Annotated in this window: 49 protein-coding genes, 2 tRNA genes and 1 pseudogene (2 of these 52 running past the window's edge); 15 read left to right on the top strand and 37 right to left on the bottom strand. The window is 71.2% G+C overall.

All coding sequences use genetic code 11. The features are described 5' to 3' along the window. The 6 genes from ACLJQM_RS28805 to ACLJQM_RS28780 form a co-directional block, all read right to left on the bottom strand. A protein-coding gene (locus tag ACLJQM_RS28805; RefSeq protein ID WP_410633472.1) for a hypothetical protein crosses the window boundary here: on the bottom strand, window positions 1–456 show its 5' portion. Its footprint begins 711 nt before the window's first position; the window shows 456 of its 1167 coding nt (coding positions 1–456); it begins with the start codon at window positions 454–456; the stop codon falls past the left edge of the window. After that, window positions 453–1166: a hypothetical protein gene (locus ACLJQM_RS28800; protein WP_410633471.1), complete on the bottom strand. Its 714-nt coding sequence runs from the start codon at window positions 1164–1166 to the stop codon at window positions 453–455. The genes ACLJQM_RS28805 and ACLJQM_RS28800 overlap by 4 nt, the downstream gene beginning before the upstream one ends. Before the next feature lie 152 nt (window positions 1167–1318). Next, entirely contained in the window at window positions 1319–2365 is a 1047-nt protein-coding gene (locus ACLJQM_RS28795) for a thiamine-phosphate kinase (RefSeq protein WP_410633470.1), read from the bottom strand. After that, entirely contained in the window at window positions 2349–2978 is a 630-nt protein-coding gene (gene dcd / locus ACLJQM_RS28790; protein WP_410633469.1) for a dCTP deaminase, read from the bottom strand. Before dcd ends, ACLJQM_RS28795 begins: the two co-directional genes overlap by 17 nt. Further along, window positions 2975–3736: a hypothetical protein gene (locus ACLJQM_RS28785; RefSeq protein ID WP_410633468.1), complete on the bottom strand. Its 762-nt coding sequence runs from the start codon at window positions 3734–3736 to the stop codon at window positions 2975–2977. The genes dcd and ACLJQM_RS28785 overlap by 4 nt, the downstream gene beginning before the upstream one ends. 14 nt (window positions 3737–3750) lie before the next feature. Continuing rightward, a complete protein-coding gene (locus ACLJQM_RS28780; protein WP_410633587.1) occupies window positions 3751–4965 on the bottom strand; it encodes a helix-turn-helix transcriptional regulator in 1215 nt (404 codons plus the stop codon). Window positions 4966–5455: 490 nt separating this feature from the next. Between ACLJQM_RS28780 and ACLJQM_RS28775 the strand changes: the two genes are divergently transcribed. The 4 genes from ACLJQM_RS28775 to ACLJQM_RS28760 all read left to right on the top strand — a co-directional run bounded on the left by ACLJQM_RS28775 (window position 5456) and on the right by ACLJQM_RS28760 (window position 9531). After that, on the top strand, window positions 5456–5725 hold the full coding sequence (locus tag ACLJQM_RS28775) for a hypothetical protein (protein WP_247020574.1): 270 nt from the start codon (window positions 5456–5458) through the stop codon (window positions 5723–5725). Beyond that, a complete protein-coding gene (locus tag ACLJQM_RS28770; RefSeq protein ID WP_410633467.1) occupies window positions 5722–6342 on the top strand; it encodes a hypothetical protein in 621 nt (206 codons plus the stop codon). Before ACLJQM_RS28775 ends, ACLJQM_RS28770 begins: the two co-directional genes overlap by 4 nt. Before the next feature lie 103 nt (window positions 6343–6445). Continuing rightward, window positions 6446–7702, top strand: a complete 1257-nt coding sequence (locus ACLJQM_RS28765) for a glycosyltransferase (RefSeq protein ID WP_410633466.1) — start codon at window positions 6446–6448, stop codon at window positions 7700–7702. Continuing rightward, a complete protein-coding gene (locus tag ACLJQM_RS28760; protein WP_410633465.1) occupies window positions 7702–9531 on the top strand; it encodes an ArnT family glycosyltransferase in 1830 nt (609 codons plus the stop codon). The genes ACLJQM_RS28765 and ACLJQM_RS28760 overlap by 1 nt, the downstream gene beginning before the upstream one ends. 47 nt (window positions 9532–9578) lie before the next feature. Here the strand turns inward: ACLJQM_RS28760 and ACLJQM_RS28755 are convergent, their stop codons facing one another. Continuing rightward, entirely contained in the window at window positions 9579–10358 is a 780-nt protein-coding gene (locus ACLJQM_RS28755) for a hypothetical protein (protein ID WP_410633464.1), read from the bottom strand. 151 nt (window positions 10359–10509) lie between these two features. Next, entirely contained in the window at window positions 10510–10935 is a 426-nt protein-coding gene (locus tag ACLJQM_RS28750) for a nuclear transport factor 2 family protein (RefSeq protein ID WP_410633463.1), read from the bottom strand. An 89-nt stretch (window positions 10936–11024) separates the two neighbouring features. On the opposite strand from ACLJQM_RS28750, the gene ACLJQM_RS28745 reads away from it, so the two are divergent. Next, window positions 11025–11759: a hypothetical protein gene (locus ACLJQM_RS28745; RefSeq protein WP_410633462.1), complete on the top strand. Its 735-nt coding sequence runs from the start codon at window positions 11025–11027 to the stop codon at window positions 11757–11759. Here ACLJQM_RS28745 and ACLJQM_RS28740 read toward each other — a convergent pair. Next, window positions 11747–12058: an AfsR/SARP family transcriptional regulator gene (locus ACLJQM_RS28740; protein ID WP_410633461.1), complete on the bottom strand. Its 312-nt coding sequence runs from the start codon at window positions 12056–12058 to the stop codon at window positions 11747–11749. The two genes, ACLJQM_RS28745 and ACLJQM_RS28740, sit on opposite strands and share 13 nt — an antisense overlap. Window positions 12059–12189: 131 nt before the next feature. Continuing rightward, window positions 12190–12456, bottom strand: a pseudogene (locus ACLJQM_RS28735) (AfsR/SARP family transcriptional regulator); the annotation flags it as partial. Window positions 12457–12570: 114 nt separating this feature from the next. On the opposite strand from ACLJQM_RS28735, the gene ACLJQM_RS28730 reads away from it, so the two are divergent. Further along, a complete protein-coding gene (locus ACLJQM_RS28730) occupies window positions 12571–13281 on the top strand; it encodes a PP2C family protein-serine/threonine phosphatase (protein ID WP_410633460.1) in 711 nt (236 codons plus the stop codon). A 2-nt stretch (window positions 13282–13283) separates the two neighbouring features. Here ACLJQM_RS28730 and ACLJQM_RS28725 read toward each other — a convergent pair whose 3' ends face one another. The 7 genes from ACLJQM_RS28725 to ACLJQM_RS28695 all read right to left on the bottom strand — a co-directional run bounded on the left by ACLJQM_RS28725 (window position 13284) and on the right by ACLJQM_RS28695 (window position 21895). Then, window positions 13284–13763: a DUF2127 domain-containing protein gene (locus tag ACLJQM_RS28725; protein WP_247020560.1), complete on the bottom strand. Its 480-nt coding sequence runs from the start codon at window positions 13761–13763 to the stop codon at window positions 13284–13286. 47 nt (window positions 13764–13810) lie between these two features. Further along, complete coding sequence (locus ACLJQM_RS28720) at window positions 13811–16159, bottom strand: GH92 family glycosyl hydrolase (protein ID WP_410633459.1); 2349 nt, start codon at window positions 16157–16159, stop codon at window positions 13811–13813. A gap of 64 nt (window positions 16160–16223) precedes the next feature. Continuing rightward, entirely contained in the window at window positions 16224–17012 is a 789-nt protein-coding gene (locus ACLJQM_RS28715; RefSeq protein WP_410633458.1) for a hypothetical protein, read from the bottom strand. Between the two features lie 179 nt (window positions 17013–17191). Continuing rightward, the gene (locus ACLJQM_RS28710; protein WP_410633457.1) at window positions 17192–18640 is read right to left on the bottom strand and encodes an amidohydrolase; all 1449 of its coding nucleotides are present in this window, start codon (window positions 18638–18640) and stop codon (window positions 17192–17194) included. A 179-nt stretch (window positions 18641–18819) separates the two neighbouring features. Next, window positions 18820–20382 (bottom strand): ABC transporter permease, encoded by a 1563-nt coding sequence (locus tag ACLJQM_RS28705; RefSeq protein WP_410633456.1) that lies wholly within the window; start codon window positions 20380–20382, stop codon window positions 18820–18822. Continuing rightward, the gene (locus ACLJQM_RS28700; protein ID WP_410633455.1) at window positions 20379–21278 is read right to left on the bottom strand and encodes an ATP-binding cassette domain-containing protein; all 900 of its coding nucleotides are present in this window, start codon (window positions 21276–21278) and stop codon (window positions 20379–20381) included. The genes ACLJQM_RS28705 and ACLJQM_RS28700 overlap by 4 nt, the downstream gene beginning before the upstream one ends. A 2-nt stretch (window positions 21279–21280) precedes the next feature. After that, entirely contained in the window at window positions 21281–21895 is a 615-nt protein-coding gene (locus tag ACLJQM_RS28695) for a TetR/AcrR family transcriptional regulator (RefSeq protein WP_247020549.1), read from the bottom strand. Window positions 21896–22131: 236 nt separating this feature from the next. Between ACLJQM_RS28695 and ACLJQM_RS28690 the strand changes: the two genes are divergently transcribed. Both ACLJQM_RS28690 and ACLJQM_RS28685 read left to right on the top strand, forming a co-directional pair. Then, on the top strand, window positions 22132–25365 hold the full coding sequence (locus ACLJQM_RS28690; protein ID WP_410633454.1) for a S8 family serine peptidase: 3234 nt from the start codon (window positions 22132–22134) through the stop codon (window positions 25363–25365). 131 nt (window positions 25366–25496) lie between these two features. Then, window positions 25497–26888 carry a discoidin domain-containing protein gene (locus ACLJQM_RS28685; RefSeq protein ID WP_410633453.1) on the top strand — a complete coding sequence of 464 codons (1392 nt, stop codon included), beginning with the start codon at window positions 25497–25499 and terminating at the stop codon, window positions 26886–26888. Here the strand turns inward: ACLJQM_RS28685 and ACLJQM_RS28680 are convergent. Continuing rightward, window positions 26876–28036: an ROK family protein gene (locus ACLJQM_RS28680; protein WP_410633452.1), complete on the bottom strand. Its 1161-nt coding sequence runs from the start codon at window positions 28034–28036 to the stop codon at window positions 26876–26878. The genes ACLJQM_RS28685 and ACLJQM_RS28680 overlap by 13 nt on opposite strands. Window positions 28037–28136: 100 nt before the next feature. Between ACLJQM_RS28680 and xylA the strand changes: the two genes are divergently transcribed. Both xylA and ACLJQM_RS28670 read left to right on the top strand, forming a co-directional pair. After that, on the top strand, window positions 28137–29285 hold the full coding sequence (gene xylA / locus ACLJQM_RS28675; RefSeq protein WP_360781464.1) for a xylose isomerase: 1149 nt from the start codon (window positions 28137–28139) through the stop codon (window positions 29283–29285). Between the two features lie 68 nt (window positions 29286–29353). Continuing rightward, a complete protein-coding gene (locus ACLJQM_RS28670; RefSeq protein WP_410633451.1) occupies window positions 29354–29569 on the top strand; it encodes a hypothetical protein in 216 nt (71 codons plus the stop codon). 49 nt (window positions 29570–29618) lie between these two features. On the opposite strand, the gene ACLJQM_RS28665 is transcribed toward ACLJQM_RS28670, so the two are convergent. From ACLJQM_RS28665 to ACLJQM_RS28615, 11 genes are all read right to left on the bottom strand, one after another. Then, window positions 29619–33491 (bottom strand): carbohydrate-binding protein, encoded by a 3873-nt coding sequence (locus tag ACLJQM_RS28665; RefSeq protein ID WP_410633450.1) that lies wholly within the window; start codon window positions 33489–33491, stop codon window positions 29619–29621. 103 nt (window positions 33492–33594) lie between these two features. Then, window positions 33595–34596, bottom strand: coding sequence for a sugar phosphate isomerase/epimerase family protein (locus tag ACLJQM_RS28660; protein WP_247020537.1), 1002 nt, complete (start codon window positions 34594–34596; stop codon window positions 33595–33597). 20 nt (window positions 34597–34616) lie between these two features. Further along, window positions 34617–35984 carry an alkaline phosphatase family protein gene (locus tag ACLJQM_RS28655; protein WP_410633449.1) on the bottom strand — a complete coding sequence of 456 codons (1368 nt, stop codon included), beginning with the start codon at window positions 35982–35984 and terminating at the stop codon, window positions 34617–34619. After that, window positions 35981–37108, bottom strand: a complete 1128-nt coding sequence (gene eboE / locus ACLJQM_RS28650) for a metabolite traffic protein EboE (protein ID WP_410633448.1) — start codon at window positions 37106–37108, stop codon at window positions 35981–35983. The genes ACLJQM_RS28655 and eboE overlap by 4 nt, the downstream gene beginning before the upstream one ends. Continuing rightward, entirely contained in the window at window positions 37105–37959 is an 855-nt protein-coding gene (locus ACLJQM_RS28645; RefSeq protein WP_410633447.1) for a TatD family hydrolase, read from the bottom strand. Before ACLJQM_RS28645 ends, eboE begins: the two co-directional genes overlap by 4 nt. Further along, on the bottom strand, window positions 37959–38504 hold the full coding sequence (locus tag ACLJQM_RS28640; protein ID WP_410633446.1) for an EboA domain-containing protein: 546 nt from the start codon (window positions 38502–38504) through the stop codon (window positions 37959–37961). The genes ACLJQM_RS28645 and ACLJQM_RS28640 overlap by 1 nt, the downstream gene beginning before the upstream one ends. After that, complete coding sequence (locus ACLJQM_RS28635; RefSeq protein WP_410633445.1) at window positions 38501–39322, bottom strand: sugar phosphate isomerase/epimerase family protein; 822 nt, start codon at window positions 39320–39322, stop codon at window positions 38501–38503. The genes ACLJQM_RS28640 and ACLJQM_RS28635 overlap by 4 nt, the downstream gene beginning before the upstream one ends. Beyond that, entirely contained in the window at window positions 39319–40146 is an 828-nt protein-coding gene (locus ACLJQM_RS28630; protein ID WP_410633444.1) for an SCO3242 family prenyltransferase, read from the bottom strand. The genes ACLJQM_RS28635 and ACLJQM_RS28630 overlap by 4 nt, the downstream gene beginning before the upstream one ends. Beyond that, a complete protein-coding gene (locus ACLJQM_RS28625) occupies window positions 40143–41252 on the bottom strand; it encodes an inositol-3-phosphate synthase (protein WP_410633443.1) in 1110 nt (369 codons plus the stop codon). The genes ACLJQM_RS28630 and ACLJQM_RS28625 overlap by 4 nt, the downstream gene beginning before the upstream one ends. 126 nt (window positions 41253–41378) lie before the next feature. After that, window positions 41379–42650, bottom strand: coding sequence for an ROK family protein (locus ACLJQM_RS28620; RefSeq protein WP_410633442.1), 1272 nt, complete (start codon window positions 42648–42650; stop codon window positions 41379–41381). 244 nt (window positions 42651–42894) lie between these two features. Beyond that, the gene (locus ACLJQM_RS28615; protein WP_410633441.1) at window positions 42895–43356 is read right to left on the bottom strand and encodes a MarR family winged helix-turn-helix transcriptional regulator; all 462 of its coding nucleotides are present in this window, start codon (window positions 43354–43356) and stop codon (window positions 42895–42897) included. A 139-nt stretch (window positions 43357–43495) separates the two neighbouring features. Between ACLJQM_RS28615 and ACLJQM_RS28610 the strand changes: the two genes are divergently transcribed. After that, a complete protein-coding gene (locus ACLJQM_RS28610; protein WP_247020520.1) occupies window positions 43496–44680 on the top strand; it encodes an MFS transporter in 1185 nt (394 codons plus the stop codon). Window positions 44681–44703: 23 nt separating this feature from the next. Then, complete coding sequence (locus ACLJQM_RS28605; protein WP_410633440.1) at window positions 44704–45537, top strand: aldo/keto reductase; 834 nt, start codon at window positions 44704–44706, stop codon at window positions 45535–45537. 65 nt (window positions 45538–45602) lie between these two features. Here the strand turns inward: ACLJQM_RS28605 and ACLJQM_RS28600 are convergent, their stop codons facing one another. The 3 genes from ACLJQM_RS28600 to ACLJQM_RS28590 all read right to left on the bottom strand — a co-directional run bounded on the left by ACLJQM_RS28600 (window position 45603) and on the right by ACLJQM_RS28590 (window position 48188). Further along, a complete protein-coding gene (locus tag ACLJQM_RS28600; protein WP_360782792.1) occupies window positions 45603–46442 on the bottom strand; it encodes an SAM-dependent methyltransferase in 840 nt (279 codons plus the stop codon). Window positions 46443–46582: 140 nt separating this feature from the next. Then, window positions 46583–47680 (bottom strand): hypothetical protein, encoded by a 1098-nt coding sequence (locus ACLJQM_RS28595; protein WP_410633439.1) that lies wholly within the window; start codon window positions 47678–47680, stop codon window positions 46583–46585. A gap of 79 nt (window positions 47681–47759) precedes the next feature. Continuing rightward, window positions 47760–48188: a helix-turn-helix domain-containing protein gene (locus ACLJQM_RS28590; RefSeq protein WP_410633438.1), complete on the bottom strand. Its 429-nt coding sequence runs from the start codon at window positions 48186–48188 to the stop codon at window positions 47760–47762. A gap of 152 nt (window positions 48189–48340) precedes the next feature. Here ACLJQM_RS28590 and ACLJQM_RS28585 point away from each other — a divergent pair, with 152 nt between their 5' ends. Further along, complete coding sequence (locus tag ACLJQM_RS28585; RefSeq protein WP_247020510.1) at window positions 48341–48751, top strand: hypothetical protein; 411 nt, start codon at window positions 48341–48343, stop codon at window positions 48749–48751. A 58-nt stretch (window positions 48752–48809) separates the two neighbouring features. Here ACLJQM_RS28585 and ACLJQM_RS28580 read toward each other — a convergent pair whose 3' ends face one another. From ACLJQM_RS28580 to ACLJQM_RS28570, 3 genes are all read right to left on the bottom strand, one after another. Further along, window positions 48810–49010, bottom strand: a complete 201-nt coding sequence (locus tag ACLJQM_RS28580) for a hypothetical protein (protein ID WP_360782802.1) — start codon at window positions 49008–49010, stop codon at window positions 48810–48812. An 88-nt stretch (window positions 49011–49098) separates the two neighbouring features. Continuing rightward, the gene (locus ACLJQM_RS28575; RefSeq protein WP_247020506.1) at window positions 49099–49641 is read right to left on the bottom strand and encodes a type 1 glutamine amidotransferase domain-containing protein; all 543 of its coding nucleotides are present in this window, start codon (window positions 49639–49641) and stop codon (window positions 49099–49101) included. An 81-nt stretch (window positions 49642–49722) separates the two neighbouring features. After that, the gene (locus ACLJQM_RS28570) at window positions 49723–51276 is read right to left on the bottom strand and encodes a SpoIIE family protein phosphatase (RefSeq protein ID WP_410633437.1); all 1554 of its coding nucleotides are present in this window, start codon (window positions 51274–51276) and stop codon (window positions 49723–49725) included. Between the two features lie 138 nt (window positions 51277–51414). On the opposite strand from ACLJQM_RS28570, the gene ACLJQM_RS28565 reads away from it, so the two are divergent. Continuing rightward, window positions 51415–56100 carry a HAMP domain-containing protein gene (locus tag ACLJQM_RS28565; RefSeq protein WP_410633586.1) on the top strand — a complete coding sequence of 1562 codons (4686 nt, stop codon included), beginning with the start codon at window positions 51415–51417 and terminating at the stop codon, window positions 56098–56100. Here the strand turns inward: ACLJQM_RS28565 and ACLJQM_RS28560 are convergent. Next, window positions 56052–56125 (bottom strand) — tRNA-Gly (locus ACLJQM_RS28560). The two genes, ACLJQM_RS28565 and ACLJQM_RS28560, sit on opposite strands and share 49 nt — an antisense overlap. Window positions 56126–56203: 78 nt before the next feature. On the opposite strand from ACLJQM_RS28560, the gene ACLJQM_RS28555 reads away from it, so the two are divergent. Beyond that, window positions 56204–56277 (top strand) — tRNA-Pro (locus tag ACLJQM_RS28555). A gap of 195 nt (window positions 56278–56472) precedes the next feature. On the opposite strand, the gene ACLJQM_RS28550 is transcribed toward ACLJQM_RS28555, so the two are convergent. Further along, window positions 56473–56731 carry the 3' end of an alpha/beta fold hydrolase gene (locus ACLJQM_RS28550; protein ID WP_410633436.1) on the bottom strand. The gene runs 512 nt beyond the window's last position, so 259 of the gene's 771 nt are visible here — the last part of the coding sequence; its start codon lies beyond the right edge, outside the window — the gene reads right to left on this strand; it ends in the stop codon at window positions 56473–56475.

Raw genomic sequence — 56731 nt, 5'->3', positions numbered from 1 at the left:
GAGCAGGCCGGCCGCGACGCCGAGATCCGCGGTGTCCGGCAGGTCGATGTCGTCGTCGAGGAAGAGGATCCGCTGCCAGCCGGCCAGCGCCGCGATGAGCAGGCCGAGGTTCCGCTTGAAGCTGGTGTCGGTCGGCCTCCGGAACCGGGTCTCCCGCAGGAGCTGATCCGTGGCGAACGGCGGCACGAGCCCGGGGTCCACCTGGTCGATGTCGATGGCGAGCGCGCGGACGCCCGCCCCCTTCGCCTCCAGCACGGCGCTGGATATGGTGGACCGCCTGCTGCACAACAGGAGCAGGAAGACGTCGTGTTCCCTGGCCGCGGCGATCGCCTGACGCAGGTAGGGGGCCGGGCGGCCGGTGGGCACGATGATCGCGTCGAACGCCGCACGCGGCGCGTCGAAGGTGTCGAAAGCGGCCAGCAGACCCCGGTGCGACCGGTACTGCCGGGCGGTCATCCGGCGTCCTCGGGCCACTCGTGCAGGCGGTTCTCTTCGAGGGTCCAATCCGGGGTGAGGCCCTGCCCGCCGACGACCGGCACCCGGCTGATGATGCTGAACGACTCCGCGTCGCCGAAACGCTCGCGCGCGTACGCCTCGTTCCGGTCGCCGAACCGCACGTCCGTCAGCGCCCGAACCGCTCCGAGTGTGCCGCGCCCGTACATGCCGTTGCACATGGTCACGGTCCGCTTCCGGTTGAAGGGGCTGATCCCGCGGTAGAACAGGGCAACGTCCTCCACCAGGCGACCACCGTCGAACTGCGGTTCCACCAGGATCGACCGGCCGTTCTGCCACACCCGGAAGCCGCCTTGTTCGGCGTCGTCGTCTCTGCTGACTTGCTCTACCGGGAGATCGACCCGTTCGATCACGTCCCGGGTCACCGAGTTCCAATCGACGCCGCCGAGCAGGACGAGGTGGGCGGTGTAGTGGTGGGAACTCAACTCATCGGCCGTGTGGAAAGTGACCAAGGCTTCGGGATTGCGGGCCCGGATATGGCCGAACAGCTCGATCAGCGCATCAGGGTCGGCATAGGTGTACAACGAAACGAAATCGGCGCTCTCCGGGTCGGCGTAGGCGAGATGCCGCCGGTATTCCTCCGGCAGCGGTGGGCACACGATGGTGATGTCCTGGTCCCGCTCGAAGGTCCAGAAATCCCTGGCCGGCGTCATGCCTCGAGCCGCTCGATCGACGGGCCCCTGCCGAAAGCCCGGGCGAGCGCGGGCCGAGGCGTTCGCGGTGGCATCACTCCGCCGTCCTCCAGTGGTCCGCAGTGGCGCGAGCAAGAAGCTCGATTGTACCCACCGCGACACCGTTCAACGGCTCATCGCCTGCCCAGCACGGCCTCCACGAGCGTCGCGGGCTCACCGCCGTGCCAGGAGCTCGGTGAGAACCGCTCCTGTGCGATGCCTTCCCACCGCGCGGCTCCCAGCGTCAGCTCCGGCCCTGCCGTCAACGTCCCGATTTCCTGTGCCGGCACGCCTTCTTCGTCCAGTGTCTTGATGGCCAGCTCGACGTCTTCCGCCCTGGTGACGACGACAAGTCCCCAGTCGCCCCACGTCTGGGCGAGCTCGAAGGGCCGGAGGTCGCACTGAGCCGCGACCTGGGCCACGCCGTCGGCCAAGTCGAATTCCTCGCTGATCTCCGCGCCGAGGGCGTTCGCCTCACACAGCGTGCGGACGGTCGCGAACAAGCCGTCGGAGACGTCCATCGCCGCTCGGGCGAAGCTGCGGGCTGCCAGGACCTGGCCGGCCTTGAGCTGGGCCTTCGGGCGGCAGGCGCGGTCCCAGAGTTCGTCTTCCACCCGCCGCGGCACCGAAGCCCGGCCCGTCTTCACCAGAGCCGCCGCCCAGAGGTACCCCGGCGAGCCGACCAGCAGCAGGCGGTCGCCTTCCTTCGCGCCGGAGCGCCGGAGCCTGCTGCCCGGCACGCACCGGCCGATCGCCGTGGCCGTCAGCTGCATCGTCGCGCCGTCTCGGATGTCGCCGCCGGCGACTTTCGTGCGGTGCTCGCGACAACAGGCGTCGACGCCGTCGAGGAGCCGCTCGAACTGCGCGACCGTGGTCGTCTTGGGAAGCGTGTAGTTCACGACGAGCCCCAACGGCGTGGCACCGGCCGCGGCCAGGTCCGACAGGTTGATCGTGGCCAGCAGCCATCCCGCGTGGAACAGGTCCGGCTCGGCCAGGATGTTCACCACCGGCGTCGGGCAGCTGTCGGTCGTCGCGACGAGCTCGCTCCGCGCGGCCACCTCGCCGAGCAGGGCGCTGTCGTCGCCGAAGCCTTCCGTGCGGCCGTAGCGCGGCCGCAACACGTGTTCCTGGATGCCCCGCTCGCCCAGATCGCCGAGGAGGAGCTCAGAGGTGCCGGACATGGTCCGCCAATCGGGACGCGACGACCGCGTGGTCGCTCGAATAGTTGTGCGGCATTTCGCCGTAGGGGAGCTCGCTCCCGGTCGAAGCGAACAGCATCAAGTTGCAGATCCGCGCCCCTGGATACAACAGGACCGGGTGCCGGAGGTGGTTGACGATCTCCAGCGTCAGCACGGCGCCCGTTCCCCGGCCGAAGCCGGGGCTGACCTGACCGCACAGCACGACACCGATCCCCAGCCGCGCGTAATCACTGGTCCCGTCGACGAGGCCGGCCAGGTGTTCCGGGAGGCCGATCTTCTCCAAGGTCGGCGCGAGCACCACTTCGCCGGGGTCCACGGTCAGCCGCCCGTGGGCGTCGAGCTCCTTGGGGACCAGTTGCGGGTGGGTCGAGCGGTCCGCGACGTCGACCGGACCGGTCGTCACCAGCGTGAACGCCTCCCGCCCGAGCCGCAGGCTGAGCGCCGCCGGGCGCACGAGCGCGGCGTCGAACGGCTCGACCCGCAGTTCGCCGGCGGCCTGGGCTCGCCGGATGGCCCGGTCGGTCAGCACCCCGCGCCGGCGCCGCGCCGGCATGCGGCGCTTTTTCACCTGGGCTTTCCACTCCACGAGCGTCATGGTGCGACCTCGTTCTCGAGGGTCGAAAGGACTTCGCTCACGAGCCGGACGAAGTCCTCACCGGAGAGTTCGACATTGGGCTGGTCGTCGCTTTCGCCGGGTTCGCAGTAGACGACCGTCGTCGGCGTCCGGCGCGGCCCCTGGACCACGACGGTCGCCGTGAGCCCGGCGTCGATCGGGCGCACCGTGTGCACCACCGCGGTGTCGCACGTGTAGACGTCACCGCCGTGGACGTGCGGTGCCCCGCGGCGTTTCAACCGGACCTCGCCGTCGGCGACGAGCGCCGCCGGGTTCGCCGGATCGGTGCCGTAGCGGTACCGCCGGTAGGGCTTCCCGCCCTCGGTGGTCTCCGCGAAGTCCACCATGTGCATGCCGGTTCCGGTGAGCACGTAGGAGGCGAATTCCCACCGGTGGCTGTGCGGGTTGGATTCGCCGCGCGACGGCGTCTTGCCGCGGGGCCAGACGTGCAGGCGCACGCGGAACTCCGGTTCGAGTCCCGTATGGAGGACGATCTTCGCGAAACCGTTGGGGTGCCAGTACGAACGCTTCGCCACATCGGCGACCGCCGCTTCGTCGGCGACCAGATCCCTTAGCCAGGCGGCGAAACCGCGCCGGTCGGTGCGGATGTGCTTGGCGGCCTTTTCGAGCTGGACCAGGCCGGCGTGGAGATCGTCGTCGCCCAGCGCGTCCGCGATGCGGCGCGGGAAAGCGTGGCCGGCCAAGGGGTCGGCGGCAACGACGAAAGGAGTCGTGCTCATGGTGCGGGGATTCTCTATTCTACGGCTGCGGGTGGGAGAAAAGGTGGTGCGGTGAACGCCAGCGCGGCCGCCCGCAGGGCGGTGACGGCGTCGAGGGTCATCCAGATCGGGAGGTCGCCGCTGCCCCAGGCCCAGAGGCCGATACCGGGTTCGTAGCGCTCCCAGAGCGAATCGAGCGCTTGGTTCAACCGGACGGCCGGGACCCGGGGCGCCTCGGCCAGCGCTTGCACGACCCACGCGGACGTGAAGTGCTTGATGTTGACCCGGACGGATTCCCGGCCGGGTTGCGGCAACGCCAGGTCTTCCATGATGCCGTCGTCCGGGTGCGTCCGGTCGACGAGCCACTGCGTCGCCACTTCGACCGCGTCCCGGACGTCGGCGCGGTCTGCCCCCGTACGCAGCAGGTCACGCAACGCCACGACGGCGCGCGCGGTGTGCGCTGTGGACGGTTCCGGGGCCACCAGCCCGGGTTCTTTCTTCTCGCCCCACAGGAGGACGCCGTCGAAGTCCAGCCGGGCGGTGAGGAGGTCGTCCGTCAGCCGGCGGGTCAGCGGAGCGCCGGGGCCGATCCGGGCCGACGTGCGCAACGCGGTGGCGAGCAGGAAGGGCCGGGTGCGGCTGTAATCGTCGAGCGAGTTCTCGAGGTGCTGCAAACCCTCTTCGGCGGACAGGACGGTACTGGCCCGGCACAGCGCGTCCACCACCGCCGCGGTGACCTCGGGGCGCCGTCCGGCGGACCGACCTTGCCACCCGAAGTCGGACCGCTTGGCGTAGAGGCGCTCGACGACCGGACGTAGGTCGATGTAGGCGGAACCCAACACGGCCAACGCGCTGATCCCGTACGCGGTGGCGAGCGTGGTCTGCTCGTTGTCCTGCTGGAGGTTGTGCCGCCAGCCGACCGCACGGCCGTTCTCGTCGCGGATCAAGTGCCCGACGAGGCTCTGTCCCGCCCGCCGGAAGACCTCGAGCAGCGAGCCGCGCGTCGACAGGGGCGCGCCGCCCGCCGGAGCGGGTGACCGAGCCGCTTCGACCATCTGGACCAAGGCATTCGCCGCCCGGAAGTGATCGTCGAGCAGCCTGGCGTTCTCCACCGAAGGGAGGTAACGCCCGGTTTCCCACTGCGTCAGGTTCGCCCGGCTCACGCCGATGATCCGGGCGACGTCGGCCTGGGTCAGGCCGGCTGCCTTGCGCAACCGGCGCAGCTCCGTGCCCACCGCTTCGACGGTCAGCGTTACCACATCAGTACCTATCGGCGGCCCCGCCGCCGACATAGAATGTAGGTAGGCACCGGCCACTGGGCTTACCTACCCAGGTAGGCAAACGTAGGGAGGTGACAGTTCGTGGACACAGAGCGCACCTTATCCCATCCACGGGCCAATGACGCCGCCGACTCGATCGGACTCCGCCGAAAGGGTTGTGCGCGCAGCTCAAACGCCACCTTTTCGCCGTACACCTCGACGACCGGCCGCTCCCGGGCTTTCACGGAGAGTGCCCGGAGACGCCGCCGAGGCATCTGATCGGACTGCCCGTCCGCAGCCGGACGTGGCCACGGGGGTATCAAAAGCCGAGTCACCCCCCTCCTACATCCGGCCAACGCCGCACCACCCGCCTGGCCGAACTTCGACGAATCGCGAGCTGAATCCCGCCTTCTGAGTCACCTGACACACAAGGCGCGGCGTTCCGGAGGTTTTCTGGATCCACCGAGGAGGAGGGCAACTCATGGACCCCTACACCACCGCCGCACCGCGCGGCAGCCGCTGGCGTCGTGGCGTCTACGCCGCCGGGCTCGTCATCCCCTTCACCGCGTCCCAGCTGTGGGCGCTGCTGGTGCTGCTCCGGCTCGCGCCGCTCGAGGGCCTCGTGGGGCAGGCCGTCGTGCTCGTCCTGCTGGGATCCGTCGCCGCGGTCTGGGCCGGGTGGCGGTGGACCTGGCGGCTCGGCAAGGACAAGGACCTCCAGCCCGCCCCCAAGACCCGGATCCCGACATGACCTCCGCGCCGGCGATCGTCGCGGCCATCGTGGCCGCCACCGGAGCCGGACGCCTGCTGCGCCACCTCGGCGGCTTCTTCCGCCGCCACCCGACCGAAAGGAGCACGGACATGACCACCAGGCAGCCGTCCTTCCCGCTGCGGATCTACCACTGGCGGTGGGAGATCCTGAGCCTGACGCTGCTCCCCTACGCCGTCGTGACGTTCGCGCTGTGGGCGGGCCCGCTGTGGGCCTCGGTCATCCTCGCCGCCGCGCTCGGCTGGGCGGTGCTGCGCCGTCACCAGGTCCGCGCCCGGATCCGCGCGGTCGCGCTGCAACACCGCTTGCGGGCGGCGTTCCCGCAGCTGCGCCTCCCCGGCGGCCGGCCGACGATCCTGTGGAGCCGCCCCCGCGGCGGTGACGTCGTCGTGTCGCTGTACGGGCGCGAAGCCTTCGACCACCTGCACCGCCACCGCTCGGTACTGGCGGCGGCGTGCGCGGTGCCGGAGGTGTACGTCGACCGCCACCCGCGCTACGCGAGCCTGGTGACGCTGACGATCAGCTTCACGGCACCGAAGCACGAGCCCGGCCGGGCGTCCCTGCCGAGCAACGTGGTGCCGCTGCGCGTCCACAGCTGACCCTCACGGCCCGGTGTCCACCCTTCGGACACCGGGCGCGGCGCACAGCAACCGCACAGAGAGATCACACGGTCGCCAAAGCGGCGGCCGCGACCGTAGGGGCATGACAGCCACCGCCCCCGCACCGCGGCCCGGGACCGTGCCGGTCGATCTGGCCGGTCCGCAGCCCGTTCTCGACGTCGTCATCCCGGTCTACAACGAAGAGGCCGACCTCGAACCGTGCATCCGACGGCTGCACGCGCACCTGGCCGAACACGTCTCCTACCCGTACCGGATCACCGTCGCCGACAACGCGAGCACCGACGCGACGCTGCAGGTGGCCGAACGACTGGCCCGCGAGTTCCCCGAGGTGGCCGTCCACCACCTCGACGAGAAGGGCCGCGGCCGCGCGCTCAACGCCGTCTGGCGGGCTTCCGACGCCGCTGTCCTCGCCTACATGGACGTCGACCTCTCCACCGATCTCGCCGCGCTCGGACCGCTCGTCGCGCCCCTGCTCTCCGGGCACTCGGACCTCGCCATCGGCAGCAGGCTCGCCCGGGGGGCGCGAGTGGTGCGCGGGCCGAGGCGCGAGTTCATTTCCCGCTGCTACAACCTGATCCTCCGCTCGACGCTGGCCGCGAAGTTCAGCGACGCGCAGTGCGGGTTCAAGGCGATCCGCGCCGACGTCGCCCGCGAGCTGCTGCCGCACGTCGTCGACACCGGCTGGTTCTTCGACACCGAGCTGCTCGTCCTGGCGCAGCGCGCCGGGCTGCGGATCCACGAGGTGCCGGTCGACTGGGTCGACGACCCGGACTCGTCGGTCAACATCGTCAAGACCGCCACCGAGGACCTCAAGGGCATCGCCCGCGTCACGAAGGCCACCTTCACCGGCGAGATCCCGATCAGCAAGCTGCGCGAGCAACTCGGCCGCCAGCCGATCGGCGTCGACGCGCCCGGCGTGCCGCCACGACTGGTGACGCAGCTCGTGCGGTTCGCCGCGATCGGCGTCAGCAGCACGCTCGCCTACCTCGTGCTGTTCCTGGTGCTGCGGACCGTCGTCGGCGCGCAGGCCGCGAACTTCGCCTCGCTGCTGGTGACGGCGATCGGCAACACCGCGCTGAACCGGCGCCTCACGTTCGGCATCCGCGGCCGCACCGGTGCCGGGCGCCACCAGTTCGAAGGGCTGATCGTGTTCGGCCTCGGCCTGGCGCTGACGAGCGGAGCGCTGGCCCTGCTCAACGGCTCCACCACACCCGGCCTCGTCCTGGAGATCACCGTGCTCGTGCTGGCGAACCTCGCCGCCACGGTGCTCCGCTTCCTGCTCCTGCGCGGCTGGGTCTTCAACCCGCGCCGCCAGGCCGCCACCCAGAAGGAGTTCTGATGACCGCCGTCCTGTCCGACCCCGTGACGCGGGAACCGCGCCACCGCAAGGACTCCGTGGCGCAGGCGCCACCGCGCTGGGTCCGCCCGGCGGTGTTCGGGCTGCTGGCCGCGAGCGCGGTGCTGTACTTCTGGAACCTGACCGCGTCCGGCTACGGCAACTCCTTCTACGCGGCGGCCGTGCAGTCCGGGACGCAGAGCTGGAAGGCGTGGCTGTTCGGGTCGCTCGACTCGGGCAACGTGCTGACCGTCGACAAGCCGCCGGCCGCGTTGTGGGTCGGCACGGCGTTCGCGCGGATCTTCGGGTTCTCGAGCTTCACCGTGCTGGCGCCGCAGGCCCTGATGGGCGTCGCGTCCGTCGGGATCCTGTACCTCGCGGTGAAGCGGACCGCGGGCCCGGTCGCCGGGCTGCTGGCGGGCGCGATGCTCGCGGTGACGCCGGTGGCGGCGCTGATGTTCCGGTTCAACAACCCGGACGCGCTGCTCGTCCTGCTCATGGTCGCGGGAGCCTACTTCGTCGTGCGCGCAACGGAAAAGGCGAGCCCGGTGTGGCTCGCGCTGGCCGGTGCCGCGATCGGGTTCGGCTTCCTGACGAAGATGATGCAGGCGTTCCTGGTGCTGCCGGCGTTCGGGCTGGCGTACCTGCTCGCGGCGCCGACGTCGCTCGGCAAGCGGCTGCTGCACCTGGGCGGCGCGGTCGTCGCGCTGGTCGTCTCGGCGGGCTGGTTCATCGCGCTGGTCGAGCTGTGGCCGGCGTCGTCGCGGCCGTACATCGGCGGGTCCGAAGGGGACAGCCTGCTCGAACTCGCGTTGGGCTACAACGGGTTGGGCCGCATCTTCGGCGGCGAGGGCAACGGTGGCACGGGCGGCGGCGGGATGGGCGGCAACACCGGGTTCGGCGGGTCGACGGGCCTGTTCCGGATGTTCGGCGCCAGCTTCGGCACGGAGATCTCGTGGCTGCTGCCCGCGGCGCTGATCGGGCTGGTCGCCGGGTTGTGGTTCACGCGGCGAGCGCCGCGCACCGACCGGACGCGGCTGGCGCTGGTCCTGTGGGGCGGCTGGCTGGTCGTGACGGCGCTGGTGTTCAGCTTCATGAGCGGCACGGTCCACCCGTACTACTCGGTGGCGCTCGCGCCGGCGATCGCCGGGCTGGTCGCGATCTCGGGCCGCGCGCTGTGGCGGGGCCGGGCCAACCCGGGCCCGCGGGCGACGCTCGCCGGCATGGTCGTCGCGACGGCGGTGTGGTCGTTCATCCTGCTCGACCGGACGCCGGACTGGTTCCCGGCGCTGAAGTGGGCCGTCGCGGTGCTGGGTGTGGTGGTCGGCACGGTGCTGGTGATGGGCGCGCCCGCGTCGCGCCGGCTGGTCACCGTCGTGGCGGCGGCGCTGGTCCTGACCATCGGGGTGTCGTCGGCGGCGTACGGAGTCGAGACGGCGTCGGTGGCCCACACCGGTTCGATCCCGACGTCCGGCCCGACGTCGAGCGGCTTCGGCCGCGGCGAGGACTCTTCGTCGAGCACGATCGGTTCCCTGCTTTCCCAGACGACGACGAAGTGGGCGGCGGCGACGACCGGCTCGCAGAGCGCGGCGTCGCTTGAACTGGCCAGCGGCAAGGCGGTGATCGGCATCGGCGGCTGGAGCGGCTCGGACCCGGCCCCGACGCTGGCCGAGTTCAAGGCGTACGTGGCGGCGGGCGAGGTCAAGTACTACATCGAGGGTGGTCGGGGCGGCGGACCCGGCGGGGGCTCGTCGGAGATCACGGACTGGGTGACGGCGAACTTCACCGCCACCACGGTCGACGGCCAGACGGTGTACGACCTGCAGAGCTGACAGTGCTGACGGGTGCGAGGCCCTGGTCCTTTACAGGGGCCCGGGCCTCAGTCCGCCGGGGTGATTTCCCGGGTGTCGCGGACCTTGGCGTTGTAGTGCGCACGGCGCACCACGGTCGTCTCCACCAGCGCCTCGAAGTGCCTCGACTTGCGCTGCTTGCGGAGGAACTTCCGGTCGCGCAGCTTCTCCGCCGCGGCCGCCGTGCCGTAACCCCAGCACCCGGCGAGGATGACGATTTCCGCCGTCTCCGGCGCGAGCGGGTTCACCGTCCGGATGATCAGGCCGAAGTCGCTGGCCGGATCGCCGGCCTTGTCGTACCGCGGGACCGCTGCGGCGGTCCCGGACAGCCGGTCGTGCACCGCCGGGCCGACCCCCGGTTCCCACTTGAACTCGTAGGAGATCGCTCCGCCGAGGTTCCCCATCATCGTGGCGGTCACGGAATTCCCGTCGGGCCCGCCGATCAGGACGAGGTCGGAGCGCATGTCCTGGGAATTCAGCTCCTTGGATTCGACGATCCGCCCCTTGAAACCCAGTTCGCGCAGCTGGGATTCGATTTCGACGAGGGCGAGGATGTCCCCCTTGCCCACCATTCCGGTCGGCTCGTAGCGGGTGATCGGCTCGAAATCGGGCGCGCCGAGGACGAGGAGCGGCTTCCGGCTGCCCATCGCTTTCCAGAACCGGCGGGCCCGCAGCAACCTGAGCCGTCGGCCCGCTTTCGTGGCCAGCCACACCGCCGTGCCACCGATCGCCGCGGCGATCAGGTTGAGCGAGACGTCGGGGAAGGCGCCGAGGACCACGCCGCCGAAACTCGCTGGCGTCAGCACCATTCCGCGACCACCCCTCACCCGGCCGTCGACGCCGTGAGCGACCACCCTACCCGGCGGTGCGGGACTTATCCGGCAGCTCACGACCGGTCGACGATCCGTTACCCGCGCCCGGTCGAATCCCGCCACGAACGGCGGATTGACGAATCCGCGATCAAAGAATCGGCCGCAGGTGGTGGCTGATGTCGCCGACCAGGTCCACCGTCGCGCGGCGCTCGGTGAAGTGCCAGCCGGTCTCCGCCTTCGTGAACCGGTCTGCGTAACGCCCGGCCGCGATTGTCTGCAGCGGCAGCCCCGGAACCGCCTGCAGCACCGTGAAGTACGCGCTCGACGAAGCCGTCGAGCCGGTCACTTCCCAAGCCACGTTCGTGGTCACGTGCTTGGTCCGCGGAGTCCCATCGTCGTACACGATCACCGTCTCGCGCAGCATTCGCTCCACCGCCGCCGCGCCTCGCAACGTGCCGCCGCTGCCCGTGAACTCCCCTGAGGAGAACAGTTCGCCCACCGCGGTGAAATCGCCTGCGTCGACCAGGGCCGCGTACGAAAAGATCAAGTTCGCAAGCGCCCGGTAGTCGTCCACGGAAACGATCTTACAGAGAAAATATGGAAACCTTCCGTAGCTTGGCCGGTGAACGGCGGCAGGGGGCCGCCGGGCAGGGGGTGCACCACATGGACCGACGAAGGCTGCTCAAGATCGGCGTTGCCACCGTTGCCGGGGCCACGCTGCTGCAAGGAACCGCGGCCGCGGACACCGGGCTTCCGCCGGTGCCGGGTATGCTCGGGGACCGGCGGGCCAACGAACTCTGGTACCAGCTCGACGAAATCGCGCTGTACCACCCGGCGCAGGACGTCCAGGACGCCTACGCTGTGCTCTTCCCGTTCATCCAGCAGAACGCGCCCGAAGGCCTGTACGAAAAGTGGCGGGCGCTGAGCCAGGAACCCGGCTACCCCGGCAACTACGCCGAGTTCGTCAAGCCCGTCGAACAGCCGCTGCGGACGCTCTCGAACCTCCAGCTCGGCAACTTCGACCGCTTCTACCGCGGCGACGGCGAGGGCCTCACCCGCGCCTTCGCCGCCTTCGGGCAGGGGGTGCTCTTCGACCCGCGGCGGGCGCCCGTCGAGTCGGAGGTGCACACCATGGACGGCGATCCGCCGAACGGGTACCACTTCTGGCACGCCGTGCAGCGCGCGCAGATGGTCCTCGACATCGACCGGCGGCGGTGGGCCGCACTCGATCCGCTGCTCGGGTTCGCCTGGGCGCTGCAGTCGATCGCGAAACCCGACCACCGGCACGTCAACCCCGGGCTGCCCCGTGACCAGGTCCGCGCACTGGCGCGCTACTGGCTGCCGCGCTCGCCGCGGCAGCTCGACCTGGACTTCCGGTCGGCGCCCTACCCCGCCTGAACGTCGAGCACCCGCTGGTAGGCCGCCCGCAGCGCCGGGCCCGGCTCGATGCCGAGGCGCTCGGCCAGCAGCCGGCGGCCGCGGTGGTAGACCTCGATCGCGTCCGCCTGGCGGCCGCTCGCGCAGAGCCCGGCCATGAGCAGGGCCCTGGCGCGTTCGCGCAGCGGGTGCTCGACGACGAGCGCGGTGGCGTCGGGGACCGCCCGCAGGTGCTCGCCCGACGCCACTTCCGCGGCGATCCGGCCCTCCAGGACCGCCAGGCGCAGCTCTTCGAAACGCGCCGACTCCCCCGCGCGCAACGGTTCGGCGACGCCACATGCTTGCGGGGGTTCCGGGTGGCGGAGCCCCCGGCCCGGGGCGAAGCCCCGGATGGCGCGGCGAGCACCGGGCCGCGCCAGAGCTCCAGCGCGGCGCGAAACGCCTTCGCCGCGCGGACCGGCCGGCCCGCCCGCAGGTCGCCGTGGCCGGCGTCGGCCAGCCGTGCGAACTCCTCGGCGTCGATCGTGCCGCCCGGGGTCAGCAGGTAGCCGCCGCCCGTGCGGACGAGCCGGCCGAGCGCGTTCCGCAGCCGGGAGACGTACGTGCACACCTGCGCGTCCACCGTCGAGGGCCGCTCGGCCTCCCACAGCAGCGAAATCAGCCGTTCGTCGGGCACCACCCGGCCGCGCGCCAGCGGCCCGAGTATCCGGAACTCCATGCCCCCCACCCCGTTCCCACGGTACGCGGACCTACACCGCGAGCACAGGAAAGTCTCAGACGGCCCACAGGTTCGGCGCGGATCATGGTGGTCAGAGGGGATGAGGAGGCCGCGATGATCACCACACGTCCGGGGTACCCGCGCTGGCACACCGCGAGCGCGCAGGGCCCCCGCTCGCTCAACGCCGACGCCGTCGGGGCGTACGCCGCCGCCGGCGGGCCCGGCGTCGCCTTCGCGCTCGCCGACGGGGTCGGTGACGATCCCGCCGCCGCACGCGCGGCCCGCGCCGCCGCCGCGGCCGCCGCGCGGACTCCCGTCCACAAAGGACCGGTCGAGGCCGTGCTCGCCGCGCAGCGCGCCGTGCGCGAGCAGACCGGCGGGGACGCCGTGCTCGTCGTCGCGATGCCCGCCGCGCACGGCGGCTACCGCATCGCCTGGGTCGGCGACACCCGCGCGTACGCCTGGGACGGCACCACGCTCTCGCGGCTGACCACCGACCACACGCTCGCCGAGTACTTCCGCGCCCGCCACCAGCCGGTGACCCCGCGGATGGAGCACGTGGTCACGACCAGCGTCCGCACCGCCGAACCGCACGAAATCGGCACGGCCGAGACCCCGAGCGCGGGCCTGCTGCTGACCAGCGACGGCATCCACAAGCCGCTCGCCGGCGCCGGCATCCGCGCCGTGCTGGCCCGGCCGGGCACGGGCGCCACCGAACTCGTCGAGGCGGCGCTGGCCCACGGCGGCTCGGACAACGCGACCGCCATCTACGTCGAACCCCTGGAGGCCGACAGCACGACGGTGCGATTTCCCGTCGCCGCGTGACGCTACTCAGCCCGCTTCAACTGCCGGTACTCGCGCAGCACCAGGACGATGATCACGACGTCGAGCGCGGCGAAGAACGGGAGCGCGATCGAGTGGGTGTGCACGGCCCGGAAGATCTCGTAGACCACGAAGGCGGCGAGGATGACCGCGGCCACCGGGTACGCGCGGACGATCTTCCGGGCCAGCGCCCACACGAGGCCGAGCTTGATGAGCCCGTGGGCGAGCAGGTAGGCGACGGCGAACGTCTTGGTGTCGCCGTTGAGGAAGTTCTCCGTCGCCGACTCGAGGTGCCGCGCGAGCGTGCCCGACGGGTCGCCGAGCAGGTCCCGCGTGATCACGGCGTGGGTGAACCCGCTCACGGCCGACGCCGGGATGAAGGCGAGGACCAGGGCCCCGACGACCTGCAGAGCGCCGTCGAGGCCCTTGATCGCGATGGCGACCCGGAAGAACTTCTCGGTCGCCGTGGTCTTCGCTTCCGTCATGCTCCCAGCTCAGCACAAACCGCAGGTCACCGCACCTGGGACGAGCCTCACAAGGCGGGCGGAACGGACGCCGTGCCCCAGGTGGTCGGGGTGTCGCTCAGCGAGAACCGGATCTTGCCCGCGCGGAGCAGGTCAGCGTGGGAGATCCAGGCGCGGTCGTAACCGCGCGACCCGATCCGGACGTCCTTTGTGTACTGCAGCTTAGCCGCGCTCGCGCCGGGCGCCTCGATCTCGATCTTGCGGCCGCCGGCCGGGCGGATCTCGACCTTCTCGAACATCGGCGTGCTGAGCAGGTACGTCCCGGAGCCGGGCTGGGCTTCGAAGACACCGGTCATGCCGAAGACGAGCCACGACGATATGGTGCCGAGGTCGTCGTTGCCGGGCATGCCGTACGGCGTGTCGGTGAAGAGCGTCCGCGCCGCGCGCAGCACGGCCGACGTCTTCCACGGCGCACCCGTCCAGCTGTACATCCAGGGGGCGTGCAGGTCGGGCTCGTTGTTCGGGTTGAAGGCGAAGTTGTTGTGGTAGTCGTACGCGCCGTGGACCCAGGAGTCCTTGGCGGCCTTCGCCGGGTCGGCCAGCAGCAGCGGGATGTCGAAGAAGGTGTCGAGCCGCTTCTCCGCCTGCGCCGGGCCGCCCATCAGGCCGAACAGCTTCGCCGGGTCCTGCTGCGCGAGCCACTGGTACTGCCACGGCGTGCCCTCGTGGAAGCCGGTCGACTGCGCCGGGTCGGGGTTGCCGACGCCGGTGCCGTCCGCGGCCTTGGTGCGCGGGAAGCCGGTGAAGCCGTGGGATTCGACGCCGGTGTCCCAGAGCTTGGCGAAGTTGCCGCAGCGGTTCTTGAGCGTCTCGGCCTTGTCCCCGTACCCGAGTCCTTGCGCCATTGTGGACAGTGCGCAGTCGGCGAGGGCGTATTCGAGGGTCGCCGAGCCGGCCTGGCGGGTGTCGCCGTAGGTGTAGCCGGGGAGGTCCTGGTACCCGATCCAGCCGTTCTTCACGTAGGACGGATTGCCGTCGCGACCGCGGAAGACCGACTGGTCCTCCGGCACTTCGTTGGCGTTGCGCCACAAGGCGTCGAAGAGCTGTCGCGCGGTCTTGTCGTCGAGGATGCCGCGGCGGTAGTTGTCGACCACCCACGGCGTGACGGGGTCGCCGCTCATCACGTTCGTCTCGCCGCCGCCCAGCGCCCAGCGCGGGACCCAGCCGCCGTCCTGGTAGACCTTGAGGACGGACTTGGTCATGTCCGCGGCCTTGTCCGGGTGCAGGAGCGCGACGAGCTGGTTCTGCGAGCGGTAGGTGTCCCAGAGCGAGAACATCTGGTAGTACGTGTCGCGGCTGCGGTGCACGGCGTCGTCGAAGCCGCGGTAGGAACCGTCCACATCGGACCCGACGGACGGGTGCAGCAGCGACCGGTACAGCGCGCTGTAGTAGGTGCGCTGGTCGGCGGTCGTCCCGCCGGCGACGCGCATCCGGTTCAGCTCGCCGGCCCAGGTGTCGTGAGCTTGCTTTTCGGCTTTGTCGAACGACTTGGGCTGCTCGGTCTTGCGGTTCAGCCGGGCGCCGTCGATCGAGGTGTACGACAGCCCGACGGAGGCGCCGACCTGGTTCTTTTCGGTGCCGAAGGTGAGCCAGGCGCCGGTCCGCTGGCTCCCCAGCTTCGCGTCGCGCTGGTTCGGCGTCAGCTTGCCGTCGGTCCAGGTGCCGAAGCTCGTGAACTTTCGGTCGAACTTGGCGCTGAAGAAGACCTTGTAGCGCTCTTTCTGGGTCTCCCAGCAGAAGTTGCCGCCCTGCAGCCAGCCTTCGACGGTGTCGTCGCCGACGACGTGGACGTCACCGGCGTAGGTGTAGCCGTTGCTCTCGCCGACCTCGACGAGGACGTTCTGGCTCGCGCCGGAAGGGAAGGTGTAGCGGTGCTGACCGGTGCGCTGGGTGGCGGTGAGCTCGGCTTCGACGCCGTTGCCGAGCTTGACGCCGTAGTACCCGGGGCTGCGGGTTTCGTCCGCGTGGCTGAACTTGGCGCCGTACTGCGCGGGATCGCTGCTGGTCACGGCCCCGGTGGTGGGCATGAAGCGGAAGTTGCCCATGGTCTGGCAGCCGACGCCGGAGAGGTGGGTGTGGCTGAAGCCGAGGGTGGTGTCCTGGGCGTAGTCGTAGGACGCGTACTTCTTGAGCTGGGTGTCCGGGCTGAGCTGCACCATCCCGAAGGGGGTGGTGGCGCCCGGGAAGGTGGTGCCGTCCCCGTTGTTGCCGATCGAGGTGTCGACGAGCGTGGTGGGATCGTCGGCGAACCTGGGCCCGCTTTGGGCACCGGCGGGGGTCGCGAGGGCCACCGTGGTGGCGCCGGCGAGCAGGGTGGCGAGGACGCGCGTCCCCCGCTTTGGGATGCCACGTCTCATCCGTTTCCTCCTGACAACGTTGTCACATACACCGTGTGATCTTTTCCGTTGTCCGGTGGACAAATCAACCCCCGAAGGTGAACTTCGTCTTGTCCGTCCGTTCGGAGGTCCCCGCGGCGGTTTCGGCCACGACGTCGACGAGTCCGGGGTACCCGGCCGGCCGGTCCGGCACGGCCACGACGGCCTGCGTCGTGCTCGGCGGACCGATCCGGGTCGCGGGCAAGGTCCCGAAGAGGATGGTCGCGTCCATGAGCCCGGTTCCGGTCACCGTCACCGCACCGCTCGCCGAGGTACCGGGGTCGATGCCGCTCACGACCGGTGCCGCCGGGGCGCCGGGACCACCACCCGGCCCGGTGCCCGGCAGGTTCTGCGCATCGATCGCGGTTTGCGCGGTGCGGGACCCGAAGTAGAACCCGATGACCAGGCTCAGCACGGTCAGTACCGAGGCGACGATCGTCTTGCGCAGGTCCGGCGCGTCGTCGGCGGCCGAGAAGACGGTGACGCCGAGCGCGGCGGCGACCAGCGCGACTATGAGGTAGGCGATCGTCGTACGGGCGGAGTTCACGGTGCCCCGCGGGCGGGCGATCAACCGCAGGACGGCGATCAGGTCTTCGCGGCGGATTTTGCCGCTCTTCAGCCAGTCGGTGAGCTCCTTCCGCCATTTGACGGCCTTGACGAGGTCGTAGCACAGGGGAACGAAAGCCGCGACGAGGATGATGACGACGAGTACCCCCACCAGCCACACCGCGGTCGTACCCGAGACGGAGATCAAGCCGGTGGCAGGCTTCGAAACGGAAGCCGGCGGCGTGGTCTGCGCCGGCACGAGGTGCAGACTCTCCCTGAAATGCGCCATCATCCCACCACCTGTTCTCGGAACGAGACACAAATGGTGCGACCGAAAAAGGGCTGCGCGCGGACGGACTGCCGAATCGGATCGATTTCTTCACCCGACCGGAATTTCGGCCGGGATTTGCCTGCGCCGCGCTACGCCGGTCCGGGAAATTCCCGCCGTGTTCCCTATTCGTTCCCCGCTCAGATCTGGTGCGTCACGTGGCCGCCGAGGATGGTGGCCGTCACCGGGAGGTTTCTCAAGTCGGACGGCGACAGCGTCGACGGGTCCGTCGCCGTCACCATCAGGTCCGCGAGGTCGCCCACCGCCACGCCGCGCCGGCCGCCGGACGAGGAAGCCAGGGCCTCGGCGAACGGGATCGACTGTTCCGGGTGCCACGGTGGCCTGTCGTCGTCCGTGCGGGCGACCGCCGAAGCGATTCCGTCCCACGGGTCGAGGGGCGCCACCGGGGCGTCCGAGCCGAACTCCAGGCGGGCGCCCGATTCCAGTAGCGAACGGTACGGGTACGCGCGCGAAGTCCGGCCGTGCCAGTGGCGGTCCGCCACGTCCCGGTCGTCCGGCTGGTGGGCGGGCTGGATCGACGCCACCAGGCCCAAAGCCGCGAACCGGGGGATGTCGGCCGGCGAGAGCAGCTGGGCGTGCTCGATGCGGCCCGGGCAGCCGACCTCCTCGAACGCGTCCAACGCGATCGTGTTCGCGTGGTCGCCGATCGCGTGGACCGCCGGGAGCAAACCGTGGTCGAAAGCGCGCTGCATCAACGGGACCAGCGAATCCGGCGGCAGTTCCAGCGAGCCCGGGGAATCGCTGCCCGGGTACGGTTCGTGGCAGTAGGCCGTGCGCGTGTTGAGGGAACCGTCCACGAAGAGCTTGAACGGGCCGACCGTGAGGAGCCCGCCGGAATCCGGGAGGACGTCGCCCGTGCGGTGGCCGCGCTCGATGGTCTGGTCCAGCAGGTGCTTCGCGATCACGCACGAGATCCGCGTCGACGGCTTGGCCCGGCGGGTCCAGTCCGCCACCGTGTCCGCGAACTCGTAGTCGACGATCTGCGTCACCCCGCGGGCGGCCGCCGCGGCGAGGGCTTCCGCCACCCACTCGTCCTGGGTGTCGATCGCCGCCGTCGGGAGCTGGGCCGTCGCGCTCATGCAGTCGGCTTCCAGCAGGACGCCCGTCGGGTGGTCGCGGCCGATCAGCTTCAGCGCCGCCGGGCTCAGCCACAGCGTGTGCAGGTCCGCGCTGAACAACGCGACCGCGCGGCCGGGCAGCGCGCGCTGCAGCATGTCCTTGTGCGGCAGGTCCGGCCACAGCCCGTCGCGGAAGCCCGCGCCCACCACCAGTTCCGACTGCGCGGCCGGCGTCGCCAGCAGGTGCGCCAGCAGCAGCTCGATCGCCTCCGCCGCCGACCGGGCCGCGCCCAAGGGGATGCGACGGCGGGACGTCGCCCACTGCACGACGTGGACGTGCGCGTCCACCAGACCCGGCAGCAGTGTGCCGCCGTGGCCGTCGACCACCCGCGCGGCGAACCCGGGCGCCCCCGGCTCGGTGATCGCCGTGACGCGGCCGTCGTTCACCCGGACGTCCGCGAGCTCGCCGCCGAGTCCGGGGCGCACGCGGCGCAGCAGGAGATCATCCATGCCGCTTACCTTGCCAGCCGGACCCGTCCGGGTGAAGCACGGCTTGAGATGGGAAATATCCGGGTACTAGCTACCGTTGACACAGATGGCAGCCGTCGCCCGCCGAAGGGTCAGGGCCGGTCCATGGGCGCCGCCTTCACAAGCCGCGCAGGGTTCGACTCCCTCGGTTGCCGCCGAGCTCACCCCACCGGGATGTCCCGGCGTCGCAAGGCGATCAGCCCGAGCGCGCCGGCCGCCGCCGCGATCAGGACCAGCCACAGGACCGGGGCCGCGGCGAACGTCCCACCCGGCAACCGGGCCAGGTGCTGGAACGGCGAAATCCCCAGCACGACGTCGTTCCACCGCAACGCCGTCCCCACCAGCGACAGCAGCAGGAACGCGCCCAGCAGCCCCCACGCCGCCGCCGCGAAGCGCGGGACGAACCCGATCAACGCCGCCGCCAGACCCGCGAGCATCCACACCGCCGGCAGCTGCGCCAGCGCCGCCGGAACCAGTGACGCGCCCGTTCCGTACGCCAACCCGGTCGCGAGTCCCGTGACCGCCAGCAGGACCGCCGAGCCGGCCAGGGCGATCAGCCAGTGCGCCGACGCCCAGCCGAGCCGTCCGACCGCCGTCGCCAGCACCGGTTCCGCGCGGCCCGCCGCCTCCTCGGCACGCGGCTTCAGCGTCGCCTGCACCGCGTAACCCGCCGCCGCGAGGCCGAACAGCGTCATCGTGCCCGCCAGGTACGCGTCGGTCACCGCGCCCCCGCCACCCATGCGGGAGAGCACGTCCGCGACGGCCCGGTTGTCGCGCATCATGTCCGCGACGTTCTGCGCGACCCCGCCCATCAGCAGCCCGATCAGCGCGAGGCAGCCGGTCCAGACCACGAGCGTCCCCCGCTGCAGCCGCCAGGCCAGCGCCCACGGCGAGCGCAGGGACGCCTTCGCCGTCGCCCGCCCGGGCCGTGCTGGAAGCAGCGCCGCGCCGAGATCACGGCGTGCCGACAGCAGAACCGCGGTCCCGAAGAACACGGCGGTCGCGAGGACGCCCACCGCGAGCACCCACCACTGTTCCCCCGCGAAGGGCCGCAGCCGGTGCGCCCAGCCGATCGGCGACAGCCACGCGAGCCAGGACGCCGAGCCGCTGCTGTCGCCCGCCGCGCGCAGCAGGAACGCCAGGACCAGCCCGCCGATCCCGATGCCCCGCGCGCCGCTCGCACCCCAGGTGAGCTGCGCCGCGACCGCCCCGACGCCGGCGAACACCCAGCCGGACGAGGTGAACCCGAGTCCCAGCGCCAGCGCGCCGGCGACGGGAACCCCCTGCGCGGCCAGACCGGCCGCCACGACCAAGCCGTACACCAGGCACGCGCCGCAGGCCGCGAGCACCGCCGCCGCCAGCCCGGCGTGCCGCCCGACGGCGGTCGCGCCGGTCAGCTCGCGGCGTCCGGCCTCCTCTTCGGCCCGGGTGTGCCGGACGACGGTGAGCAACGCGACCAGCCCGACCACGACCGGGACGAACCCGCACTGCCAGGCCAGCAGGTTCCCGGCCGACGAGCCGTAGAGCGGGCCGTTGCGGACCACGAACGTCGCGCTGGACGCGTTGAGGTCGTAGAAGTGCTGCCGCGACGCCGCGTCCGGGTACGCCGCCTCGATCGAGGACAGGTAGCCCAGCGGCGCGGCCGCGAGGCAGACGATCCACAACGGCATGAGCAGCCGGTCGCGGCGCAGCACCACCCGCAGCAGCGCCCAGGTCCCGGTCATCGCGCCGCTCCGACCGGCTCGTAGTGGCGCAGGAACAGCTCCTCGAGCGTCGGCGGGCGGCTGACGAGGTTCCGCAGCCCGGCCTCGGCCAGGTGCCGCATGACGTCGTCCAGCGCCGCCTGGTCGACCGAGAGGTGGACGTGCGAGCCGTACGAGCTCAGGTCGTGCACGCCCGGCAGCGACCCCAGGTCCGCCGGCACGCGCACGAGCGACGCGTCGATCGTGATCCGGCCGAGGTGCCGCAGGTCGTCCAGGGTCCCCGACTCGACGGTGCGGCCGGCGCGGATGATCGTGACGCGGTCGCACAGCGCCTCGACCTCGGACAGGATGTGCGACGAGAGCAGCACCGTCCGGTCGCCGCGTCCGCGCTCCTCCTCGACGACCTGCCGGAAGACCTCTTCCATCAGCGGGTCGAGCCCGGACGTCGGCTCGTCGAACACCAGCAGCTCCACATCGGACGCCAGCGCCGCGACGAGCGCGACCTTCTGCCGGTTGCCCTTCGAGTACGTCCGGCCCTTCTTGCGCGGGTCGAGGTCGAACCGCTCGACGAGTTCCGCGCGCCGCTTGACGTCGAGCCCGCCGCGCAGCCGGCCGAGCAGGTCGATGACCTCGCCGCCGGTGAGGTTGGGCCACAGCGTGACGTCACCGGGGACGTACGCGAGCCGCCGGTGCAGCCGCGTCGCGTCCGTCCAGGGGTCGCCGCCGAGCAGGGTGGCGCGGCCGCCGTCGGCCCGCATCAGCCCCAGCAGGACGCGGATCGTGGTGGTCTTGCCCGCGCCGTTGGGCCCGAGGAAGCCGTGCACCTCGCCGGTGTGCACGGTCAGGTCGAGCCCGTCGAGGGCTTTCGCCGTGCCGAACGCCTTGGTGAGGCCATCGGCGGTGATCGCTTCGGCCATCGTCATTCCTTCCTCCGGTACGCGGCCAGCGCTTCGCGGGCCTTTTCGAGGACTTCGGTGGTGGCGAGCGGGTTCAGGAACAGGTGGCCGGCGGCGGCCGACATCCGCAGCATCGCCTCGTTCGTGCCCGGTTCCTCGCCGAGCGCGCGGGCGACGTGGTCCTGCAGGATCATCAGGCCGCCGGTCATCGCGGCGAGGGCGGCGGCGACACCCCGCGGGTCGGGCATGTCCATGCCCTGCTCGCGGAAGTAGCTCTCGGTGCCGTCGACGATCTCGACGAACTGCGCGGCCGCGGCTTCGGAGCCGTCGATCATCGCGCGGCCCATGTACCGCCGGAACAGCAGCTGGCGGGCGTCGAACGTCGGGAGGAACCCCGGGTTCGCGGCCCCCTTCGCCAGCACCTCCTCCTTGAACTTCACCAGCTCGTCGAAGACGTGCGCGTCGCACGCCTCGCGCAGGCCGTCCTTCGAGCCGAAGTGGTGGCGGATGAGCCCGCCCGACACCCCGGCTTCCTCGGCGATGTCCAGGATCGACGTCTTCTCCATGCCGCGTTCGGTGAACAGCCGGATGGCGGCGTCGCGGATCCGGGCCCGCGCGGTGAGGTCTTCGGTGCTCATGCTCGTCCTATACGTACGTGTAGTCGACTACACGCCAACGTAGCCCCCTATACGCACATATAGCAAGAGCGTTCCTTTCACCGGAAAGCACAGCTTCGGGTTGCCGCCTAACCGGTCAGCCCATTAGGCCATTCGGCTCGCAACCAATTGCGGTCTTTGGGCTAACTGTCTTATTGCTGACGAAGATCCCACGCTGTGTACTGCACGGACGCACATCTTCACGAAGGGTCGTTTCAGTGACACAGCACAGATCGCGCTGGAGACGGCGGGCCGGGATCACCGTCCTCGCCACCGCTCTCGGCGCCTCCGTCCTCGGCGTCGCCGTTCCCGTGGCGTCCGCCCAGCAGGCCCCGCCCTCGACCGGCGCGACCGACGGCAAGACCCTCGACGAGCACGACCGCGCGCTCGTCGCCGAAGCCGAAAAGGCCGGGAAACCGGACGTCACGCTGCTGATCGCGGCGGAAAAGGGCCAGACCGGCACCGCCGTGAACGAGCTCAAGGCGCTCGGCGGCGTCGTCCAGTCCACCGACACCAAGCTCGACTACGTCAAGGTCAGCATCCCGACGGACAAGGCCGAGAAGGCCGCCAAGCTCAAGTCCGTCAACGCCGTCGACGTCGACGGCCTCATCCAGCGCGACGACCCCAAGCCCGACGGCGCGACCACCCCGCTGCCGCAGCCGGCCCCGGGCAAGAACACCCCGCGCGTCAACCCGTACCTGCCGACCGGGGACACCTACGCGGCGCAGTTCGGCCAGGTCCTGCCCAACTGGGACGGCAAGGACACCACGGTCGCGGTGCTCGACTCCGGCGTCGACCTCGACTCCCCCGCGCTGGCCACCACCAGCCACGGCGAACGCAAGATCGTCGACTGGTACAACGCCAACGCCACCAACTCCGGCGACGGCACCTGGGTCAAGCAGTCGACCCAGACCTACACCGGCACGTTCACCGCGAACGCCAAGACCTGGACGGCGCCCGCCACCGGCGGCCCGTACACCTTCGGCGTCTTCAGCGAGACCGCCGGCGACCTGGGCGGCGCGGACAGCGAGACCGGCGGTGACGTCAACCGCGACGGCGACCGCGCCGACTCGTGGGGCGTGCTGCTCGACCCGGCGACCAAGGAGGTCCGGGTCGACCTCAACGGCAACGGCGACTTCACCGACGAGAAGCCGATGACCGACTACGCCAAGAAGTACGACTACGGCTTCTTCGGCACGGACAACCCGGCGACCGACGTCGCCGAGCGGATGGCCTTCGTGGTCCAGACCGACAAGCCGGGCTACGTCGGCATCGGCATCGCCGGCGCCGAGCACGGCTCGCACGTCGCGGGCATCGCCGCCGGCAACGACCTCTTCGGCGGCAAGATGGACGGCGCCGCCCCGGGCGCGAAGCTCCTGGCCGTCAAGGTCTGCCTCACCGGCACCGCCTGCACGTCGTCGGGCCTGATCGACGGTGTCGTCTACGCGGCCGGCCACGGCGCCGACGTCATCAACATCTCGATCGGCGGCCTGCCCGCGCTCAACGACGGCAACAACGCCCGTGCGGAGCTCTACAACCGCACGATCGCCGAGTACAACGTCCAGATCTTCATCTCGGCCGGCAACAGCGGCGCCGGGGCGAACACCGTCGGCGACCCGTCGGTGGCCACGGACGCGATCTCGGTCGGCTCGTACATCACCAAGGAGACCTGGCTGTCGAACTACGGCTCGGTCACCAAGAACGCCGAGTCGCTGCACCCGTTCTCCTCGCGCGGCCCGCGTGAGGACGGCGGCTTCAAGCCGGACATCATCGCGCCCGGCGCGGCGATCGCGACCATCCCGCGCTGGGAAGCGGGAGGCCCGGTGGCCGGCACGTACGGCCTGCCCGCGGGCTACGCGATGCTGCAGGGCACGTCGATGGCGTCGCCGCAGGCGACCGGCGCGGCGGCACTGCTGGTGAGCGCGTACAAGGCGACGCACAAGGGCCAGCGGCCGCCGGTCGCGCAGCTGCGCTCGGCCATCAAGTCGACCGCGCGGTTCGTGCCGGGCATCGACGCCTACGCCCAGGGCGCGGGCCTGTTCAACGTCCCGGCCGCGTTCGTCGCGCTGTCGCTGAACCCGAAGCCGGACGCCGTTTCGACGTCGGTCGAGGTGCACACGGCGCTGTCGCAGCAGCTGGCGACGCCGAACACGGGCGTGGGCATCCACGACCGCGAAGGCGTGACCACGGGCACGGCCTACACCCGGACGTACACGATCACCCGCACCACGGGTTCGGCGCAGCCGGTGCCGTACTTCGCGCGGTGGACGGGCAACGACGGGACGTTCTCGTCGAAGTCCACGGTGGTCCTGCCGCTGAACACGCCGGTGAAGTTCGACGTCAAGGTCGACCCGAAGAAGGCGGGCGCCCACTCGGCGGTGCTGAACCTGGACAACCCGCTGACCATCGGCATCGACGTGCAGACCCTCAACACGGTCTTCGCGCCGCAGGAGTTCACCGCCGCCAAGGGTTACCAGGTCGACGTCTCCGGCAAGATCGCCCGCAACCAGGCGACCAGCTACTTCGTGCGGGTGCCCCAGGGCGCCAGCGCGCTGAAGGTGGACCTGGACGCGGGCGCCGGCGCCCCGGGCAAGGGCCAGGTGCGGTTCCTGCGCTACGACCCGACCGGTGTCCCGGCCGAGGCCAGCACGTCGACGACGTACTGCTACCTCCCCGACGCCGGTGCCGGCTGCCCCGGTGGCACGCCGACCAGCCGCACGATCGCCAACCCGCTCCCGGGCGTGTGGGAGATCGTCGTCGAGGCGCGCCGGACGTCCGATGTGGCCGACGCGGCGTACAAGCTGACGGCTTCGGTGCTCGGCACGGCGATCTCGCCGAACCCGGACACCATCGCCTCGGCCACGCTGGGCACGCCCATCGCGCGGTCCTACACCGTGACGAACACGCTGGGCGCGTTCACCGGCAAGCTGAACGGCGCCACGCTGGGCAGCGCGAAGGTGGCGCGGCCCTCGATCGCCGAAGGCGCGCAGCAGCAGTACCAGATCGCGGTGACGCCGGGTTCGACGTCGCTGACGGCCACGATCGGCAAGACGTCCGACACGGGCGCCGACCTGGACCTGGTGCTGTACAACTGCACGACCGGCACCTGCGTGCAGGCGGGGGTCAGCGCGGACGGTGACTCCGAGGAGTCGGTGACCGTGCCCAACCCGGCCGCGGGTGTCTGGGTCGCGCTGGTCGACGGGTACGCGGTGCCTTCCGGCACCACCGAGTACGACTACCTCGACGTCTTCACCAACCCGGCCTTCGGGTCGGTCGCGGTGAACGACACCGTCGCGGCGCACGCGTCGGGCAGCTCGTGGACGGTGCCGGCGACGGTGACGGTCACGACCGCCCCGGCCGCGGGCCGCACCCTGCGCGGTCAGCTGACCGTGCAGACCGACACCGGTGTCACGGTCGGCTCCTCGCTGGTGCTGGTCAACGCCGTGAGCTAGTCCCGCTCAACGGAAACCGCCCCGGGTTCGCCCGGGGCGGTTTTCGCTGTATTGGTGGGTTTCCGACGCAAGTTTGCGTATGTGCGGTGAACTCTTGCCCCTTTTCGGTGCGTGTCCGTATGGTCTGGAACATGCGCCGGATTTCGACGTTCTTCGCCGCGCTTCTGTTGCTGGCGGCCACTTTGCCGGGTGCCGCGCACGCGGCCTCGCTGTCTTCCCGGACCCATTTGTTCTACTACCCGTGGTACGGCGGCGGTTCCACCGGCTACCGCCATTGGACGCAGGGCGGCCACACGCCGCCGTCCGACATCGGCGCGAACTTCTACCCCGTGCTGGGCGCCTACGATTCCGGCGATTTCTCCGGCGCCGTCGAGCAGCACATGCGCTGGATCGAGCAGTCCGGCGCCGGGGTGATCGTGTACAGCTGGTGGGGCCAGGGGTCCTATGAGGACGGTCTGGTGGCCGGCGTGCTCGAAGCCGCGGCCCGGCACGGGATCCGGGTCGCGTGGCACCTCGAGCCCTACAGCGGACGGACGGCGGCGTCCACCGTGGCCGACCTGAACTACATCCTGGGCCGGTACGGGTCGAGTCCCGCGTTCTACCGCGAAGGCGGCCGTGGCGCGTTCTACGTCTTCGAGAGCCTGCGGATCGGCGACTGGACGGCGCTGGACCAGGTGCGGTCGTCGGCGATCGTGCTGGCGCAGACGACGGACACGAGCAAGGTCGCGCACTTCGGCGGGATGTACACCTACGACGCGATCGCCGGGGCCACCGCGCCGGGCTGGCGCGAGGCGGGGGCTTACTGCGAAGCGAACGGGCTCGTGTGGGCACCTTCGGTGGGTCCGGGGTACGTCGACGATCGGGCGGTGCCGGGCAACACGACTCCGACGTTGGCGCGGGACAACGGCGCGACCTACGACCGCGAGTGGCAGAACGCGCTTTCTTCGCAGGCGGACTGGGTTTCGGTGACGTCGTTCAACGAGTGGCACGAGGGGTCGGTCATCGAACCGGCTTCTTCCTCGCCACCTTCGGGGGCTTACGAGACTTTCTCGGGGGCCTACGGGACTTCCGGTGCGGCTTCGGAAACCGCTTACCTGGACCGGACTCGGTACTGGGCCGCTCAGCTCGGCGGGCAACCTGCGTCGGTCAACCTGGCTCAGGGGCGGCCGGTGACCGCCAGCGGGGCGCAGGGCGGGTATCCGGCGGGGAACGCCGTGGACGGGAATGCTTCGAGTTATTGGGAGAGCGCGAACAACGCGTTCCCGCAGACGTTGACGGTGGACTTGGGCGCGCCGGCCGCGGTCGGCCGGGTGGTGCTGAAACTGCCGGCGTCGTGGGGTCGCCGGACGCAGACGATAGCCGTGAACGGCGGGACTCCGACCGGGTACGCGTTCGACCCGGCGACCGGGAACGCGGTGACGATCCCGGTGTCCGCGGCGGATCGGTACCTGCGGCTGACTTTCACGGGGAACACCGGGTGGCCGGCGGGTCAAGTGTCCGAAGTGGAGGCTTACGCCTCCTGAGCCCGGCTCACGAACGGCGCCGGATCCGCCAGCACCCGGTGCACCACCCGGCCCGCGGCCCCCAGCGTCGCCGCGTCGCCACCCAGGCGTGAGGCCGTCAGCACCGGGGGTGCGCCGCGGAGGCCGCCCAAGCGGGTGGTCAGGACGTCCGTCACCGGGCCGGACAGCCACGGGTACAGCTGCGTGAACACCCCGCCCAGCACGATGCGGTCGAGATCCAGGAGGTTCACCGCCGACGTCAGGGCGACACCGAGGGCTTCCCCGGCGGCCGCACACGCTGCCCGCGCCGCGCGGTCGCCGTCCGCCAGCGCGGCCAGGAACGCGGGCAGCGTCGGCGCGTTTCCCGCCGCCAGCAACGCTTCTTGGCCCGCGAAGGTCTCCAGGCAGCCGCTTCCGCCGCACCGGCAGAGCGGGCCCTGGGGCGCGACCACGACGTGACCGAGCTCGCCGGCCAGGCCGCGGGCGCCGGCGAACAGCGCGCCGTTCACGACCAGGCCGGCGCCGATGCCGACTTCGCCGGAGACGTAGAGGAAGTCGCGCTCGCCGTCGCCGTACCAGAGCTCCCCCAGCGCCGCGAGGTTCGCTTCGTTGTCCAGTTCGACCGGGACCGGCAGGTGCAGGTCGGCCGGGCGGACGTCCTGCCAGCCGAGGTTGGGGGCGCTGAAGAGGACGCCGTCGCCGACCGGGCCGGACACCGCGAGCACCGCGCCCGCCACCTCCAGGCCGAGCCGGTGGGTTTCGGTGAGCGCCTCGGTGGCGAGCGCCTGCAGCTCCCCCAGGACCTTCTTCGGGCGCGAACCGCGGTTGTCGCGCTCGCGGCGGGCGGCGAACCGGACGCCGCCGGTGAGGTCGAGCGCACGCACGGCGAGGTAGTCGACGTTGATTTCGAGCCCGAGCGACGCCACTCGGGCCCCGCTGAGCACGACGTCCACGCCCGGACGGCCGCGTTCGCCCGCGCGGGCGGGCCCGGTCTCGGCGAGCAGGCCCGCGTCGACCAGGTCGCCGACGAGCTTGCTCACCGTGGACTTGGTCAGGCCGGTGACCTCGGCGAGTGCGGCGCGGGTGAGCGCGCCGCCGCGGTGGACCGCGCCCAGCACGACCTCGAGGTTGCGGGCGCGCATCTCCTCGTGCCGCACGGCCTGGGTCATCTCGTCCCCTCCTGCTGTGCACTTTAACCGGGCCCCTTGACGCCCGGGAGCCGGACAGCGCATATTTAGTCTACAACGTGAACTAAATGAAGGGACAGTCATGAGCGACTACGCCCCCCGGCCGGCCGACAAGTTCACTTTCGGCCTCTGGACCGTGGGCTGGCCCGCGAACGACCCGTTCGGGGTCGCGACGCGGGCGCCGCTGGACCCGGTGGAGAGCGTCCACCGGCTGGCGGAGCTGGGCGCCTACGGCGTGACCTTCCACGACGACGACCTGCTGGCCACCGAGCCCGACCGCGACAAGGCGATCGAGGCGTTCAAGAAGGCCCTCGCCGAGACGGGCCTCCGGGTCCCCATGGCGACGACCAACCTGTTCACCCACCCGGTGTTCAAGGACGGCGGCCTGACCAGCAACGACCGCGACGTCCGGCGGTACGCGCTGCGCAAGGTCCGCCGCAACATCGACCTGGCGGCCGAGCTCGGCGCGGAGACGTACGTGGTGTGGGGCGGGCGCGAGGGCGCGGAGTCCGACGGCGCGAAGGACGTCCGCGCGGCGCTGGCCCGCTACAAGGAGGGCCTCGACCTCCTCGCGGACTACGTCGTGGAGAAGGGCTACTCGCTGCGCTTCGCCTTGGAGCCGAAGCCGAACGAGCCCCGCGGCGACATCCTGCTCCCGACGATCGGCCACGCACTGGGCTTCATCTCGCAGCTGGAACGGTCCGAGATGTTCGGCCTCAACCCCGAGGTCGGCCACGAGCAGATGGCCGGGCTCAACTTCGTGCACGGGATTTCGCAGGCGCTGTGGCAGGGCAAGCTGTTCCACATCGACCTCAACGGCCAGCACGGCCCGAAGTACGACCAGGACCTGGTCTTCGGCCACGGCGACGTGAAGAGCGCGTTCTTCCTGGTGGACCTGCTGGAGAACGGCGGCTACGAGGGTCCGCGGCACTTCGACTACAAGCCGTTGCGCACGGAGGACGCTTCGGACGTGTGGGTGTCCGCGGCGGCGAACATGCGGACCTACCTGATCCTGAAGGAGAAGGCGGCGAAGTTCCGTTCGGACCCGGAGGTCGTGGAGGCGCTGGCCGCGTCGCGCGTGCCGGACCTGGCGACGCCGACGCTCGCCCCGGGCGAGACGTTCGAAGACGTGCTGAAGGACGACTTCGACCTGGACGCGGCGGCCGCGCGCGGGTACCACTTCACGCGGTTGAACCAGCTGGCCCTGGAGCACCTGCTCGGCGTCCGCTGACGTTGCTGAGGGCCACCATCGGGGCATCCCCTGCCTCGGCGGTGGCCCTCACCGGCATGCTTGCGCGGGTGGAGCACTTCACCGACTTGGCGCACGTCTACCTGGAGGACAGCTTCGTCCTCGGCATCGACGAGACCTACCAGGACGCCACCCACGAAGAAGACCTCGGCAACACCGGCAGCTTCCAGTACCGCGACGGCCGTTACGAGAACGCCGGTGACCGGGGGCAGGCCCGGGTCACCTCGACCGCCGAGCCGCTAGTCCGCTTCCCCGAAAAGCCGTGAAGGCCACCTTGAGGAACGCAACGCTCCTCAAGGTGGCCTCCACGAACTTCTAGGACACCGTCAACGTGTCGATGTCGAACAGGGAACCCGCGCCACCCCGGAAGACCAGGTGGAGGGGGCCCGTTCCGGGCGTTACCGTGGTCGAGACCGTCTGGAACGTCTCCCAGCTGCCCGTGTTCGGGACCGGCACCGTGCCCAGCAGCGTCCCCGTCGCCGAACCCGCGCGGATCTCGATCGTGCCGCCCGCACCCGCCGAGGACACCACCGCGCTGAAGCGCGTGATGCCCGCAGTGCTCACCGACGCGTACCCGGCCCAGTCGCCGTTCTCGATGTAGCCCAGGGTCTGGCCGCCGCTGGCCGGGGCGTGGGATGCGATCTGCACCCCCGAGCCCGACGTGAACGCCTCACCCTCCACAGTGGACGAGGAAGACCCGCAAGCAGCAGGTGCGGCTCCGGCCGCATAACGGACCGCGCCCAGCAGGGAAGACCTGAACACCGCGTCCGAATAGGACTCGATCGTGTGGCCGAGTCCCGTGTAGAACGCGCGGCCGGCGCCCTGCGGGTGGCACCACGTGATCGGGTGGTCCGCACCCATCTCGCCGCCCGTGTAGCTGGACTCGTCCAGGGTCTGCAGCACGTGCACGCTGCCCCGCGGGTTCGTCCGGTAGTTGTACAGCTCGTCGGTCCGGGTCCACACCGCCGGCAGGCCGGCCGTCGCCGGATGGGTGCCGTCCTCCGTCACGAACCGGGCCTGCTGGATCGCCGGGTGGCTCTTGAACCACGCCCCGACCAGCTGCCCGTACCACGGCCAGTCGTACTCCGTGTCCGCCGCCGCGTGGACGCCGAGGTAGCCGCCGCCACCTTCCACATAGGACTGGAACGCGGTCTGCTGCGCGGCGTCCAGCACGTCGCCGGTCGTCGAGAGGAAGACCACCGCCGCATAGGACGACAGCGAAGCCGAGGTGAACACCGATGCGTCCTCGGTCGCCGTCACCCCGAAACCGTTGGCCGCGCCCAGTTCACGAAGAGCCTGGATGCCCGCCGGGATCGCGTCGTGGCGGAAGCCCGCCGTCTTGGAGAACACCAGTACCTCGTACGACGGATCCACCTGGGTCGGCATACTGTTCAGCGTAAAGGAATCCACGTCGAACAGGGAACCGGAACCGCCGCGGAACACCAGGAACAGCGGTCCCGAGCCACCCGACACCGACGTCGTCACGTTCTGGAACGTCTCCCAGCCGCCCGTCGACGGCACGGCCACCGAACCCAGCAGCGTCCCCGTCGCCGAACCCGAGCGGATTTCGATCGTCCCGCCCGCGCCGGCCGACGAAATCCGCGCCGTGAAGGACCGCGCGCCCGCCGTGCTCACCGATGCGTAGCCGGCCCAGTCACCGTTTTCGAGGTAGCCCAGGGTGTTGCCGCCGCTCGCCGCCGCGTGCGGGGCGATTTGCACGCCGGACCCGGACGTGAACGACTCGCCCTCGACCGCCGGCGAAGCCGTCGTGAACGTGAACGCGTCGAGGTCGAACAGGTTGCCCTGCCCGGTCACGCCCTTGAACACCAGGTACAGCGACGTCGTCCCGGCCGGCCGGTCGGCGAGGTTCGCCGTGACGTCGGCGAACGTGTCCCAGTCACCGGTGTTGGTGACGGCCGCCGATCCGAGCAGCGTCCCGGTCGGCGAACCCGCGCGCACCTCCAAGGTGCCGCCCGGGCCGCCGGACGACACGCGGGCGCTGATCGACGTGGCGTTGCCCAGCGCGTACGGCGCGAACGAGATCCAGTCGCCGTCGTCGGTGTACCCGACCGTCCGGCCGCCCTCCGCCGCGCCGTGGTCGGCGAGCTGGATCCCCGACTGCGCCGAGAAGTGCTCACCCTGCCGGTGTCGCGGCTGCAGCTTCCGGACGCTGTGCGACGTCAGCCCGCCCTTGTCGGTGTACTGCGCGTCAAAGACGCCGTAGATGTTCGCCGCGGCGTCGTGCTCACCGTCCACCGGGACCGCGATCGAGCCGGAACACCCGGTCTGCTGGGTGATCTGGTGCTCGTGGCTGTCGTGCCCGAGGAGGTAGGTCACCTTCACCTTCGCGCAGTCCAGCGGCCCGTCCTCCGGATCGCTGCCGGTCACCTGGAACGGCACGGTGTCACCGAAGGAGAACAGCTGACCGTCCACCGGCGTACCCAACGAGACCGTGGGCGCGGTGTTCCCCACCGTCACCACCAGGCTCGCCGTGCCGGTCAGCCCCTCCGGATCGGAAACGGTGAGCGTCGGCGAGTACGTGCCGTTCGTCGTGTAGGTGTGCGCCGGGTTCGCCGAGGTCGACGACGAGCCGTCGCCGAAGTCCCAGCGGTAGCTCAGCGCGCCACCCTCCGGGTCGGCGCTGCCCGCGGACGAGAAGTTCACCGTCAACGGGTTCGGCCCGGACGTCTTGTCGGCCGCGGCCTTCGCGACCGGGTTGCGGTTCGTGCCCGCGAGGTACTCAATCCGGTACAGCGCCTGGTTGTCGCTGCCGGTGCCGTAGTCGAGGACGTACAGCGCGCCGTCCGGGCCGAACGCCATGTCCATGACCTGCGTGCCGGTCCACGGGAAGTTCTCGATCGGACCGCGCGTGCCGTCGCCGTTGACGGTCACCGCCTTGATCCACTTGCGACCGTACTCCCCCGCGAAGTACTTGCCGTCCAAGGATTGCGGAAACTTGACCGTGGACGTCGACGCGGCGTCGTACCGGTAGACCGGTCCGCCCATCGGCGACTCCGAGCCGCTGCCGAACTCCGGCGGCGACCCTTCGTCGCCCGCGTACTTGATCCACGCGGCCTTCGGCACCGGCAGCTTGGCGAGCCCGGTGTTGCGGAACGACGAGTTCGCCGGACCGCCCGCGCAGTCGTACTTCGCGCCCGACGGCCCGCTCGGGAAGGTGTAGTGGTTGTACGTCTCGGTCGTCGTGTTCGAGCCGGTGCAGTACGGCCAGCCGAAGTTGCCCGGCCCGGTGATCCGGTCGAACTCGACCTGCCCCTGCGGTCCGCGGTCGGGGTTCGTGACGCCCGCGTCCGGGCCGTAGTCGCCGAGGTAGACGACGCCGGTCGGCTTGTCGACACTCATCCGGAACGGGTTCCGGAAGCCCATCGCGTAGATCTCCGCGCGGGTGTTCGCGGTCCCCGGCGCGAAGAGGTTGCCGGAAGGCACGGTGTACGTCCCGTCGGCCTGCGGGTGGATCCGCAGCAGCTTGCCGCGCAGGTCGTTCGTGTTGCCGGACGAGCGCTGGGCGTCGAACTGCGGGTTGCGCGTGGTCCGCTCGTCGATCGGCGAGTAGCTGTCGGAGGAGAACGGGTTGGTGTCGTCGCCCGTGGTCAGGTACAGGTTCCCGGCGGCGTCGAAGTCGATGTCGCCCCCGACGTGGCAGCACTGGCCGCGGTCGTTGGCCACCTTGAGGACGACCTTCTCGCTGGCCAGGTCGAGCGTGTTGTCGGTCTTCAGCACGAACCGGGACAGGTGCAGCTCGCCCTTGAACGGCGCGAAGTCCGCCTCGGTGCCGTCGGTCGGCGCGTCACCGTCCGGTGTGGACAGCCGCGGCGAGAAGTACAGCCAGATGAACCGGTTCGTGGCGAAGCCGGGATCGGCAGCGACGCCTTGGAGCCCTTCCTCGTCGTGGGTGTAGACGTTCAGCTTGGCCGCGACGGAGGTGGCCCCCGCCGCGGTGGTGACGCGGACGGTGCCGTCGCGGGAGGTGTGCACGACCGAGCGGTCCGGGAGCACGGCGAGCGACATCGCCTCGCCGCCGAGTTCGGCCGCGCCGGTGGCGAGCGCGACCTGCTGGTAGTCCGCGGGTGGGATGTCCGCGCGGGCCGGGGTGTCGAGGGTGAGCAGGAGGCCGGCGCCCAGGAGCGCGGTGCCGAACAGCCTCGCCCACTTCGGTGGGGACGGAGACATGCGGGATCCTTCCTGATTTTGAGCGTGCTTCGCCCCGGTGTGGCGCGAAGCCGGTTTCGATCACCTTCCGACGGGGCTGGCGGTCACCCGTTGAACAGAAGCGCTACTTCGAGGAGAACGCGGCGTCGAAGGCCGCCGTGGGTGGGGTGAAGTTGAGCTTGCGGACGAACTCGAGCGCTTCGGGCGCGCCGATGAGCCGGTCCATGCCCGCGTCCTCCCACTCGATGGAGATCGGGCCGTCGTAGCCGATGGCGTTGAGCATGCGGAAGACGTCCTCCCAGGGGACGTCGCCGTGGCCGGTCGAGACGAAGTCCCAGCCGCGGCGGGGATCGGCCCACGGCAGGTGCGATCCCATCCGCCCGTTGCGGCCGTTGAGCTGTTTGCGGGCCTCCTTGCAGTCGACGTGGTAGATGCGGTCCTTGAAGTCCCACAGGAACCCGGCCGGGTCGAGGTCCTGCCAGACGAAGTGCGACGGGTCGAAGTTGAGCCCGAACGCCTCGCGGTGGCCGATCGCCTCCAGCGTCCGGACGGTGCTCCAGTAGTCGTAGGCGATTTCGCTCGGGTGCACCTCGTGGGCGAACCGGACGCCGACTTCGTCGAAGACGTCCAGGATCGGGTTCCAGCGGGTGGCGAAGTCGGCGTATCCGCGCTCGATCATCGACGGCGGCACCGGCGGGAACATCGCCACCGTGTGCCAGATCGACGAGCCGGTGAACCCGACCACGGTGGACACCCCGAGCTTCGCCGCGGCGCGGGCGGTGGCCTGCATCTCGGCCGCCGCCCGCTGCCGGACGCCTTCGGGTTCGCCGTCGCCCCAGATCCGCGCGGGCAGGATGGCCTCGTGCCGCTCGTCGATCGGGTGGTCGCAGACGGCCTGGCCCACCAGGTGGTTCGAAATCGCCCACACCTTGAGGTCGTACTTGGCCAGCGTCTCGAGCTTCGCCGGGACGTAGCCGTCGTCGGCGAGCGCCTTGTCCACTTCGAAGTGGTCGCCCCAGCAGGCGATCTCGAGGCCTTCGTAGCCCCAGCCGCTCGCCAGCTCGCACACCTCCTCGAACGGCAGGTCGGCCCACTGCCCGGTGAACAGGGTCAACGGTCGTGCCATGTCTGACCTCCAGGGTGCGTCTATTCGGTGCGGATAGCCGTGAGCAGCAGATCCTTGACTTCGGTGGCGTGGATCTTCTCGCGGGCGAGCGAGGGATCCGAGCACAGCAGCACGGGCCCGTCCTCGGGCGCGTCCGGCAGCCGCCCGTGGCTGCCCTTCACCGGCGCCGGGTCGAGCGGGACGACCTGCATCGAGTACCGCAGGCCGAGCTTCTTGCGGGCCAGCGCCGACGCCGCCTTCAGCTTCACCGCCGGGTCGTTCGGGTCGAAGAACAGCTCGGCCGGGTCGTACCCGGGCTTGCGGTGGATCTCGACCGTCTTCGCGAAGTCCGGCGCGCGGTCGTCGCTCAGCCAGTAGTAGTAGGTGAACCACGCGTCCGGTTCGGCGATCGCGACGAGCTCGCCCGCGCGCTCGTGGTTGATCCCGATCCCCGCCTGCCCCTCGCGGTCCAGCACGACGTCCACACCGGACAGTCCGGCCACGATGTCCCGCACCCGCGGGATGTCGGCGGGGTCGGCGACGTAGACGTGCGCGACCTGGTGGTCGGCCACCGCGAACGCGCGGGACGTCCACGGGTCGAGGTACTCCATCCCGGCCTGGACGTACACGTTGAGCAGGCCCTCACGGCGCAGCGCCCGGTTGATGTCGACCGGCCGGCTCGCGTTCGTGATGCCGTACTCCGAGAGCGCGACGACGGTGTGCCCGCCCGCGGCCGCCTGGTCCAGCAGCGGCTTCAAGGCGTCGTCGATCTCCCGCGCGGCCGCCGCGGCCTGGGGCGCGTCCGGGCCGAAGCGCTGGAGGTCGTAGTCCAGGTGCGGGAGGTAGACGAGCGTGGTGTCGGGCTTGTCCTCCGCCATGATCTTCTGCGCCGCGGCGATGATCCACTTCGACGACGTGATCGCGGCCGTCGGGCCCCAGTAGGTGAACAGCGGGAACTCGCCGAGGTCGCCGACCAGGCGGTCGTGCAGCTGCGGCGGGTAGGTGTAGGCGTCCGGGGACTTCTTGCCGTCGGCGTGGTAGATCGGCCGCGGGGTCACCGTCAGGTCGACGTCCATGCCCATCGCGTACCACCAGCAGACGTTCGCCACGCGATGTCCGGCCTGCGCGCGGCGGGCGGCGTCCCAGAACTTGTCGCCCTGGACCAGTTTGTTGTGCTGGCGCCAGAGGAAGATCTCGCCGAGGTCGCGGAAGTACCAGCCGTTGCCGACGATCCCGTGCTCGGCCGGCTGCAGGCCGGTGAGGAACGTGGACTGCACCGAGCACGTCACCGCCGGGAAGACGGTGTCCAGCTGCGCGGTGAAGCCGGGCTCGGCCATCTTGCGCAGGTTGGGCATGTGCGGCAGCAGCCGCGGGGTCAGCCCGACGACGTCGAGGACGAGCAAACTCATGCGGAAACCTCTTCCAAGCCTAGTTCGATCAGGGAACGCCGGGTCCAGTCCAGCTCGGCCGCGATGCCCGCGACCAGACCGGCGTCGTCGGCGGGTGCGTCCGGGAGCACCTGCCAGGTGTAGGTCTCGACCTCGACGTGGTCGGTGCGCGCGGTGGCGCCGCCGAACAGCTCGGCCAGCGTCTCGGCCAGCACCGGCCGGGTCGACGTCAGCGGCGGCGCCGGGTCGGCGTGCAGCGGCACGTGGAAGTGCACGCGCCACGGTGCCTCGCCGGGGAGCCCGCCCGCCAGCGCGAGGTCGAGGTCGTCGGCGCCCGGCGGGGCGCCTTCGTTGCTCTGGTGCAGGAAGCGGGGCTCCACAAAGGACTCCAGTGCGCGCCGGGTCGCCGGATCCCGCGGCGAAGCGGCCTCCAGCGCGGCCGACGCCTGCAGCTTGACGACGTCGAGCCCGGCGGCTTCGAGGCGGCCGAGCGCGGCCGCCGGGTCTTCGAAGCCCACGGCGAGGTGGCACGTGTCGAGGCAGACGCCGAGCCAGTCCTTGTCCACATCGGACAGCAGTGACGCCGCCTGCGCGGTCGTCTCGATGACGCAGCCGGGCTCGGGCTCGAACGCCACCCGCACCGGCCGCTCCTGCCCGGCCAGCCCCTTGGCGAGCAGCTCGAGCCGGCCGCGGTCGTCGCGCCATTCCGTGCGCCAGCCGAGCGGCAACGTCGAGACGCTGCCCCGCACGGCGTCGTCCGGCATCAGCTCGGTGAGCAGCCGCGCGAGGTCCAGGGTGTACCGCGTGCGCTCGGGCGTCGACCAGTCCGGCCGGTACACCTTGTGCTTGACGACCGGGTCGTGGAACCCCTGGTACGGGAACCCGTTGAAGGTGACGACCTCCAGCCCGCGGGCGGCCAGTTCACCGCGCAGCCGGGCGACCGCCGCCGGGTTCGCGACCAGCTCCGAAGCCACCGGGCGCGCCAGCCACAGGCCGAGCCCGAGCCGGTCGGCGCCCAGGCGTTCCCGCACCGGCTCGCCGAAGCGGGCCAGCTGGGTCAGCACGCCATCGAGGTCCTCGGCCTGGTGCACGTTGGTGCAGTAGGCGAGGTGGACGAGCGTGCCGTCGCGGTGCCGGAACCTCACTTGCGCGCACCCCGCAGGATGGAGTTGCCCGCGAACTCGGCGGCGGCGGCGGTGTCGGATTCGAGCGAGAGGCGGCCGCTCTGGCCGTAGAACTCGACCGGGTTGCGCCACAGGACGCGGTCGACGTCGTCCTCGGTGAACCCGGCGGCCAGCATCGCGTCGCCGGTCTTGCGGGTCTTGAGCGGGTCGCTCTTGCCCCAGTCGGCCGCGGAGTTCACGAGGACCTTTTCGGTCCCGTATTCGCGAAGGATCGCGACCATCCGCTCTTCGTCCATCTTGGTGTCCGGGTAGATCGAGAACCCCATCCAGGAACCGGACTCCTTGACCTGCCGGACGGTCACCTCGTTGAGGTGGTCGAGCACCACGCGCTCGGGCGCGATGCCGGACTCGCGGACGACGGCGATGCTGCGCTCGGTGCCGGTCGCCTTGTCGCGGTGCGGGGTGTGCACCATCGCCGGGAGGTCGTGGTCGATCGCCAGCGCGAGCTGCGCGGCGAACGCCTTGTCCTCCTCCGCGGTCATCGAGTCGTAGCCGATCTCGCCGACCGCGACCACGCCGTCCTTCTCCAGGTAGCGCGGCAGGACGTCGAGCACCGGCGCACAGCGCGGGTCGTTGGCCTCCTTGGGGTTCAGCGCGATCGTGCAGTGGTGCGCGATGCCGTACTGGCTCGCGCGGAACGGCTCCCAGCCGACGAGGGCGTCGAAGTAGTCGGTGAAGCTGCCGACGTTCGTGCGCGGCTGGCCCAGCCAGAACGCCGGCTCGACGAGCGCGCGGACGCCGGCGGCGTGCATGGCCGCGTAGTCGTCGGTGGTCCGGGAGCTCATGTGGATGTGCGGGTCGAAGATGCGCATCAGGCGTCCTGTTCGGTCAGCAGCGGGAGGAGGTCGGCGGGGACGTCGCGGCCCGCGGCGGTGCGCTCGGCGGCGAAGGACCGCATCATGCGCAGCAGTTCCTCGTCGGTCCGGCGGTCGAGCCCGGCGATGCCGGCGAGCGGAATGCCCATGAACACGCACTTGAGGACGCCGTGGCGGTACGCGGCGGCGTCGAGGTGCGTGGCGGCGTACTCCCCCATCGCGGCGGTCACCAGGCGGGTGTCGTTGGTGCGCAGGGCGTCCGCGACCAGTTCGAGCCCGGCGTCGCCGGTGTCCACGACGGACAGTCCACGCAGGACGGCCCGCTTCTCGGCGGCGTCGCCGTAGCGGTAGAGGCCCGGCATCTCGGCGGCCGCGCCCGGCGCGGCCTTGAGCAGCTCCACGCGGGCCACGTCGTCGACCGTCCACCCGGGAGTCTCCGCCGGGCCGCGGCCGACCCGGCGCCCGACGCCGGGGAACACCGAGCGCAGCACCGTCGCGTCGGCGGCGACGTCGTGCAGTGCCTTGTCCAGCCAGGCGTTCACGCCGCCACCGCCTTCCGCAGGAATTCGAGGGACTCGCGGGCGATCCGCGGCGCCGCGTGGCTGTCGCGCGGCAGCTCCACCGCCACCAGCCCGGCGTACGGCGACAGCGCTTCCAGCACGGGCGGGAAGTCGATCTCGCCCGCGCCGAACTCCAGGTGCTCGTGCGTGCCGCGGCGCATGTCGTCGATCTGCACGTTGACCAGCCGCGGCAGCGCCCGGCGGACGCAGTCGGGCACGGCCGCGGACTCGTTGCACCGGCAGTGCCCGATGTCCAGCGTCAGCCCGAACCGCCCGGGGTCGCCGAGGCGCCGGGAGAGTGCGAAGTACCCGTCGAGGTCCTCGACGAGCATCCCCGGCTCCGGTTCGAAGCCGAGCTTGACGTCGTGCTCGTCGGCCGCCTTCAGCACGTCGGCACACCCGTCCACCAGGTGCGCCCAGGCGTCCTCAGTGGACAGCCCGGCGGGTTTGTTCCCGCTCCAGAACGAAACCGCCTCCGCCCCGAGGTCCGCGGCGATCTCCACGGCCCGCGTCAGGAACTCGACGCGGCGCGCCCGGTCGGGGTCGAGGAACGTCGGCGAGTGCTTGCGCCACGGGTCCAGCAGGAACCGGGCGCCCGTCTCGATCACCACGGCCAGCCCGAGCCGGTCCAGCTCGGCCGCCACCGACGCGACCCGCCGGGCGAGGTCCGGGCCGAACGGGTCGAGGTGCTGGTGGTCGAGGGTGAGCGCGACCCCGTCGTAGCCGAGGTCGGCCAGGACGCGCAGGGCGTCGCCGAGGCGGTGGTTGGCGAAGCCGTTGGTGCCGTACCCGAACCTCATGTCGGCGACACCTTCCGGCTCAGCGCCCGCGCGATCGGGAACGCGGCGGCGACGGCCAGCGCCGAGCGCCACGCCCCGGTGCGCGCGATCAGCCCGGCCTGCAACGGGATCATGCCGTGGATCCCGGCCCCGACCGCGCGGCGGATCTTCGGGGCGGCCGGGTCGCGCACGGCGTCGTACTGCGCCCGCCCGGTGGTCAGCGCGTACGTCCCGAGCAGCGCCGAAGCCAGCGGCCCGACGCGCCCGGCGGCGACGCGGACCCCGGCGGTGGCGGCCAGGGTGGCCGCGGGCAGCGCGGGCTTCGCGCCGTGGACCTCCGACCTCGACAGCGTTGTCACGGCGTAGGTGTGCGCCCCCACCGTCAACGCCGCCGACAGCGCGGGCTTGGCCCCGCCCGCCCCGAGCAGGACGTCGAGCGCGCGGGCGGCGGCCATCGCGGCCGGGCCGAGCGCGGTCTCCTTGAGCACGAAGTCGTACGCCCACACGGTCGCGGCCAGTGGCAGCGCGACGCGCAGCGCCCGCTTCCCGCCGGCGGCGGCCGCGATGCCCAGCCCGCCCGCGGTCAGGCCGGTGGCCACGCCGAGCGCGGTGCCGGGCTTGATCCGGCCGGACGGGATCGGCCGCTCGGGCCGTTCCATGGCGTCCAGGTGCCGGTCGGCGTAGTCGTTGAGCGCCATGCCCGCCCAGTAGATGCAGACGGACGCGCCGGTCAGCGCCAGCGTGCGGCGGCCGAAGGGCCAGCCGGCCGCGGCGGCACCGGCGACGGCGTCCCCGGGCACGGTCAGCGCCGCGGGCGCGCGGACGAGTTCGACGAAGGCCTTCACCGGTGCGCCCACTCACGCAGGGCCGCGTACTGCGACGCCAGGTCGTGCGGGCCGTCCCCGGCGGGATCCTTGAAGAAGAACCCGAACTCGGCCACCGGGCCGGCGACGCCGTCGCGGCAGGCCTTGCCGGTCAGCCGGGCGAGGTCGAGCACCAGCGGCGCGGCGAGCGCCGAGTCGCAGCCCTGCCAGGTGAGCTGCAACGTCATGCGCGCACCGAGGAAGCCTTCGAACAGCACGTGGTCCCACGCCGTCTTCCAGTCGCCGAGCGCCGGGACGTAGTCGATGTGCACCTCGCCGTCGACCTCGCGCCCGAGGTTCTGCGAAAGCACCTGCTGCTTGGACGCGTTCTTGCTGGCCGCCGCACCGGGGTCGGACAGCGTGGCGCCGTCACCCCCGCCGAGCAGGTTCGTGCCCGACCAGGACAGGACGTTCAGCGCGCGCTGGGCGAACATCGGCGCGAGCACCGACCGCAGCAGCGTCTCGCCGGTCTTGCCGTCGCGCCCGGCGTACGGCTGCCCCGTCGAACGGGCCAGCTCGTCGAGCGCGGGCAGGCGCGCGCCGGTGGACGGGGTGAAGTCGACAAAGCCACAGCCGGCGCGGAAAGCCGCGTAGGCGTACAGCGCGCTCGGCGGCAGGGTGTCCAGCGCACCCTCCAGCGCGGCGAGGGACGCGTGCGCCGGGTGCGGCGCGCACGGCGGCTCGGTGGAGGAGACGTTGACCACGACGACGTGGTCCAGACCCTCCCGGAACTCGGTCAGGTCCGCGACGATCCGCTCGGCCGCGGCCTGCCCGCCTTCGGACGGCGCCGGGCGCAGCCGGGCCTCCGCCGCCTCCAGTTCCGCGCTCACCGCGCCGGGCAGCGCCGACGGCAGCACGCCCGCCGCGGCCAGGTGCTCGGCCCGCTTGACCAAGGGCGTGTCGACGACGTCGTGGCCCCCGAAGACCAGGTCCCCCAAGCCGGGCAGTTCAGCCCCGGCGAAGTCCGGCAGCTCGGTCACGCAGCCCGTGCGCGCGGCCAGTCCCGCGCGCATGGCAGCGGCCCCGGCGACGGCGGTCGTGGCCACCGAGCCGCGGGCACCGATCAGCCAGACACCGATCTTCCCCATAAGTTCCTCCACCTGTTCGGCACATCAGCCCGCGCCCCGGCGATTCGCCGCCCGGCGCGCGGGCGCCCACCCGATCTACATCGCCGGACTCGATCAAGTGTTTCCACCCGGTCGGGGGCAGCACGCTCATCCGCTCTCCCGTTCCGCGCGCACCGGCACCAGCGCCGGGTCGTCGAACACCGCCTGCAGCGCCACGTGCGCGCCGCCTCGCGAAGCCGCGGAGAACCCGAGCCAGGACAGCTCGACGCGGCAGCCCCCGATGCCCGGGGCGATCACGCGGGTTTCGAGCTCGGCCAGCATCGGGCCGAGCAGGTACGGGCCCAGCTGCGCGAAGTAGCCGCCGAGCAGCACCACGCGCGGGTTGAAGACGTTGACCAGCACCGCGGCGCCGACGCCAAGCCCGGTGCCGACCTGCGCGAGCGCGTCGAGCGTCCGCTTGTCCTTCAGCTCGGCGCGGCGGCGAATCAGGTCGAGCCGCTGTTCGAGGTCCAGCGACGGGTCGTGCACCGGGTCGCCCGGCGACGCGGCGAGCCGCAGCATCCCGGCGAGCCCGACGAGCGTTTCCCAGCAGCCGCGGCGGCCGCAGCCGCAGATCCGGCCGGCCGGGTCGAGCTGGATGTGACCGATCTCGCCGGAGAACCCTTCGGCGCCGCCGAGCAGCCGTCCCCCGGCGATCACCCCGCCGCCGACGCCGATCTCGCCGGTCAGGTAGACCAGGTCGGCGGTGCCGGCGACGCTGCCCATGGCGTATTCGCCGAGCGCGCCGAGGTTCGCGTCGTTGGCCGTGCGGATCGGGTACGACGGCGGGCCGAGCCGCCGGGTCAGCCGCTCGGTGATGCCGCGGACCACCCGGACGTCGGTCCAGTGCAGGTTGGGCGCGAAGGCGACGGTGCCGCTCGCGACGTCCACCAGCGCCGGGATGCCGACGGTGACGCCGGCGGGCATGACCCCGAGCCGCCGGAACTCCCGCAGCGCCCGCGCGGTCAGCTCCGCACCGGCGTCGAGGACCTTCTCGACGGGGAACGCGGGTACGTCGAGCGCGACGCGCTGCTCGAACAGGACGGCGCCGGTGAGGTCGAGGGCGAGCGCGGTCAGGTAGTCGACGTTGATCTCCACGCCGATCCCGCCGACGCCGCGGCCGTCGAGTTCGACGATCGTGCCCGGGCGCCCCACCGCGCCGGCGCGCTCGCGGTCGCCTTCCCGGACCAGCCCGCGTTCGGCGAGTTCGGCGACGAGGCTGGACACGGTTCCCTTGTTCAGCCCGGTGTCCGCGGCGATCCCCGCCCGCGACCGGGGACCCGCGTCCCGCAGGTGCCGCAGCACCAGCGAAAGGTTGCTCCGCCGGACGGCGGCCTGGTCAGCCGGGCGCACCGGTCTGAGCGAGAAGGAGGAGTCCACGCCGACACCACCCCAGTTCGTCTGGTGGGACAACAAATTAGGGCGGCGCAAACGGTCCGGTCAACGGCTGACGGGAACGGCCGGAAGCCGGACAAACCGTGCTGACCAGCGAAACTATCGAACGCGGCGAGCGAAAGTGTCCCACGGATGGAGCAGGGGTTCGGGCGGGTGGCCGCCGCAATCACACGGCCGATCGGGAATGTGCCGCTCAGCGGGAGTTTCGGAGGACTTTCGCAAGCTTGCGTCAGGCCGAAGGCACGGCAGGGAAGGAAAGCGCGCCCAGCGCCCCGACCAGCGGTGAAAGTTCCGGCAAGGTTTCGGCCTCGGCGAGCGCTTCCGCCAGGGCCGTGTCGTGGGTCGGGCGGGCCGCCGTCAGCAGGGCCTGCCCCGCCGGCGTCACCTCCGTGTAGATGCCGCGGCGGTCGTCCGCGCAGAGGTAGCGGGCCAGCAGACCGCGGCCCTCCAGCCGGGTCACCAGCCGCGTCGTCGCCGACTGGCTGAGCACCACGGCGTTGGCGAGCTGGTTCATCCGCAGGTGGAAGCCGTCCTGGCGGGCCAGCACGTCGAGCACGGTGTACTCGCTCACCGACAGCTCGTGGTCGCGCTCGAGCGCGCGCTGCAGCTTGTCCTCGATCCGCGCGTGGAGCGCGGCGAGCGTGCGCCAGCCCTGCGCGCGTGCCGCCACGGCGTCGTCGTCCAGTGACACGGTTCACCTCTCCCCGGCTTGCGCGCACACGTTTGCACGCTGCACTATCGAGCTCGTGCAATATACGGCGTCTGCAACTATCTCGGACGCTCGTAGTTGCCAACGCCCACAACAGTCTACCCCGGGAAGAAGGAAGTCCATGCCCGCCGCTCTGCTCGCACTGGCGATCAGCGCTTTCGGGATCGGCACCACCGAGTTCGTGATCATGGGCCTGCTGCCCGAGGTCGCGGGCGACTTCGGCGTCTCGATCCCGTCCGCAGGCCTGCTCATCTCGGGCTACGCGCTCGGCGTCGTCGTCGGCGCGCCCGTGCTCACCGCGCTGGCCTCGCGGGTGCCGCGCAAGACCGTGCTGGTCGCCCTGATGGGCCTGTTCATCGCGGGCAACGTGCTCTCGGCGCTCGCCCCGAGCTACGGCCTGCTGATGACCGGCCGGGTCGTCGCGGCCCTCTCGCACGGCGCGTTCTTCGGCGTCGGCTCGGTCGTCGCCGCTTCACTGGTCGCCCCGGCGAAGCAGGCCAGCGCGATCGCGCTGATGTTCACCGGGCTGACCGTGGCCAACGTCCTCGGCGTGCCCGCCGGCACCGCGCTCGGCCAGGCCTTCGGCTGGCGCTCGACGTTCTGGGTGGTCAGCGTCCTGGGCGTGCTCGGCGCCATCGGCATCCTCGCGCTGGTGCCGCACCAGAAGCCGGACCCGGGCGCGGGCCTGCGCGGCGAGCTCGCCGTGTTCCGCCGCCCGCAGGTGTGGCTCGCGCTGGTGATGACCGCGCTCGGCTTCGCCGGGGTGTTCGCGTCCTTCACCTACATCGCGCCGATGATGACCGAGGTCGCCGGCTTTTCCAGCGGGGCCGTGACCTGGCTGCTCGTGCTGTTCGGCGGCGGCCTCTTCGCCGGCAACCTGCTGGGCGGCCGGGCGGCGGACCGCAAGCTCATGCCGAGCCTCTACGTGATCCTCGCGGCGTTGGCGATCGTGCTGGTCGCGTTCGTCTTCACCGCGCACGCCAAGGTGCCCGCGGCGATCACCATCGCGCTGTTCGGCGCGGCCGGCTTCGCGACCGTGCCGCCACTGCAGGCCCGCGTGATGGCCAAGGCCGAGGGCGCCCCGGCGCTGGCCTCGGCGGCGAACATCGCCGCGTTCAACCTCGGCAACGCCGGCGGCGCATGGCTCGGCGGCCGGGCCATCGAGTCCGGCCTCGGCTACACCGCCCCCAACTGGATCGGCGCGGCGCTCGCCGCGGCCGGCCTCGCCGTGGCGCTCGTCTCCGGCCTGCTCGACCGCCGTTCCCCGGCTAGTTTCGCAGCCGGGGAACGGGTACTCGCCCGATGAACCACCCACCGAAAGGAACCCTCGTGACCAGCGTGCCCGTGATCGAACTCAACAACGGCGTGCGGATGCCGCAGCTCGGCTACGGCGTGTTCAAGGTCCCGGACGACGAGACCGCCACCGCCGTGAAGGCCGCTCTCGACGCGGGCTACCGCAGCATCGACACCGCCACCGTCTACGGCAACGAAAAGGGCGTCGGCCAGGCCCTCGCCGAGTCGGACGTGCCCCGCGACGAGCTCTTCGTCACCACCAAGCTGTGGAACTCCGCCCAGGGCTACGACTCGACGCTCAAGGCGTTCGACGAGAGCATGGCCAAGCTCGGCCTCGAGCAGCTCGACCTGTACCTGATCCACTGGCCGACGCCGCAGCGGGACAAGTACCTGGACACGTGGAAGGCGTTCGAGAAGCTCTACGCCGACGGCCGCGTCCGCGCGATCGGCGTGTCCAACTTCCAGCCCGCGCACCTCGAGCGGCTGATGGACGCTTCCGACGTCGTGCCGGCGGTCAACCAGATCGAACTGCACCCGTACCTGCAGCAGCAGGAGGTCCGCGAGTTCGACGCGAAGCACGGCATCGCGACGGAGGCGTGGAGCCCGCTCGCCAAGGGCGGCAGCCTGCTGGGTGACCCGATCGTGGCGGAGCTGACGGTCAAGCACAGCCGGACGCCCGCGCAGATCGTGCTGCGCTGGCACCTGCAGCTGGGCAACGTCGTGATCCCGAAGTCGGTGACGCCGTCGCGGATCGAGGAGAACTTCGACCTGTTCGGGTTCACCCTCACGGAGGAGGAGGTCGAGTCGCTGAACCCGCTGGACCGCGGGGAGCGCACCGGCCCCGACCCGGACACGTTCAACGCCGCCTGACCTGCCGCGGTCGTGAGTGTGTTCAGGCGGGTTCCAACCCGCCTGAACACTCACGACCTGGGGTGTCACTGCTTGCGGGCGACTCCGCCCAGGGTCAGGAAGTTCAGCTCGCTGAGCGGGTGCAGGCGCGGGCCGTCGGGCCACCATTCGTGCAGGTAGACCAGCCCCGGGCGAAGCAGTTCGGTGCCGTCGAAGAACGCCGTGATCTGCTCCCGCGTGCGGTACACGCTGCCCAGCCCGGTGCCCTGGAAGCTCGTCTCCAGCAGCCGCGCGAGTTCCTGCCGCGGCGAGTCCTCTTCCGGGTCGAAGTGGTGCGTGAGCAGCAGGTACGACCCCGGTGCCAGCGCCTTCACGTACTCCGCGACGATCTTCTTCGCGCGTTCGTAGTCGTCGATGTGGTGGATGATCGACGTCAGCATCAGCGCCACCGGCCGGGAGAAGTCGAGGTACTCCTTGACGACGTCGTCGGCGAGGGTGTCGGCCGGGCGGGTCAGGTCGGCGCCCGTCACGTGGGTCAGGTAGTTCTCCTCGAGCAGCGCCCGCCCGTGCACCTGCACCACCGGGTCGTTGTCGACGTACACCACCTGCGCGTCCGGGTTGTACCGCTGCGCCACCTGGTGGGTGTTTTCCGCGGTCGGCATGCCGGAACCCAGGTCGAGGAACTGGTCGATGCCGCGCTTGCCGGCCAGGAATCGCACCGCGCGCACCAGCCAGTCGCGGTGTTCCTTCGCCATCGTGCGGGCGCCGGGCGCGATCGCCAGCAGGCGCCGCATCGCTTCGCGGTCGACCTCGTAGTGGTCGTGGCCGCCGAGCAGCGCGTCGGACAACCGGGCCAGGCTCGCCTTGCTGAAATCGAGCGCGGCGGCGCCGCCCCCGGTTCCGGACCGCAGGTCGCCAGGCGTCATCGGCTGATCTCCCACTCTGCACCGCGGTGGACGGCGCCCCTGCCCGGGCTTCGCTCACCGTGTCCGGCAACGGACAGTGCTCAGCCTACGACATGCCGTTCACAGTGTGAACCAGGGCGAAGGGCCTTACCTGCCAGGGACTATGACCCCCAACGCAGTTCGCGCCAGGAGATTCCACCGTCCGTGGTGCGGTACACGGCCGAACCGCCCGCGGCATCCGGCTGACCGTCCACGACGACTCCCGTGCCGCGGCCGGGGAAGTCGAGATCGGCCAGCCCGAGGCCGCGTTCGGACAACGCCGTCGTCGTCCAGGTGCGGCCGCCGTCGGCCGTGCGGTGCAGGAACCCGACGCCCCCGCCCACCGCCGCGACCGTCGCGGTGGCCGGCGAAGCGGCGGCGAACCCCTGCGTGATCCCGGTGTACGGCGCCTCGTCGCTCCCGCTGAACGCCCCGCCGAGCTGCGGGGCGTGCCGCAACCGCCGCTCGGTCGAGCCGGGCTGCGGCGACCCGGGACTGCTGCTGCACAGCGCCACGACCTGCCGGTCCCGGACCCCGGCGAGCGACGCGACCGACCCCGCCGGGCAGGGCGCCTCGGCCCGGGTGAAGCGGACGCCGTCGCGCGAGGTCCAGTACTCCTCCGTGCCGTAGTCCGCGCCGAGCGCGACCTGGAGCCCACCGCCGGCGGAGAGGTCGCCGTAGGTCAGCGCGCCGGTGGCCGCGAACCCGGGCACCCCGGCCAGCACCGGCGAGCCGGCGACGGCGGAGTACAGCCGCGTCGAGCCGCGGCCCTCGCCGTAGGCCGTCAACACGGCGAACACCCGCCCGCCGGTTTCGGTGATCTTCGAGAGGTAGTACGGCTCGCGCGCGCCGATGAGGCCGACCGGGTGCCAGGTCGCGCCGCCGTCCCGGGTGGTGCGGACGTGGACGCCGTCGCTGACGTACGCGACGCGGGCGGAGACGAACGTGAGCGCGACGTGGTTGTGGTTGTCCGGCAACGGCATCGGCGGCGCACCCAGCCGCCGCCAGTGCGTGCCGCCGTCGGTCGTGCCCACCAGCGCCGGGCACCAGCTCTTCGCGCACGGCGAATACCCGAGGACGTACCCGGTGTCCGGGCCGGTCCAGCTCGTCGACGCGGGCCGGAACCCCGCCGGTACCGCGGTTTCCGCCGACGCGGGGAGGACGGGAAGTGCCAGGAGAGCGAGGACGGACGCCAGCAGCGCCGGGATTCTCATGATCACGTGGACGTCCCGCACGGGGCCGGGTTGCCCGCCCCGCCCGGGATTCCCACGCGCGGCTCAGCGCGCGGTGGCCGGGAGATCAGGCCAGGTTTTCGGCGATCGACGCCACCCACCGCAGCAGGTCGGCGCCCGCGGCGAGGTCACCGAGCACGATGATCTTCATCGTGGCGCGGCCTTCGTCGTGGATGGTCTCCACGCGCAGGGGCCGCTCACCGCCGTCCCGCGGGCCGTTGACCGAGGCCACGACCATGGTCGAGAGCCGGTCCGCGCCGGCCCGGTCGATGCCGCCCAGCTCGACGACGCCCGACAGCTCGGCCGTCCGCGCCGCCCCGGCCCGCTCGGCGACCGGCAGCCCGGTGAACGCCTCGAGGTCGTCGGCGGCGATCCGGTACTGCTTGCCGATCCGGACCGCCTTCAGCCGCCCGTCCCGCACGTAGTTCCGCACCGTCCGGACGTGCAGGCCGAGCTTCGCGGCGACCTGCTCGACGGAGAAGACGTCCTGCGCCATGACCCTCCTTGAGTCCCCCAAACAACCCTAACATGACGCATTTTTCGGAAGTTTGAGGAATGCGCGGTTTACCCGTCCAGGTGACGGGTATTCCCCCGGCGCTACCGTACGCCCAGATACGTCCACATCGGACAGTCGAAAGGACGGCGACGATGCCGTATCCCCCGCCCCAGGAGCCGTACGAACCGCGCTACGAACCGGCCACGACGGAAGAAGTCGTCGAGCGGACCCACCCGCGGATCCGGGTCGTCCGCACGGTCAACGCCCTGATCCACCTCGTGTGCGCGGTGTTCGCGCTGGTCCTGGCCGTGCACATCGTGCTGGTGCTGGGCGAAGCCAACTCGGCGAACGGCTTCGCGCACCTGATCAGCGAGTGGTCGGCCGGCGTCTCACTGGGCCTGCGCAACCTGTTCACGCCGGATTCGGAGAAGCTGGCGACGTTCCTCAACGACGGTCTCGCGGCGGTGATCTGGCTGGTCATCGGGGCGATCCTGACCGACGTCATCACGCGTATCGGCGCGCCGGGGCCGCGCCGGGTCTGGTACCGGCGCAGCTACCGCTGACCCGGACGTGAAGAAGGCCTCCCCGGCTCGACCGGGGAGGCCTTCTTCACGTCCGTCGTCAGCCCTGCGGCTGTTCGGCCACCGGTTGCGCCGGCTCCGGCTCGCTGACCGGCCGGGCCGGGTCGGCGGGGTCGGCGCCGCGGGGTACCGGAACGCCCACGGGGGCGATCGCGTCGAAGTGCTCGCGGCACCAGCGGCCGTAGCGCCTTGCCTGCACCGTCATCGCGTCCACCTCCTCTCGCCGGGCGATCCTCGTCACACCCTCAGCGTCCTCCGCCGGGGCACCGAATGCCAACAAATTTAAGCGGGACTTAACACGCGCGTCCGGGTGAACGTCTACAAAGGACTCAGCCCGCGAACGAGCGCACGACCTCGCGGCAGAACGCCGGCAGGTCGTCCGGGTTCCGGCTGGACACCAGGCCGTTGTCGACCACCACTTCTTCGTCGACGACGGTGGCGCCGGCGTTACGCAGGTCGGTGCGGATACTCGGGTACGACGTCAGCCGGCGCCCTCGTACGACATCCGCTTCGACGAGCGTCCACGGACCGTGGCAGATCACCCCGACCGGCTTGCCGGCCCGGACGAAATCGCCGGCGAAGCGGACCGCGTCCGGGTCGATGCGGAGGTTGTCCGGGTTCATCGTGCCGCCGGGCAGCAACAGCGCGTCGAAGTCGTCGACGCGGACGTCGGCGACCTTCCGGTCGACGGGGAAGCGGTCGCCCTTGTCGATGTCGCCGTTCATCGCCTGGATCTCGCCGGTGTCGAGGGACACCAGCTCGACCGTCGCACCCTCGTCGAGGACGGCCTGGCGCGGCTTTTCGAGTTCGACCTGCTCGACGCCGTCCGCCGCCAGGATCGCGACGCGGCGTCCGTTCAGTGCGTTCGCCATGAGACTCCTGTCATCGGGATCGATGCACGGGGAATTACCCCCTCCGCGTGCGGCCAAACCCGGTCCACAAAGGACAGGAGCTCATTCGGGGCACTCGATGGCCAGCACGGCGATGTCGTCGTGTGCCGAGCTGCCGAGCCAGTCCCGGACGGCCTGCCGCAGCCGCCGCACGACCTCGCGGGCCGGCTCCCCCGCCGCGGCCGTGAGCACCGCGCGCAGCCGGTCGTCGCCGAAGAGCTCCGTGGGGTCGTGGCGGTTGCGGGCCTCGGTGATGCCGTCGGTGTAGAGCAGGCACATCTCGCCGCGCTCCAGCCGCACGCCCGCCTCGGCGAACCGGGCCTGCGGCGAGATGCCGACCAGCGTGCCGGGGACGGTGACCTCCTCGACCACGCCCGAGCGGCGGATGATCAGCGGCGCCGGGTGCCCGCCGGAGGCCAGCGTCAGCTCGACGCCGCCGTCCGCCGGGCGCGCGGTGCCGAGCACGAGGGTGGCGAAGCGGCTGCTGCCGCCGGCGATGAGCAGCTCGTTGAGCAGCCGCAGCAGCGTGCGGCCGTCGCGTTCGACCATGGCCAGCGCGGTCAGCGCGTGCCGGACCCGGCCGGTCAGCGCCGCGGCCTCCGGGCCCTTGCCGCAGACGTCGCCGAGCACCAGGAACGCGCTGCCGTCGTCGTGCGGGAGGACGTCGTAGAAGTCGCCGCCGACCGCGAGCACCCCGCCCGCCGGCTCGTACCAGGTCTCGAACCGGGTGCCCTCGAGCTCCGGCGGGTCGATCGGGCGCAGCGTCGTCTCCAGGCCGCGGGTGGCCTCTTCCTGGCGGGCGTAGCGCTGGGCGTTGGCCAGCGCCGTCCCGGCCGCCTTGGCGAACTCGACCACCGCGCGGGTCTGGTCGGTGCCGAACTCGGGGTCGGCGCGCCGGCCCAGCAGCAGGGCACCGGTGACGCCGGCGCCCGCGCTCGGCCCGAGCGAGACGACCGAGACGTCGGCGTGGCCGGCGAACCGGTCGGCGACGACCGACGGGAGCGTCGCCACCTCCGGCGCGGGCACGGGCGCGAGCTGGGGACGGCCGAGGGCGCCGAAGGTGGCCGCCAGCACCGGCGCGACCTGGGCGGGGACCCGCCGGATCCGGCCGTGGCCCTGCGCGGCAGGGCCCTCGCAGCTCCACCACTCCCACCGGCCGCGAGTGGTCGGGAGCAGTACGAAGACGGTTTCGGCCAGCGCGGACGCGGCCAGCTCGGCGATCACCCGCGCGGTGCCGTGGCGCCCGCGCGCCCCGGCCAGCCGGGGCCCGGCCTCGGCCAGGAAGTCGCCGACGTGCCGCTGCGGGACGTCCTCCGCCTGCACGGTCCAGGCGTGCCAGCCGCCCGGGAGGGCTCTGATGCGCGCCGGACGCCGGTGGCCGGCTGCCTCGACGTGGCCCGAGGTCTCGGCGATCGGGTGCAGCCGCGGCTCGGCGCCGCCGGTCAGGGTGCGTGCCGCCGGGTTCGCCCAGCGCAGTTCCCCGTCGGCGTCCTGGACGAACACCGCGTCGCGCACGTCTTCGAGGACGGCCCGCCCGAAGGCGTCGAAGCCCGGCGGCCCGTCCTCACCGGCGATCGACGGCAGGGCCGCCGACGCCGGGGCCGGACGTGACACCATGCACGGACCTCCTGCCTCCGGACTGCTGTCGCACGGCTACCGCGTGGTGGGCGGACTGGCTCGAAGTGTAGGGCGAATCATGGCACGCTGGGTCGACGACCATGGCTGGCGCATGCGTGGTGGAGAGGGTCGGCACACATGACAACGGAATCCCAGAGCGAAGCGGCCGCGCTGGAACGGCTGCTCGTGGCGGTCCGGGATCTCGGGGACGGCAACTTCCGGCGGCGGCTCGTGCCGCACGGCGACGGCATCTCGGCGCAGCTCGCGGTGGCGTTCAACGACATCGCCGAGCGCAACCAGCGGCTGGTCAGCGAACTGCTGCGGGTGCGGACGGCGGTCGGCCAGGAAGGCAGGCTGCTCGAACGGCTGGAGGGCCAGGTCGGCCCCGGCGGCTGGAACACCGCCGTCGAAGCCGTCAACGGCCTGGTCGAGGACCTCACGCGGCCGGCGATCGAGCTGGAGCGCGTGCTCGGCGGCGTCGCGGACGGCGACCTGTCCCAGCCGATGACCCTCACGCTGGACGGCCGGCCGCTGCAGGGCGCATACGCGACCCTCGCCAAGACCGTCAACGGCCTCATCGCGCAGCTGTCGCGCTTCGCCGTCGAAGTGACGAGGCTCTCCCGCGAAATCGCGGGTGAGGGACGTCTCGGTGGCCAGGCGGTCGTCCCGGGCGTGTCCGGCACCTGGCGCGACCTGACCGACTCGGTCAACTTCATGGCCGACAACCTCACCGAGCAGGTCCGCAACATCGCGCAGGTCACCACCGCCGTCGCGCGCGGCGACCTGACCCAGAAGATCAACGTCGACGCCCGCGGCGAGATCCTCGAGCTCAAGAACACCATCAACACCATGGTCGACCAGCTCTCGTCGTTCGCCGACGAGGTCACCCGCGTCTCCCGCGAGGTCGGCTCGGACGGCAAGCTCGGCGGCCAGGCCCAGGTCGCGGGCGTCGCCGGGACGTGGCGCGACCTCACCGACTCGGTCAACCAGATGGCCGACAACCTGACCGACCAGGTCCGCGGGATCTCGCAGGTGGCGACCGCGGTGGCCAACGGCGACCTGACGAAGAAGATCGACGTCGACGCCCGCGGCGAGATCCTGCAGCTGAAGAACACGCTGAACACGATGGTCGACCAGCTTTCGGCGTTCGCCGGCGAAGTCACCCGTGTCGCGCGCGAGGTGGGCTCCGAGGGCAAGCTGGGCGGCCAGGCGGAGGTGGCGGGCGCGGCCGGGACGTGGCGCAGCCTCACCGACTCGGTCAACGGCATGGCCGACAACCTGACCGACCAGGTCCGCAACATCTCGCACGTGACCACGGCCGTGGCGCGGGGCGACCTGACGCAGAAGATCACCGTCGACGCCCGCGGCGAGATCCTCGAGCTCAAGACGACCATGAACACGATGGTCGACCAGCTCTCCGCCTTCGCCGACGAGGTCACCCGCGTCGCGCGCGAAGTGGGTACCGAGGGCCAGCTGGGCGGGCAGGCGCAGGTCCCGGGGGTCGCCGGCACCTGGCGCGACCTGACCGGGTCGGTGAACTTCATGGCGAACAACCTGACCACCCAGGTGCGCAACATCGCCCAGGTCGCGACCGCCGTCGCGCGGGGCGACCTGACGCAGAAGATCGCGGTCGACGCCCGGGGCGAGATCCTCGAGCTCAAGACCACGCTCAACACCATGGTCGACCAGCTCTCCGCCTTCGCCGACGAAGTCACCCGCGTCGCCCGCGAAGTCGGCACCGAGGGCAAGCTCGGCGGCCAGGCCACCGTGCCCGGGGTCGCGGGCACCTGGAAGGACCTCACCGACAACGTCAACTTCATGGCGAACAACCTGACCGACCAGGTCCGGAACATCGCCACGGTGACGTCGGCGGTCGCGAAGGGCGACCTGACGCAGAAGATCACCGTCGACGCGCGCGGCGAGATCCTCGAACTCAAGACCACGCTCAACACCATGGTCGACCAGCTCTCCGCCTTCGCCGACGAAGTCACCCGCGTCGCCCGCGAAGTCGGCACCGAAGGCATCCTCGGCGGCCAGGCCACCGTCCGCGGCGTCGCCGGGACGTGGAAGGACCTGACCGACAACGTCAACGTCATGGCCACCAACCTGACCGACCAGGTGCGCAGCATCGCCACGGTCGCGACCGGCGTGGCCAACGGCGACCTGTCGAAGAAGATCTCGATCGTCGCCCAGGGCGAGGTCGCGGCGCTGGCCGAGACGCTGAACGGCATGGTCGAGACGCTGCGCGCGTTCGCCGACGAGGTCACCCGCGTCTCGCGCGAGGTCGGCACCGAAGGCATCCTCGGCGGTCAGGCGCGGGTCCCCGGCGTGGCCGGGACCTGGAAGGACCTGACCGAGAACGTCAACTTCATGGCGCACAACCTGACCAGCCAGGTGCGCAACATCTCGCAGGTGACCACCGCGGTCGCGAAGGGCGACCTGACGAAGAAGATCGACGTCGACGCCCGCGGCGAGATCCTCGAACTCAAGACCACGATGAACACGATGGTCGACCAGCTCTCGGCGTTCGCCTCCGAGGTCACGCGCGTGGCGCGCGAGGTCGGCACCGAGGGCAAGCTCGGCGGCCAGGCCGAGGTCGGCGGCGTGTCGGGCACCTGGCAGCGGCTCACCGAGAGCGTGAACCAGCTGGCCGGGAACCTGACCACGCAGGTCCGCGCGATCGCGCAGGTGGCGACCGCGGTGACGGCGGGCGACCTGACCCGGCACATCACGGTCGACGCGTCCGGCGAGGTCGCGGACCTCAAGGACAACATCAACCAGATGATCGCGAACCTCAAGGAGACGACGAGGACCAACCGCGAGCAGGACTGGCTGAAGACGAACCTCGCGCAGCTGTCGGGGCGGATGCAGGGCCACCGCGACCTGGCTTCGGTCGCCGCGCTGATCCTGTCCGAGCTGGCCCCGCTGGTCCGCGCCCAGCAGGGCGCGTTCTTCCTGGCCCGCGACGACGACCGCGACGGCACGGTGCTGGAGTGCATCGCGGCCTACGGGCTCGCGCAGTCCCGCGCCGGCCTGCGCTTCGGGATCGGCGAGTCGCTGATCGGCCAGGCCGCGGTCGACCAGCGCACGATCCTGGTCCACAACGCACCGCCGGAGTACGCGCTGATCTCGTCCGGCCTCGGCTCGGCCGCGCCGGTGAACCTGATCGTGCTGCCGGTGCTGTTCCAGGGCGAGGTGCTCGGCGTGCTGGAGCTGGCCTCGGTCAACGAGTTCAGCACGGTCCACCAGGACCTGCTGGAGCAGCTGCGGCACACCATCGGCGTCAACGTGAACACGATCCTGTCGAACTCGCGCACGGAAGCGCTGCTGACCGAGTCGCAGCGGCTGGCGCAGGAGCTGCGGGCGCGGTCGGAGCAGCTGCAGGCCCAGCAGGGCGAGCTGCGGCGGTCCAACACGGAGCTGGCCGAGAAGGCCGCGCTGCTGGCCCAGCAGAACCGCGACATCGAGGTCAAGAACAGCGAGATCGAGCAGGCGCGCCAGGAGCTGGAGGAGCGCGCCGGGCAGCTGACGGTGGCGTCGCAGTACAAGACCGAGTTCATGGCGAACATGTCGCACGAGCTGCGGACGCCGCTGAACAGCGCGTTGATCCTGGCGAAGCTGCTCTCGGAGAACCCGGAAGGGAACCTGACGGAGAAGCAGATCCAGTTCGCGAAGACGATCTACGCGGCCGGGTCCGACCTGCAGCAGCTGATCAACGACATCCTCGACCTGGCCAAGGTCGAGGCGGGCCGGCTGGACATGCAGATGTCCGACATCACGCTGCCGGAGCTGGTGGACTACGTCGAGTCCCTGTGCCGGCCGCTGACCGCGGACAAGGGCCTGGAGTTCGCCGTCCACATCGACCCGCCGGTGCCGGGCAGCGTCCACACCGACGAGCACCGCCTCCAGCAGATCCTCCGCAACCTGCTCTCGAACGCGGCGAAGTTCACCGACGAGGGCGGCGTCCGCCTGCACATCCGCGCGGCCGACCCGGCGGAGGTCGAGCAGGAGGCGCTGCGCAACGCGCCGGGCATCATCGCGTTCGCGGTCGAGGACACCGGGATAGGGATCCCGGAGGAGAAGCTGGCGGTCATCTTCGAGGCGTTCCGCCAGGCGGACGGCACGACGAGCCGCAAGTACGGCGGCACGGGCCTGGGCCTGAACATCAGCCAGCAGCTGACCGAGCTCCTGGGCGGCGAGCTGCGCGTGGTGAGCGAACCGGGCGTCGGCTCGACGTTCACCCTCTACCTCCCGGTGGCGGCGGCCAACCTGGTCGACCCGGCGGTCACGGCTCTGTCCTCCCCCCGCCTCCCCCCGGTCCCGAGCACGGTCCTGGTCGCGGCCCCCGACGTCACGCCCAAGCGCTTCCACGGCGAGAAGGTCCTGATCGTCGACGACGACCTGCGCAACGTGTTCGCACTGGCCGCGGTCCTGGAACAGGCCGGCCTGGAGGTCATCTACGCGGAGACGGGCGTGGACGGCATCCGGGCCCTGGAGCGCAACGAGGACACGGCCCTGGTCCTGATGGACGTGATGATGCCGGAGCTCGACGGCAACGCGACGATCGCGGCGATCCGAGCGGAAGCGGTCAACGCCGACCTCCCGGTGATCGCCGTGACGGCCAAGGCCACCGCGGAGGACCGGGCCAGGACGCTGGCCAGCGGAGCGGACGACTACATCACGAAGCCGGTGGACACCGACAAACTGCTGGACGTGATCGCGGCATCCCTGGAGGCCGACGCCGCTTCAGCCCGCGACGCCGCCTCCTACGAGAGTGGAGCGGGTGACGGGAATCGAACCCGCGTAGCTAGTTTGGAAGACTAGGGCTCTACCATTGAGCTACACCCGCGTGCCCCCGAGGTACCCGGGTGCGAGGCCAGCTTAGCGTGACGCGCTAGGCTGACCGCACACCCCCCTGGGGGTGTGCCGGGATGTGGCGCAGCTTGGTAGCGCATTCGCTTTGGGAGCGAAGGGTCGCAGGTTCAAATCCTGTCATCCCGACCGGATTCCGTGGGTGGGGTGTGTCCGCGGAGCGCGCGGACTTCCCCCGGAATCCGGGTGCTGCCCGGGGGCCGAGCCCCCGGACCCCCACGGTGCCTTCGGTTCCCGTTGGCAGGTGTGCCCCGGCTTGGCCGGGCCTGGGGTGGGTGGGAACTCCCCGGTGGGGGTGTGTCGCCGTCGCGCCGCAGCCGTACGTCAGCGGGCTGTGGCTCCGCTGATCCTCTCCAGCCACTCCGCCAGCACCGCCGCCAGGGCTTCCGGTTGGTCCTCCGGGGTGTGGTGCCCTGCCTTCTCCGGGCGGTGCACCACCTCCAGCGACGCGAAGTTCGCGGAAAACCACTCGACCATCGACGGCGTCAGCATCGTGCCGAAGCCCGGCTCGAACGTCACCAGCAACTTGGGCACGGCGGACGACGAAAGCCAGCGGTCGAACGCCTCGACCCGCGACACCACC

Source organism: Amycolatopsis sp. cmx-4-83, assembly GCF_046548815.1.
Taxonomy (GTDB): domain Bacteria; phylum Actinomycetota; class Actinomycetes; order Mycobacteriales; family Pseudonocardiaceae; genus Amycolatopsis; species Amycolatopsis pretoriensis_A.
The sequence above is the reverse complement of the archived record's forward strand: the minus strand, read 5'-3'. Positions and strand labels throughout refer to the sequence as shown.

Coding starts and splice junctions, on each gene's coding strand:
- ACLJQM_RS28800 (WP_410633471.1), bottom strand. CDS start 1,166: ATGACGCCGGCCAGGGATTTCTGGACCTTCGAGCGGGACCAGGACATC.
- ACLJQM_RS28795 (WP_410633470.1), bottom strand. CDS start 2,365: ATGTCCGGCACCTCTGAGCTCCTCCTCGGCGATCTGGGCGAGCGGGGC.
- dcd (WP_410633469.1), bottom strand. CDS start 2,978: ATGACGCTCGTGGAGTGGAAAGCCCAGGTGAAAAAGCGCCGCATGCCG.
- ACLJQM_RS28785 (WP_410633468.1), bottom strand. CDS start 3,736: ATGAGCACGACTCCTTTCGTCGTTGCCGCCGACCCCTTGGCCGGCCAC.
- ACLJQM_RS28775 (WP_247020574.1), top strand. CDS start 5,456: ATGGACCCCTACACCACCGCCGCACCGCGCGGCAGCCGCTGGCGTCGT.
- ACLJQM_RS28770 (WP_410633467.1), top strand. CDS start 5,722: ATGACCTCCGCGCCGGCGATCGTCGCGGCCATCGTGGCCGCCACCGGA.
- ACLJQM_RS28765 (WP_410633466.1), top strand. CDS start 6,446: ATGACAGCCACCGCCCCCGCACCGCGGCCCGGGACCGTGCCGGTCGAT.
- ACLJQM_RS28760 (WP_410633465.1), top strand. CDS start 7,702: ATGACCGCCGTCCTGTCCGACCCCGTGACGCGGGAACCGCGCCACCGC.
- ACLJQM_RS28755 (WP_410633464.1), bottom strand. CDS start 10,358: ATGGTGCTGACGCCAGCGAGTTTCGGCGGCGTGGTCCTCGGCGCCTTC.
- ACLJQM_RS28745 (WP_410633462.1), top strand. CDS start 11,025: ATGGACCGACGAAGGCTGCTCAAGATCGGCGTTGCCACCGTTGCCGGG.
- ACLJQM_RS28730 (WP_410633460.1), top strand. CDS start 12,571: ATGATCACCACACGTCCGGGGTACCCGCGCTGGCACACCGCGAGCGCG.
- ACLJQM_RS28725 (WP_247020560.1), bottom strand. CDS start 13,763: ATGACGGAAGCGAAGACCACGGCGACCGAGAAGTTCTTCCGGGTCGCC.
- ACLJQM_RS28720 (WP_410633459.1), bottom strand. CDS start 16,159: ATGAGACGTGGCATCCCAAAGCGGGGGACGCGCGTCCTCGCCACCCTG.
- ACLJQM_RS28715 (WP_410633458.1), bottom strand. CDS start 17,012: ATGGCGCATTTCAGGGAGAGTCTGCACCTCGTGCCGGCGCAGACCACG.
- ACLJQM_RS28710 (WP_410633457.1), bottom strand. CDS start 18,640: ATGGATGATCTCCTGCTGCGCCGCGTGCGCCCCGGACTCGGCGGCGAG.
- ACLJQM_RS28705 (WP_410633456.1), bottom strand. CDS start 20,382: ATGACCGGGACCTGGGCGCTGCTGCGGGTGGTGCTGCGCCGCGACCGG.
- ACLJQM_RS28700 (WP_410633455.1), bottom strand. CDS start 21,278: ATGGCCGAAGCGATCACCGCCGATGGCCTCACCAAGGCGTTCGGCACG.
- ACLJQM_RS28695 (WP_247020549.1), bottom strand. CDS start 21,895: ATGAGCACCGAAGACCTCACCGCGCGGGCCCGGATCCGCGACGCCGCC.
- ACLJQM_RS28685 (WP_410633453.1), top strand. CDS start 25,497: ATGCGCCGGATTTCGACGTTCTTCGCCGCGCTTCTGTTGCTGGCGGCC.
- ACLJQM_RS28680 (WP_410633452.1), bottom strand. CDS start 28,036: ATGACCCAGGCCGTGCGGCACGAGGAGATGCGCGCCCGCAACCTCGAG.
- xylA (WP_360781464.1), top strand. CDS start 28,137: ATGAGCGACTACGCCCCCCGGCCGGCCGACAAGTTCACTTTCGGCCTC.
- ACLJQM_RS28665 (WP_410633450.1), bottom strand. CDS start 33,491: ATGTCTCCGTCCCCACCGAAGTGGGCGAGGCTGTTCGGCACCGCGCTC.
- ACLJQM_RS28660 (WP_247020537.1), bottom strand. CDS start 34,596: ATGGCACGACCGTTGACCCTGTTCACCGGGCAGTGGGCCGACCTGCCG.
- ACLJQM_RS28655 (WP_410633449.1), bottom strand. CDS start 35,984: ATGAGTTTGCTCGTCCTCGACGTCGTCGGGCTGACCCCGCGGCTGCTG.
- ACLJQM_RS28645 (WP_410633447.1), bottom strand. CDS start 37,959: ATGCGCATCTTCGACCCGCACATCCACATGAGCTCCCGGACCACCGAC.
- ACLJQM_RS28635 (WP_410633445.1), bottom strand. CDS start 39,322: ATGAGGTTCGGGTACGGCACCAACGGCTTCGCCAACCACCGCCTCGGC.
- ACLJQM_RS28625 (WP_410633443.1), bottom strand. CDS start 41,252: ATGGGGAAGATCGGTGTCTGGCTGATCGGTGCCCGCGGCTCGGTGGCC.
- ACLJQM_RS28610 (WP_247020520.1), top strand. CDS start 43,496: ATGCCCGCCGCTCTGCTCGCACTGGCGATCAGCGCTTTCGGGATCGGC.
- ACLJQM_RS28600 (WP_360782792.1), bottom strand. CDS start 46,442: ATGACGCCTGGCGACCTGCGGTCCGGAACCGGGGGCGGCGCCGCCGCG.
- ACLJQM_RS28590 (WP_410633438.1), bottom strand. CDS start 48,188: ATGGCGCAGGACGTCTTCTCCGTCGAGCAGGTCGCCGCGAAGCTCGGC.
- ACLJQM_RS28585 (WP_247020510.1), top strand. CDS start 48,341: ATGCCGTATCCCCCGCCCCAGGAGCCGTACGAACCGCGCTACGAACCG.
- ACLJQM_RS28575 (WP_247020506.1), bottom strand. CDS start 49,641: ATGGCGAACGCACTGAACGGACGCCGCGTCGCGATCCTGGCGGCGGAC.
- ACLJQM_RS28570 (WP_410633437.1), bottom strand. CDS start 51,276: ATGGTGTCACGTCCGGCCCCGGCGTCGGCGGCCCTGCCGTCGATCGCC.
- ACLJQM_RS28565 (WP_410633586.1), top strand. CDS start 51,415: ATGACAACGGAATCCCAGAGCGAAGCGGCCGCGCTGGAACGGCTGCTC.